This is a genomic window from Azospirillum sp. ST 5-10 (assembly GCF_051225715.1).
Lineage (GTDB): Bacteria > Pseudomonadota > Alphaproteobacteria > Azospirillales > Azospirillaceae > Azospirillum.
The window spans coordinates 1-56,114 of the sequence record NZ_JBPJSP010000028.1 but is presented as its reverse complement, the minus strand read 5'-3'; the positions used below and the strand labels follow the sequence as shown (position 1 = coordinate 56,114).

At 71.2% G+C, this 56,114-nt stretch carries 49 protein-coding genes and 1 tRNA gene; 31 read left to right on the top strand and 19 right to left on the bottom strand.

All coding sequences use genetic code 11. The features are described from left to right. Nucleotides 1-182: 182 nt before the first annotated feature. A complete protein-coding gene (gene cimA, locus ACSBPG_RS24670; RefSeq protein ID WP_435539888.1) occupies nt 183-1,787 on the top strand; it encodes a citramalate synthase in 1,605 nt (534 codons plus the stop codon). 3 nt (nt 1,788-1,790) lie between these two features. Here cimA and ACSBPG_RS24665 read toward each other — a convergent pair whose 3' ends face one another. Further along, a complete protein-coding gene (locus ACSBPG_RS24665; RefSeq protein ID WP_435539887.1) occupies nt 1,791-2,792 on the bottom strand; it encodes an alpha/beta hydrolase family protein in 1,002 nt (333 codons plus the stop codon). Nucleotides 2,793-3,004: 212 nt separating this feature from the next. Between ACSBPG_RS24665 and ACSBPG_RS24660 the strand changes: the two genes are divergently transcribed. The 5 genes from ACSBPG_RS24660 (at nt 3,005) to ACSBPG_RS24640 (ending at nt 6,396) form a co-directional block, all read left to right on the top strand. After that, entirely contained in the window at nt 3,005-3,775 is a 771-nt protein-coding gene (locus ACSBPG_RS24660; protein ID WP_435539886.1) for an RNA methyltransferase, read from the top strand. Between the two features lie 196 nt (nt 3,776-3,971). Further along, on the top strand, nt 3,972-4,586 hold the full coding sequence (rpsD, locus tag ACSBPG_RS24655) for a 30S ribosomal protein S4 (RefSeq protein WP_435539885.1): 615 nt from the start codon (nt 3,972-3,974) through the stop codon (nt 4,584-4,586). A gap of 149 nt (nt 4,587-4,735) precedes the next feature. Next, the gene (locus tag ACSBPG_RS24650; RefSeq protein ID WP_435539884.1) at nt 4,736-4,876 is read left to right on the top strand and encodes a hypothetical protein; all 141 of its coding nucleotides are present in this window, start codon (nt 4,736-4,738) and stop codon (nt 4,874-4,876) included. Between the two features lie 24 nt (nt 4,877-4,900). Further along, complete coding sequence (locus tag ACSBPG_RS24645; RefSeq protein WP_435539883.1) at nt 4,901-5,467, top strand: hypothetical protein; 567 nt, start codon at nt 4,901-4,903, stop codon at nt 5,465-5,467. Beyond that, entirely contained in the window at nt 5,467-6,396 is a 930-nt protein-coding gene (locus tag ACSBPG_RS24640; protein WP_435539882.1) for a hypothetical protein, read from the top strand. The genes ACSBPG_RS24645 and ACSBPG_RS24640 overlap by 1 nt, the downstream gene beginning before the upstream one ends. 15 nt (nt 6,397-6,411) lie before the next feature. Here ACSBPG_RS24640 and ACSBPG_RS24635 read toward each other — a convergent pair whose 3' ends face one another. After that, nucleotides 6,412-7,500: an alkene reductase gene (locus tag ACSBPG_RS24635; RefSeq protein ID WP_435539881.1), complete on the bottom strand. Its 1,089-nt coding sequence runs from the start codon at nt 7,498-7,500 to the stop codon at nt 6,412-6,414. Nucleotides 7,501-7,659: 159 nt separating this feature from the next. Here ACSBPG_RS24635 and ACSBPG_RS24630 point away from each other — a divergent pair, with 159 nt between their 5' ends. Next, nucleotides 7,660-8,286: a TetR/AcrR family transcriptional regulator gene (locus ACSBPG_RS24630; RefSeq protein WP_435539880.1), complete on the top strand. Its 627-nt coding sequence runs from the start codon at nt 7,660-7,662 to the stop codon at nt 8,284-8,286. Between the two features lie 137 nt (nt 8,287-8,423). Here the strand turns inward: ACSBPG_RS24630 and ACSBPG_RS24625 are convergent, their stop codons facing one another. Both ACSBPG_RS24625 and rarD read right to left on the bottom strand, forming a co-directional pair. Beyond that, nucleotides 8,424-8,978: a 2'-5' RNA ligase family protein gene (locus tag ACSBPG_RS24625; RefSeq protein WP_435539879.1), complete on the bottom strand. Its 555-nt coding sequence runs from the start codon at nt 8,976-8,978 to the stop codon at nt 8,424-8,426. Between the two features lie 72 nt (nt 8,979-9,050). Continuing rightward, nucleotides 9,051-10,028: an EamA family transporter RarD gene (gene rarD / locus ACSBPG_RS24620; protein ID WP_435539878.1), complete on the bottom strand. Its 978-nt coding sequence runs from the start codon at nt 10,026-10,028 to the stop codon at nt 9,051-9,053. A 256-nt stretch (nt 10,029-10,284) separates the two neighbouring features. On the opposite strand from rarD, the gene ACSBPG_RS24615 reads away from it, so the two are divergent. The 3 genes from ACSBPG_RS24615 to ACSBPG_RS24605 all read left to right on the top strand — a co-directional run bounded on the left by ACSBPG_RS24615 (nt 10,285) and on the right by ACSBPG_RS24605 (nt 13,419). Continuing rightward, nucleotides 10,285-11,454 (top strand): sensor histidine kinase, encoded by a 1,170-nt coding sequence (locus ACSBPG_RS24615; protein ID WP_435539877.1) that lies wholly within the window; start codon nt 10,285-10,287, stop codon nt 11,452-11,454. Continuing rightward, nucleotides 11,444-11,854 carry a response regulator gene (locus ACSBPG_RS24610; RefSeq protein ID WP_435539876.1) on the top strand — a complete coding sequence of 137 codons (411 nt, stop codon included), beginning with the start codon at nt 11,444-11,446 and terminating at the stop codon, nt 11,852-11,854. Before ACSBPG_RS24615 ends, ACSBPG_RS24610 begins: the two co-directional genes overlap by 11 nt. A gap of 95 nt (nt 11,855-11,949) precedes the next feature. Next, the gene (locus ACSBPG_RS24605) at nt 11,950-13,419 is read left to right on the top strand and encodes a hypothetical protein (RefSeq protein WP_435539875.1); all 1,470 of its coding nucleotides are present in this window, start codon (nt 11,950-11,952) and stop codon (nt 13,417-13,419) included. 102 nt (nt 13,420-13,521) lie between these two features. Here the strand turns inward: ACSBPG_RS24605 and grxD are convergent, their stop codons facing one another. The 5 genes from grxD to carA all read right to left on the bottom strand — a co-directional run bounded on the left by grxD (nt 13,522) and on the right by carA (nt 18,452). Next, entirely contained in the window at nt 13,522-13,860 is a 339-nt protein-coding gene (grxD, locus tag ACSBPG_RS24600) for a Grx4 family monothiol glutaredoxin (protein WP_435539874.1), read from the bottom strand. Nucleotides 13,861-13,899: 39 nt separating this feature from the next. Beyond that, entirely contained in the window at nt 13,900-14,139 is a 240-nt protein-coding gene (locus tag ACSBPG_RS24595) for a BolA family protein (RefSeq protein ID WP_435539873.1), read from the bottom strand. 97 nt (nt 14,140-14,236) lie between these two features. Next, complete coding sequence (gene purL, locus ACSBPG_RS24590; RefSeq protein WP_435539872.1) at nt 14,237-16,447, bottom strand: phosphoribosylformylglycinamidine synthase subunit PurL; 2,211 nt, start codon at nt 16,445-16,447, stop codon at nt 14,237-14,239. After that, nucleotides 16,444-17,133, bottom strand: a complete 690-nt coding sequence (purQ, locus tag ACSBPG_RS24585; protein ID WP_435539871.1) for a phosphoribosylformylglycinamidine synthase subunit PurQ — start codon at nt 17,131-17,133, stop codon at nt 16,444-16,446. The genes purL and purQ overlap by 4 nt, the downstream gene beginning before the upstream one ends. Before the next feature lie 131 nt (nt 17,134-17,264). Then, nucleotides 17,265-18,452 (bottom strand): glutamine-hydrolyzing carbamoyl-phosphate synthase small subunit, encoded by a 1,188-nt coding sequence (carA, locus tag ACSBPG_RS24580; protein WP_435539870.1) that lies wholly within the window; start codon nt 18,450-18,452, stop codon nt 17,265-17,267. A 442-nt stretch (nt 18,453-18,894) separates the two neighbouring features. On the opposite strand from carA, the gene ACSBPG_RS24575 reads away from it, so the two are divergent. The 6 genes from ACSBPG_RS24575 to ACSBPG_RS24550 all read left to right on the top strand — a co-directional run bounded on the left by ACSBPG_RS24575 (nt 18,895) and on the right by ACSBPG_RS24550 (nt 25,168). After that, a complete protein-coding gene (locus tag ACSBPG_RS24575; protein ID WP_435539869.1) occupies nt 18,895-19,359 on the top strand; it encodes a GatB/YqeY domain-containing protein in 465 nt (154 codons plus the stop codon). Between the two features lie 258 nt (nt 19,360-19,617). Continuing rightward, the gene (dnaG, locus tag ACSBPG_RS24570; RefSeq protein ID WP_435539868.1) at nt 19,618-21,537 is read left to right on the top strand and encodes a DNA primase; all 1,920 of its coding nucleotides are present in this window, start codon (nt 19,618-19,620) and stop codon (nt 21,535-21,537) included. A 200-nt stretch (nt 21,538-21,737) separates the two neighbouring features. Beyond that, a complete protein-coding gene (rpoD, locus tag ACSBPG_RS24565; RefSeq protein WP_435539867.1) occupies nt 21,738-23,729 on the top strand; it encodes an RNA polymerase sigma factor RpoD in 1,992 nt (663 codons plus the stop codon). A 127-nt stretch (nt 23,730-23,856) separates the two neighbouring features. Further along, nucleotides 23,857-23,932 (top strand) — tRNA-Ile (locus tag ACSBPG_RS24560). A 533-nt stretch (nt 23,933-24,465) separates the two neighbouring features. Continuing rightward, nucleotides 24,466-24,687, top strand: a complete 222-nt coding sequence (locus ACSBPG_RS24555; protein ID WP_435539866.1) for a hypothetical protein — start codon at nt 24,466-24,468, stop codon at nt 24,685-24,687. Nucleotides 24,688-24,799: 112 nt separating this feature from the next. Continuing rightward, entirely contained in the window at nt 24,800-25,168 is a 369-nt protein-coding gene (locus ACSBPG_RS24550; RefSeq protein ID WP_435539865.1) for a hypothetical protein, read from the top strand. A gap of 30 nt (nt 25,169-25,198) precedes the next feature. Here ACSBPG_RS24550 and ACSBPG_RS24545 read toward each other — a convergent pair whose 3' ends face one another. Beyond that, entirely contained in the window at nt 25,199-26,593 is a 1,395-nt protein-coding gene (locus ACSBPG_RS24545; protein WP_435539864.1) for a polysaccharide deacetylase family protein, read from the bottom strand. A 340-nt stretch (nt 26,594-26,933) separates the two neighbouring features. Here ACSBPG_RS24545 and ACSBPG_RS24540 point away from each other — a divergent pair, with 340 nt between their 5' ends. From ACSBPG_RS24540 to ACSBPG_RS24525, 4 genes are all read left to right on the top strand, one after another. Next, entirely contained in the window at nt 26,934-27,308 is a 375-nt protein-coding gene (locus ACSBPG_RS24540) for a DUF2934 domain-containing protein (protein ID WP_435539863.1), read from the top strand. Between the two features lie 44 nt (nt 27,309-27,352). Next, on the top strand, nt 27,353-27,937 hold the full coding sequence (locus ACSBPG_RS24535) for an HPF/RaiA family ribosome-associated protein (protein ID WP_435539862.1): 585 nt from the start codon (nt 27,353-27,355) through the stop codon (nt 27,935-27,937). Nucleotides 27,938-28,121: 184 nt separating this feature from the next. Further along, complete coding sequence (locus ACSBPG_RS24530; protein WP_435539861.1) at nt 28,122-28,766, top strand: chemotaxis protein CheX; 645 nt, start codon at nt 28,122-28,124, stop codon at nt 28,764-28,766. Then, nucleotides 28,750-30,171, top strand: coding sequence for a sensor histidine kinase (locus ACSBPG_RS24525; protein ID WP_435539860.1), 1,422 nt, complete (start codon nt 28,750-28,752; stop codon nt 30,169-30,171). The genes ACSBPG_RS24530 and ACSBPG_RS24525 overlap by 17 nt, the downstream gene beginning before the upstream one ends. Nucleotides 30,172-30,299: 128 nt before the next feature. On the opposite strand, the gene ACSBPG_RS24520 is transcribed toward ACSBPG_RS24525, so the two are convergent. After that, the gene (locus ACSBPG_RS24520) at nt 30,300-30,917 is read right to left on the bottom strand and encodes an MlaC/ttg2D family ABC transporter substrate-binding protein (protein ID WP_435539859.1); all 618 of its coding nucleotides are present in this window, start codon (nt 30,915-30,917) and stop codon (nt 30,300-30,302) included. An 81-nt stretch (nt 30,918-30,998) separates the two neighbouring features. After that, nucleotides 30,999-31,775: an MlaA family lipoprotein gene (locus tag ACSBPG_RS24515; RefSeq protein WP_435539858.1), complete on the bottom strand. Its 777-nt coding sequence runs from the start codon at nt 31,773-31,775 to the stop codon at nt 30,999-31,001. A 324-nt stretch (nt 31,776-32,099) separates the two neighbouring features. Here ACSBPG_RS24515 and ACSBPG_RS24510 point away from each other — a divergent pair, with 324 nt between their 5' ends. The 7 genes from ACSBPG_RS24510 (at nt 32,100) to ACSBPG_RS24480 (ending at nt 40,322) form a co-directional block, all read left to right on the top strand. Continuing rightward, nucleotides 32,100-33,083, top strand: a complete 984-nt coding sequence (locus ACSBPG_RS24510) for an ArsR/SmtB family transcription factor (protein WP_435539857.1) — start codon at nt 32,100-32,102, stop codon at nt 33,081-33,083. Beyond that, entirely contained in the window at nt 33,080-33,967 is an 888-nt protein-coding gene (metF, locus tag ACSBPG_RS24505; protein ID WP_435539856.1) for a methylenetetrahydrofolate reductase [NAD(P)H], read from the top strand. Before ACSBPG_RS24510 ends, metF begins: the two co-directional genes overlap by 4 nt. A 61-nt stretch (nt 33,968-34,028) precedes the next feature. Further along, on the top strand, nt 34,029-34,502 hold the full coding sequence (locus ACSBPG_RS24500) for a DUF29 domain-containing protein (RefSeq protein WP_435539855.1): 474 nt from the start codon (nt 34,029-34,031) through the stop codon (nt 34,500-34,502). 34 nt (nt 34,503-34,536) lie between these two features. Next, on the top strand, nt 34,537-38,028 hold the full coding sequence (gene metH, locus ACSBPG_RS24495; RefSeq protein ID WP_435539854.1) for a methionine synthase: 3,492 nt from the start codon (nt 34,537-34,539) through the stop codon (nt 38,026-38,028). 110 nt (nt 38,029-38,138) lie between these two features. Next, complete coding sequence (locus ACSBPG_RS24490) at nt 38,139-38,627, top strand: thioesterase family protein (RefSeq protein WP_435539853.1); 489 nt, start codon at nt 38,139-38,141, stop codon at nt 38,625-38,627. Nucleotides 38,628-38,706: 79 nt separating this feature from the next. After that, a complete protein-coding gene (locus ACSBPG_RS24485; protein ID WP_435539852.1) occupies nt 38,707-39,189 on the top strand; it encodes a pentapeptide repeat-containing protein in 483 nt (160 codons plus the stop codon). A gap of 101 nt (nt 39,190-39,290) precedes the next feature. Then, nucleotides 39,291-40,322 carry a GGDEF domain-containing protein gene (locus ACSBPG_RS24480; protein WP_435539851.1) on the top strand — a complete coding sequence of 344 codons (1,032 nt, stop codon included), beginning with the start codon at nt 39,291-39,293 and terminating at the stop codon, nt 40,320-40,322. A gap of 9 nt (nt 40,323-40,331) precedes the next feature. Here the strand turns inward: ACSBPG_RS24480 and ACSBPG_RS24475 are convergent, their stop codons facing one another. After that, on the bottom strand, nt 40,332-42,380 hold the full coding sequence (locus ACSBPG_RS24475) for a molybdopterin oxidoreductase family protein (RefSeq protein ID WP_435539850.1): 2,049 nt from the start codon (nt 42,378-42,380) through the stop codon (nt 40,332-40,334). A gap of 353 nt (nt 42,381-42,733) precedes the next feature. Between ACSBPG_RS24475 and ACSBPG_RS24470 the strand changes: the two genes are divergently transcribed. After that, the gene (locus tag ACSBPG_RS24470; protein WP_435539849.1) at nt 42,734-44,743 is read left to right on the top strand and encodes a methyl-accepting chemotaxis protein; all 2,010 of its coding nucleotides are present in this window, start codon (nt 42,734-42,736) and stop codon (nt 44,741-44,743) included. Here ACSBPG_RS24470 and ACSBPG_RS24465 read toward each other — a convergent pair. The 5 genes from ACSBPG_RS24465 to ACSBPG_RS24445 form a co-directional block, all read right to left on the bottom strand. Then, complete coding sequence (locus tag ACSBPG_RS24465; protein WP_435539848.1) at nt 44,718-46,196, bottom strand: tetratricopeptide repeat protein; 1,479 nt, start codon at nt 46,194-46,196, stop codon at nt 44,718-44,720. The two genes, ACSBPG_RS24470 and ACSBPG_RS24465, sit on opposite strands and share 26 nt — an antisense overlap. Before the next feature lie 139 nt (nt 46,197-46,335). Then, nucleotides 46,336-47,634 carry a TRAP transporter large permease gene (locus tag ACSBPG_RS24460; protein ID WP_435539847.1) on the bottom strand — a complete coding sequence of 433 codons (1,299 nt, stop codon included), beginning with the start codon at nt 47,632-47,634 and terminating at the stop codon, nt 46,336-46,338. Beyond that, complete coding sequence (locus ACSBPG_RS24455) at nt 47,631-48,179, bottom strand: TRAP transporter small permease (protein ID WP_435539846.1); 549 nt, start codon at nt 48,177-48,179, stop codon at nt 47,631-47,633. Before ACSBPG_RS24455 ends, ACSBPG_RS24460 begins: the two co-directional genes overlap by 4 nt. 47 nt (nt 48,180-48,226) lie before the next feature. Next, entirely contained in the window at nt 48,227-49,210 is a 984-nt protein-coding gene (locus ACSBPG_RS24450) for a TRAP transporter substrate-binding protein (RefSeq protein WP_435539845.1), read from the bottom strand. A gap of 286 nt (nt 49,211-49,496) precedes the next feature. Further along, a complete protein-coding gene (locus ACSBPG_RS24445) occupies nt 49,497-49,802 on the bottom strand; it encodes a hypothetical protein (protein WP_435539844.1) in 306 nt (101 codons plus the stop codon). A 361-nt stretch (nt 49,803-50,163) separates the two neighbouring features. Here ACSBPG_RS24445 and ACSBPG_RS24440 point away from each other — a divergent pair, with 361 nt between their 5' ends. Then, nucleotides 50,164-51,201, top strand: coding sequence for a Leu/Phe/Val dehydrogenase (locus ACSBPG_RS24440; RefSeq protein ID WP_435539843.1), 1,038 nt, complete (start codon nt 50,164-50,166; stop codon nt 51,199-51,201). A gap of 139 nt (nt 51,202-51,340) precedes the next feature. Here ACSBPG_RS24440 and ACSBPG_RS24435 read toward each other — a convergent pair whose 3' ends face one another. Continuing rightward, nucleotides 51,341-53,056, bottom strand: coding sequence for a uracil-xanthine permease family protein (locus tag ACSBPG_RS24435; RefSeq protein ID WP_435539842.1), 1,716 nt, complete (start codon nt 53,054-53,056; stop codon nt 51,341-51,343). 158 nt (nt 53,057-53,214) lie between these two features. On the opposite strand from ACSBPG_RS24435, the gene ACSBPG_RS24430 reads away from it, so the two are divergent. Next, a complete protein-coding gene (locus ACSBPG_RS24430; RefSeq protein ID WP_435539841.1) occupies nt 53,215-55,920 on the top strand; it encodes a PAS-domain containing protein in 2,706 nt (901 codons plus the stop codon). A gap of 100 nt (nt 55,921-56,020) precedes the next feature. Beyond that, on the top strand, nt 56,021-56,114 hold a 94-nt coding region (locus ACSBPG_RS24425; RefSeq protein ID WP_435539922.1), incomplete at its 3' end, for a hypothetical protein.

The following is a 56,114-nucleotide window of genomic DNA, read 5'->3' as shown; positions in this document are numbered from 1 at the left end:
CTGAGGGGACGGGTGATGGGATGATGGAACACTCGTAAACATAGTCGGTGCGCCGGTTCTGTCCATGGCCGAATCGCCGGCGCGACAGACAACGCAGGAATCGGTTGAGATGTCGACCCCGTTCGGCCATTCTTCCTGCCCTTTCGATTGGATTTATGACCTTACCCGCGGCAGGTTCGGCAATGGACGGCGAACGGATCTATCTCTACGACACGACCCTGCGTGACGGCGCCCAGACCCAGGACGTGGACTTTTCGGTCGCCGACAAGATCGCCATTGCCCGCGAACTGGACCGGCTTGGCATCGACTACGTCGAGGGCGGCTGGCCTGGCGCCAACCCGACCGACGACCAGTTCTTCGCCGATCCGCCGGAACTGGGGCAGGCCGTCTTCACCGCCTTCGGCATGACCCGCCGGCCCGGCCGCAGCGCCGCCAACGATCCCGGGCTGGCGGCCCTGTTCGACGCCCGCTGCCGGGCGGTGTGCATGGTCGGCAAGACGTGGGACTTCCACGTCGACGTGGCGCTCGGCATCCCGCGCGACGAGAACCTGGAGCTGATCCGCGACAGCGTCGCCGCGGCGGTGGCGGCCAAGGGCGAGGCGCTGTTCGATGCCGAGCACTTCTTCGACGGCTACAAGCGCAATCCCGCCTACGCCGCGGCGTGCGTCCGCGCCGCCTTCGAGGCGGGAGCGCGGTGGATCGTGCTGTGCGACACCAACGGCGGCACCTTGCCCGACGAGATCGAGACGATCGTCCGCCAGGTGGTGACGGAGCACGGCATCCCCGGCGACCGCCTGGGCATCCACTGTCACAACGACACCGAGAACGCCGTCGCCAACTCGCTGGCCGCGGTGCGGGCCGGGGTGCGCATGGTGCAGGGGACGATCAACGGCCTGGGCGAGCGCTGCGGCAACGCCAACCTGGTGTCGCTGATCCCGACCTTGATGCTGAAGATGGGTTTCCGCACCGGCATCGACCGCGACCGGCTGCCGCTGCTGACCGAGGTCAGCCGCACCCTCGACGAGCGGCTCAACCGGGCGCCCAACCGGCACGCCCCCTACGTCGGCGCCAGCGCCTTCGCCCACAAGGGCGGGCTGCACGTCTCGGCGATCGAGAAGGACCCCGCCAGCTACGAGCACGTGGCGCCGGAGACGGTCGGCAACCGCCGGGTCATCGTCGTCTCGGACCAGGCCGGCCGTTCCAACATCGTCGCCCGCCTGCGCGAGATCGGCGCCGAGATCGACGCCGGCGACCCGCGCCTGCCGCGCCTGGTCGATCTCGTCAAGCAGCGCGACTCCGAGGGCTATGCCTACGACACCGCCGAGGCCAGCTTCGAGCTGCTGGTCCGCGGCGAGCTGAAGCAGCTCCCCCGCTATTTCGAGCTGCTGCGCTTCCACGTCACCGACGAGCGCCGCTACAACGCGGTCGGCAAGCTGGTGGTGGAGTCGGAGGCGGTGGTGCGCGTGCGCGTCGGCGACACCGTCCACCTCCATGTGGCCGAGGGCAACGGCCCGGTGCACGCGCTGGACCAGGCCATGCGAAAGGCGCTGGAGCCCGACTATCCCGACCTGGCCGACGTCAAGCTGGTCGACTACCGCGTGCGCATCCTCGCCGCCAAGGCCGCCACCGGCGCCATGCCGCGGGTGCTGATCCGCTCCCAGAACGGCGACGGCACGGAGTGGTCGACCTTGGGCGTGTCCACCAACATCATCGAGGCCTCCATGGAGGCGCTGGTGGACAGCTACACCTACAAGCTGTTCAAGGCCGGCGTCGCCGCCCTGGGGTGAGCGTCAGGGGCTGACCGCCAGGGTGCGCTCGAAGAAGTCGGCCACCTCGTCGTTCAGCCTGCGGTGGAAGGCCGTCCGGTCGAAGCCGGGCGGGTCCTCGGCCGGCGGGCCGATCTCGGCGGCGAGCGCCGCCGGGAAGGGCGTCATGAAGGCGAAGTGGCCGGCGTTCGCCACCAGCTCCCACTCCGGCGGCGCCGGCAGCAGGTCGCGGATCCGTTCGGCGTGATGGCGCGGCGGCACGACGGTGTCGGCGGCCCCGCCGTAGAGCCTCACCGGAACCGTCACCCCGGCCAGCGCACCCTCGCCGAACGGTGCGGCGGGCGGCGCCATGACGACGACGGCCCGGACCCGCGGATCGCGGGCGGCGACGGCGCCGGTCCGGGCCGCGGCGGACTCCGCCGGGTCCGTTCCGGACACCTCGCTCTGGCTGCAGAAGCTGTCGTCGGGGTGGCGGGCGCAATGCTCGGAGATGCCGGACAGGTCGGCGACGCCGCCGGCCGCCACCAGCACCGTGTAGGCGCCGGCGGAAAAGCCGATGGCGCCGATGCGCCCGCCGTCGACGAGGGGGCCGAGGCGGGGGTGGGCGAGAACGGCGTCCAGGGCGGCGGAGAACTGCCGCGGCCGGTTGCGCCACATGGCGGGACGACGGGCCTCGCCGTTGTCGTCGTAGCTGTTCCCCGGATGCTGGAGCGCCACCACCACGAAGCCGCGCTCGGCCAGCGCCGCCGCGGTGTCACCGTGCCCCAGCTCGCTGCCGCCGGAACCGTGGGAGATCACCACCAGGGGGTGCCTGCCGGGGCGCGGCTCGGCGCCCGGTGCGACGGTCATCGTGAAGGGGCCCATGCGCTGCGGCGCCGCCGACGCGTCGGTGGGGTACCAGACGACCATCCGCGCCGGCCGGCCGTGGGCGGGGTCCTGGTAGGGCAACCGCACCAGACCGGCGTCGGCCAGCACCGGCCCGGTCCACAGGGCGAGGAGAACGGCAGCGGCGCGCAACGGAATCATCGGGCGGTCCGGTCGGTGACGGGGCGCGGCCGGCACGGCATGGCGGCGGCCGATCCTAGCGCAGACGCATGACGCTTCGGGCGTCGGAATCGCCGCGGCGCGGCGTTCAAGGACGTGACCCGGCCCCAGCGGCGCCGCTATAAGGCACATCCAGACTCGCAACATCGCCACCAGTCGCGCCCCGTCCCGGCGGCGGCGCCGGGATCCGTGCCATGACCTCCGGAAAAGACCCCAACCGCCCGTCCATCCTCGGCGGTCCCGCCATCATCCTCGTGGAGCCGCAGCTCGGCGAGAACATCGGCGCCTGCGCGCGCGCCATGCTGAACTGCGGCCTGACCGAGCTGCGCCTGGTGCGGCCGCGCGACGGCTGGCCCAACGAACGGGCGGTGGCCTTCGCGGCCGGCGCCGACCTCGTGCTCGACGGCGTCACGCTCCACGACAGCACGGCCGAGGCGGTGGCCGACCTGGAGGTCGTCTACGCCACGACCGTGCGCACCCGCGGCATGATCCAGGAATTCGTGACGCCGCGGGTCGCGGCGGCGGAGATGCGCGCCCACTACGCCGCCGGCCACAAGGTCGGCGTGCTGTTCGGGCCGGAGCGCACCGGGCTGGTCAACGACGACCTGACCTTGGCGGAAAAGCTGATCACGGTGCCGCTCAACCCGTCCTTCGCCTCGCTCAACCTGGGCCAGGCGGTCCTGCTGGTCGGCTACGAATGGTTCCAGACCGGCGAGGTGCCGCCGGAGCGCTTCCTGCACACCGGCCAGACCCGCCCGGCCACCAAGGCGGAACTCCTGAACTTCTTCGAGCATTTCGAGCAGGCGCTGGACCGCACCGGCTTCTTCACCACGCCGGAGAAGCGGCCCTCCATGGTGCGCACCCTGCGCAACGCCTGGGAGCGCATGCAGATGACCGAGCAGGAGGTCCGCACCTTCCACGGCGTGCTGGCCGCCCTGACCGGCAAGCGCAAGGGCGAGGGCTGAGCCGACCGCGCCGTCCCGCAGCCCTGCGGCCGGCCCGTGTCTTGCGGTTTGACTTTCCGGTGCCGCTCAGTATAGTGCGCGCCTTCACTTCCGGGAATGTGGGCGCGCCTTCTTCAACGCCCCGTCCGCGGCCGCCCCCGGCGGGCGGCGGCGGAACTACCGGGACAACACCAACTCGTGTTCCACCGAGGACAAGATGAGCAAGCGTCAGGAGTCCAAGTACAAGATCGACCGCCGTCTCGGCGTCAACCTCTGGGGCCGTCCCAAGAGCCCGGTCAACCGCCGTGAGTACGGTCCCGGCCAGCACGGCCAGCGCCGCAAGAAGCCGTCCGACTACGGCCTGCAGCTGATGGCCAAGCAGAAGCTGAAGGGCTACTACGGCAACATCAGCGAGAAGCAGTTCCGCAAGATCTACGCCGAGGCCGTGCGCCGCAAGGGCGACACCGGCGAGAACCTGATCGGCCTGCTGGAGCGCCGTCTCGACGCCGTGGTCTACCGCATGAAGTTCGCCCCGACCCCGTTCGCGGCGCGCCAGATCGTCAACCACGGCCACATCCTGGTGAACGGTCGCCGCCTCAACATCGCCTCGGCCCGCATCAAGGACAACGACACCATCGAGGTGCGCGGCAAGGCCAAGCAGATGGCGCTGATCCAGGAGGCCGCCGCCTCCCAGGAGCGCGACATCCCCGACTACCTCGAGGTCGACACCGCCGCGCTCAAGGGCCGCTTCGTCCGCGCCCCGCAGCTCGCCGACGTGCCGTACCCGGTCCAGATGGAGCCGAACCTGGTCATCGAGTTCTACTCGCGCTGATCCTTCGGCTCCGTTCCGATCGCTGCGACAGGCCGCGCCTTCCGGGCGCGGCCTTTTTGCTGCGCCCACGGTGCCGGCCGTGGCCCGGAACCGCGCGCCCGCCGCCCTGTTGTCGAAAGGCAACCGATCCGGAGGAGGGAGGCCGAGCGATGACCACCGACCAGCATCAGGGCCCGCGCAAGATGGGGGTCTACGAAGGCTCCGGGACGACGCGGTCGCAGATGCCGAAGGCGCTCGCCGTCATCGGCGTCATCGTCCTGCTTCTCCTGCTCTGGGTCTTCATTCAGTAAACGGCCGCCGCCGGGAGGGAATCCATGGCCCGCAAGACCATCGTCGCGCTGTACGACCGCGCGCCGGACGCCGAAGCCGCCCGCACCCGCCTGCGCGACGCCGGAATCCCGGACGACGACATCGAGCTCGTCTCCCACTCCGGGTTCGGCGCCGGCAGCGGGCACGGCGAGATCGTGCCCCGCATGACCGGGTGGGGCGTGCCCTACGACGAGGCGCTGGTGTACGCCGACGGCCTGCGCGCCGGCGGCGTCCTGCTGGTGGCCTCGCTGCTGAAGACCGAGAGCGTCGACCGCGCCGTCGCGCTTCTCGGCGGGAACCCCGGCGCGCCGTCGGCGCCGGAACCCGCGGGCTACGAGACCAAGCCGGTGCCGGACGCCATGTCGGCCGGCCCCTCCAGCCCGGACATGGGCGATGCGGTCGCGGCGCGCCGCGCCGCCCGGGCGACGGAGTCCGAGACGTCGCTGTCCGACGCCGCCCGCGCCATGCGCGACACCAACGCCACCGGCCGTCCTCCGGGGCGGGCCGCGGCGCCGAAGGCCGAGACGCCGGACGTGTACGTCGACCGGCCCGAGACCGGGGAGCGCCGGTGATGACCGCCATCGGAGTGCGCCGCGCCGCGCTGCTCGCCACGGTGCTGGTGCCCCTGGCCGCCGCTCCGGCGTCGGCCCAGGGGGTGGCCCAGGGGGCGGCCCAGGGAAACGAGGCGGCCGCCGGAACGGAATCGCCGGCCAAGGCGTGCGGCGACCTCGCGGCCGATTTCCAGTCCGTGGTGCTCCGGCCCGAGCGCGACCGCAACGGCGGCGCTGCCGACCGCGCGGCCACCGACGCCGACCTCGGTGCGCCGCCCGCGCCGGTCGAGCGCCGGCCGGAGAGCGTCGGCGGAACCGTCCGGCCGTCGGCGATCGGCGAGGGCATCACGCTCGACGACCAGGCGGCGCCGGCCGCGCCGGTCGGCATCGCCTTGTCGACGGAGGACCGGCGGCGGATCGACGGGACGGCGCAGGCGGCGCGGGACGCCGCCGCTCAAGGCGATGCCGAGCGCTGCCGGCGCCTGCTCAACGAGGCGCGCCTCGCCGCCCGCCAGGCCGACGCCCGCATGGAGCGGGGGGGAGCGGGTGGAACCCAGGGGGTGGACATGGGCGACGCCGGAAGCGGCGCGCCGTCGACCGTCGACGTTCCCGACGCCGTGGGGCGGGGGGCGCGCGACGGCATCCCCAACCGCCCCGGGGACGCCACGCCCCTCGACGATGCGACGGACAGCCCGATCGAGGAGGCCCTGGAGCCGCCGCCGATCAACCCCGCCGGCCCCTCGGTCGACGACGCTGCGCCGGGCCGCCTCAATCCGAACCGGTCCACGCCGTCGCTCGGCGGCGGCGGGCTGAGCGGCGGCATGGGAAGCGGCCTCGGCGGCGGGCTCAGCGGCACCGGACCGGGCAGCAGCGGCAGCCTCGGCGGCGGTGCCGGCGGTGCGGGCGGTGCCGGCGGCGGTGCGGGCGGAGGTGGGGGCGGGGGCCTGTAGGGCCTCCACGTCGCCTCAGGCCGCCGCGGGATAGTCCACGTAGCCGCGTTCGTCGCCGCCGTAGAAGGTCGCGCGGTCGGCCTCCGCCAGGGGGAGACCGGCCCGCAGCCGCGCCGGCAGGTCCGGGTTGGCGATGAACGGCACCCCGAAACTGACGGCGTCGGCGGCGCCGTCGGCCAGCCAGTGGTCGGCGGACTCGCGGTCGAAGCCGCCGTTGATGATGAAGGGGCCGCGGAAGGCGCGGCGCAGCAGCGGCGCCACCCGCTCGGCCTCGGGCGGCGGCGCCATCGGGCCCTGCAGCCCTTCCACCACGTGCAGATAGGCGAGGCCGAACCGGTCGAGCGCCGCGGCGGCGTGGCCGAACAGGGCGGCCGGGTCGGAGTCGCTCATGTCGTTGAAGCCGCCGTTGGGCGACAGGCGCACGCCGGTGCGGTCGGCGCCGACGGCACCGCTCACCGCCTCGGTCACCTCGACGAGGAAGCGCACGCGGTTCTCCACGCTGCCGCCGTAGCCGTCGGTGCGCCGGTTGGTGCCGTCCCGCAGGAACTGGTCGACGAGATAGCCGTTGGCGCCGTGCACCTCGACCCCGTCGAACCCGGCGTCGGCGACGGCGCGCCGCGCCGCCGTGGCGAAGGCCGCGACGAGGCGGGGGATCTCGTCGGTCTCCAGGGCACGCGGGGTGGGGAAGGGCTTCATGCCGTCGCCGGTGTACAGCTCGCCCCGGGCGGCGATGGCCGACGGTGCGACGGGAAGCTGCCCGTCCGGCTGGAACATGGGGTGGGAGATGCGCCCGACGTGCCAGAGCTGGGCGAAGATCCGCCCGCCCTGCGCGTGCACCGCGTCGGTGACGCGGCGCCAGCCGGCGACCTGCTCGTCCGTGTGGATGCCCGGCGTGCTGGGGTAGCCCTGGCCGTCGGCGGAGACCTGGGTCGCCTCGGTGATCAGCAGGCCGGCGGAGGCGCGCTGGGCGTAGTAGGTCGCCATCGTCGCCGTGGGAACGTTGCCGGCGCCGGCGCGGCTGCGGGTCATGGGGGCCATGATGACCCGGTTCGGCAGGTCCAGGGCGCCGAGCCGGAGAGGCGAGAACAGATCGGGACGGGACATATCGGCCTCGCGCGGATAAGTATGTATGTGAATGCATACTTATCCGCGCCCCCGATCTTGTCAAGCCCGTTCGGCGTTCCCTACTATGGCGGGGCGTCCGGCGGTGCCGGGCGCCGCCGGACGCCATACCAAGGGAACCGTCACCACAGGGATCAGGTCTTGGACGAGAACGATGCCGGCACCGCCGTGCCCCGGCGCCGCTGCCGCGAAGCGACGGCGGCGGCGCTGATCGACGCCGCCAAGGCGGTGTTCGCGGAGCGTGGCTTCGACGCCGCGACGACGCGCGAGATCGCCGCCGGCGCCGGCGTCAACGAACAGCTCATCCAGCGCTACTTCGGGGGAAAGAGCGGACTGCTGCTGGCCGTGGTCGACCGCTTCGGGCGCGAGGAGGGAGGCGGCTGCGCGCTGCCGCCGCCGGGCGACGACCTGGAGGCGGAGATCCTGTCCTTCCTCGAGCTTCAGGCGGAGCACAGCTGGAAGTACCGCGACCTCAGCAAGGTCGTGCTGGACCGGGCGCTCGTCGACCCCGGGATGGCGGAGCGCATGGGGCGGACCCTGGCCGAGTCCCGCATCCCCTGCATGCTTGGCCGGCTGGAGGCCCTGCGGGAGCGCGGGCTGATCGACCCGCACGCCGATCTCGCCAGCGTCGCCGCCGGGCTGGCCTCGCTCAGCTTCGCCCTCGGCTTCATGGAGCGGGTGGTGTTCGCCGGCGACCCCGAACGGCTGTGCGCGGTCACCCGCAGCCTCGCCCGCACCATGGCGCAGGGGCTGGCGCCGCGCTCCTGACGGACCAAGCGGGTTTCGCCGCGGGCCATCGACCCGAAGCCGGGGCCGGCGGACCGTCACCGGCCGGCTGCCCCCGTGCGCCACGGCAGCACGCCGCACACGCCGAGGCGCCGGGCCCGGACCGCATCGTCGCCGGATCAGCAGGGCCGAACGGGTGGCGGGTGCGGGCCGTCGGCGAGGCCGATGCGCGTCAGAACCTGCAGGTGCGCGGTGTCGCAACGAACCACCGAAACGGCGTCGATCTGGCACGCGACGTCGAAGGCCCGTGCATTGAGGCCATCAGCTATGGCCTTGGCGGCGGCGGCCTCCTCGGCCACCGCGACGGTGACGTGGGGCATGTACGGAACGTCGAGCCTGAGAGAGTCGGCGAGGACGTTGCGATGGAGATCGTCGTGCAATCGGACCAGAGCCGAGAAGCCTTCGTCGGGCATAAGGTAGACGTGCGTCGCCGTGCCGAGATGATCTTTCACGGGCACGGCAACCCGGAGGTGAGCGGCCATTGCGGTGTGCCGCGCCGTCACCTCTTCCACGTGCTCGATGATGGGCGCCGGATCGCCGCATGATTGAGGAAAAACGAGCGTGAAGTGAGGCCTTACGCGCCGATGCTGGGGATCGTGCCGTTCGCGAACCGCCTCGATCCAGAGCCGATCCGATTCTCGAAACAGCGGCTCGGCGATGACCGCGATCTGCATCGGCGAGGCTCCCCGGCCGTTCTGACGCTTCACGTTACGGGGACACGGCGTCTCCGGGACCCCGCCCAGGCGCTAGCTGGACGATCCCTCCGGCGCGCGCTGCGGGCGGCCGGGCGAGGCGGCGGCGATGCGGGCGCGCCGTCCGGCGCGGTGTCCGGCGATGGCGTCGCCGGAATAGAGGGCGAGCGCCACCCAGATGCAGCCGAAGGCGACGGCGTGCGCGGCGGTGAAGCGCTCGCCGTACACCAGGACGCCGAGCATGAGCTGACCGGTCGGGGCGATGTACTGCATCAGCCCGACCGTCGCCAGCTTCAGGCGTGCCGCGCCGACCATGAACAGGATCAGCGGCACCGCGGTGACCGGGCCGGACAGCGCCAGCAGCAGGTCGTGGCCGGGATCGCCGCGGGTGGCGAAGGCGCCGTCGCCCCCCAGCCACAGCAGGTAGGCGGCGGCGAACGGCACCAGAAGCGCGGTTTCCACCAGCAGCCCGACCAGCGGGTCGATCGCCGCCTTCTTGCGCACCAGGGCGTAGAACCCGAAGGTCAGAGCCAGCGACAGGGCGATCCACGGCATCGCGCCGTAGGACACGACGAGGCTCAGCACGCCCCCGGCGGCGATCAGCACGGCGGCGAGCTGGCGGCGGGACAGGCGCTCGCCGAGGAAGGCGACGCCCAGCACGACGTTGACCAGCGGGTTGATGTAGTAGCCGAGGCTCGCCTGGACCAGCTTGCCCGCGATGATGGCGTAGATGAAGATCGTCCAGTTCGCGGTGACCAGGGCGGTCGTCACCACGAAGATCCCGAGTCGCCGCCAAGTGCCGACGGCGCGGGCGATCTCCGTCGGCGTCTTCAGCGTCAGGACGACGGCGCTCATCAGCACCACCGTCCAGACGACGCGGTGGGCGACGATCTCCACCGCGCCGACGTCGCTGACCAGCTTGAAGTAGACCGGCGCCAGCAGGCCCCAGATGAGGAAGGCGCCGGCCACCGCGGCGAGCCCGACGGCGGACGGACTCGGAAACGCGGGGGAGGGCGAATCATGGACGGACATGCCGGCCGTTTACCATATCGGCAGCACCGACCGCGATACCCCGGCCGGCAGGGCGGCACTGCACCACCGGCATGTCTCCTCCCCCCGCCGGTGGCGGAACCGATCCCATGGGCGGATGCCTATGACGCTCGGGGTAGGCATTCCCGAGTATGTTGCTTTGCTATCTCGGGACTTACCGCGTCGTTGCGCTAAGGTCGCGGAAACGGCTGTGTCAGGATGTGAGACGGTCTCTTTCTCTTTGCCCCGGTGACGGATCGTGGATCTTCAGCCCCAAGCGCCGACGGAGACTGGAAACAGGGGGGCGGACACGACGCTCCGGCATCTTCAGGCCCTGGCTGAGTTCGGGAAGTACGCGCTGTGGGAGACGGACCTCGACGCGCTGCTGAACGAGGCCTGCTCCCAGGTCGCCCGCGGCCTGGCCGTGCCCTACACCAAGGTGCTGGAGTTCCGCCACGGCGAGCGCGACTTCCTGATCCGCGCCGGCGTGGGATGGCGGCCGGGCGTGGTGGGCAGCGTGCGCGCTCCGGCCGATCCGGACCACCCCCCGGGCTTGGCGATCCTGACCCGCCAGCCGGTGGTCACCGAGGACATCGTCGCCGATTCGCGTTTCAACCCGACTCCGCTGTTCCGTGCCTACGGCGTGGTCTCCGTCGTCAACGTGCCGATCGTCATCGAGACCGACGTGTTCGGCGTGCTCGAGGTGGTCACCACCGACCGGCGGGCCTTCACCATCCACGACATCAACTTCCTCCAGGGCTTCGCCAACCTGATCGCGGCGGTGGTCCACCGCCGGCGCATCGACCAGTCGCTGAAGGCGGCGCTGAACGAGCGCGAGGTGCTGCTGCGTGAACTCCAGCACCGGGTGAAGAACAACCTCTACGTCGTCACCAGCCTGCTCGGGCTGCAGGCCAACCGGATCGGCGACGAGACGGCGCGCCGGGCGCTGGAGGAGGTGCAGGGGCGGGTGCACGCCATCGGCATGGCCTACGGCATCCTGCAGTCGTCCCAGGACATCTCGCGCTTCGATCTCGGCCAGTACCTGGCGACGCTCTGCCGGACCCTCGTCGCCACCGGCCGGGATGGCGCCCAGGGCGTCGGCCTGGCGCTCGACCTGGCACCGGCGTCGGTCTCGCTGCAGGTCGGCGTGCCGCTGGGCCTGATCGTCAACGAGATCGTCTCCAACAGCCTGAGGCACGCGTTTCCCGACGGGCGCGGCGAGATCACGCTGGCGGTGCGCCAGCAGGAGAACCGGGTCGAGGTGCGGATCGGCGACGACGGCCGCGGCATGGGAGAGCAGCGCCCCGGCAGCCTGGGGCTCAAGCTCATCCAGGCCCTGACGGTGCAGATCCAGGGCACCCTGGTCCGGCTGCCGACGGCGCGCGGCGTCCAGTACCAACTGACGTTCACGGTAGCCGATGACGACTGACGCACGGGGCGGCGTGCTCATCGTCGAGGACGAGGCACTGGTCGCGCTCTACACCGCCGAACTGCTGGAGGAGGCCGGCTACACGGTGGTCGGCATGGCGGCGACCGGCGCCTCGGCCCTGGCGACGGCGGCGCAGGACCCGCCGGCGCTGGCGCTGGTCGACGTCCGCCTGCCCGGCGGGATGGACGGCATCGAGGTGGCCGGCGAACTGCGCCGGCGCTTCGGCACGCGGATCGTCTTCATCTCCGGAACGCTCGACGCGGCGACGCTGGCGCGGGCCCAGCCGCTCGACCCGTACGCGTGCCTCCAGAAGCCCGTACGTCCGGCCGAGCTCCTGGCGGTGGTGGCCGAGGCGATCAAGGGCGCGCCGACCGGCGCCGACACCACCGGCGCCGCGTAGGCACCGTCCCGCGCCGGGCGAGCCCGCTTGCCGGGCGGACGGCGGGCGTGCCACCATCCGCGCCCCTGTCCCGACCACCGGCCGATCCCCTGTCCATGCGACGTTTCCTTGGCGAGGCCCTGCGCCTCTATCCCGCGGCGGCGCTGCTGGCGGTGCTGATGACCGCCGCCTTCTTCGCGCTGGCCTGGGCCTCCAGCTTCGTCGACCGCGACCGCATCCTCGATCGCCTGCGCGACGCCGCCCGGCAGGGGGCGTTCGCGCGCACCATCGACCTTCCCTTCGGCGGCGACCGGCCGATCCCGCTGTTCTCCGGCAACGACTGCCGGGTGCTGGCGAGCGTGGTGCTGCCGTATCCGAGCGCCGCGGCGGAGGCGGTGACGAACCTGATGCCGGTGGAAGCGCCGCTGAGGAACCCGCCGCCCGACAACGGCATCCCCCGTCCGCCCTGCCAGCGCCTGATGGAGATCGTCGACACGGCCGACCGCGGCGCCGTCGAGACCTACGCCTATCACCGCTACCTGCTCGGCCATCGCGTGGTGGCGCGGGTGCTGGCGGCGTACGTGTCGCCGGTGACCCTGGGCTGGCTGACCTGGGGCGTCGCCAACGGCCTCCTGCTGGCGGTGCTGGCCGGCGCCGGGTGGCGTCTGCGGCGCGCCGGCCGGGGAGCGTGCGCCGGGCGCGAACGGGCACGCAACCTGGCGTTCGCCGCCGTCGCCGGGACGCTCCTCCTGTTCTACGGGCTGCCCGTGTACGGCCGCTACTTCACCTTCGGCCTGCCCGACGACGTGCTCGCCGCGGCGCTCCTGGCCGGCTTTCTGCTGCCGCTGGGGCGGATCGGGCCGGTGGGTTTCCTGGCGCTGGTGACGGCGTTCGGGGTGGCGACGGCGCTGTTCGAGTTCCTCACCGGCGGCATTCCGCTCGGCCTCGCGCTGCTGCTGGGGCTGGTGGCGCTCGGCCTGGCGCCGGACGCCAGCGAGGTGCTGCGCCGCGCCGTGCACGCCGGGGCGATCTTCTGCCTCGCGGTGGCGACCGCGCTGGCCGTCAAGGTGGCGGTGGTGGTGGGGCTGTTCGGGGGCCATGAGCTGGACGTGCTGGTCGCCGCCCTCGACGTCCGGATGTCGGACCACTTCCTCTACAGCTTCAGCCGCTGGGACCTGATGCGGGCCGAGGCCGCCGGCTTCGACCTGGCGACGGTGGAGCGGGGCTGGCTGGAGCCGGTGCTGTTCATGGGCTTCCGGCTGCTCGACGAGAGCTTCCGCATCGCCCACGGCTCGGAGGCGCTGGGGCGGGCGGTGATCGTCGGCGGGGCGCTGCTCGCCCTGGTGCTGGCGGCGGCGGAGCTGTGGCGGTCGGCGGCGCGGGAACGGGCCGAGGCGCTGGTTCTGCTGGGGTCGGCGCTGGTGCTGGCGGTCTGGTACCTGGCGTTCCTCAACCACACCATCCTGCATGCGGTGTGGATGGTGCGCCCGCTGGCGTGGCTGCCGGCCCTGGCCCTGGTGTTCGCCGCCCGCCGCGCGGCGACGGCCGCCGTCGGCGTGGGCGCGGCGGGCCGGCCGGCGGCGTGACGGGGGAGCCGGGCGTCCGCCGGGACGGCGGGCGGACCCGCACACGGAAAGGGCCCCGCCGGCTGGCGGGGCCCGGAACCGCGCGGTCGTCGGCCCTGTCCGTCAGGCGGCTTGGCCGTGGGCGACGCCCTTGCTGGCGAGGTGCTGCTGCAGTTCGCCCGACTCGTACATCTCGCGCACGATGTCGCAGCCGCCCACCAGCTCGCCCTTGACGTAGAGCTGGGGGAAGGTCGGCCAGTTGGAGAACTCCTTCAGGCCCTGGCGCAGGCCGGGGTCCTGGAGGATGTCGATGCCCTTGAACTTGACGCCCAGCTGGCTCAGCACCTGGACGACGGCGGCGGAGAAGCCGCACTGGGGGAACACCGGCGTGCCCTTCATGTAGAGCACGACGTCGTTGCCTTCGATGTCGCTGCGGATGCGGTCGGCGACGGTCTGGTCCATGTCTTTCGGTCCTCTGATGCCCCGGCTCTCGGGGGTGATTCACGCGGTTTCGGGAACGGCGGTGGTCAGCGCCAGGGCGTGCAGTTCGCCCCCCATCCGGCCCTGGAGGGCGGCGTAGACCATCTGGTGCTGCTGCACCCGGGTCTTGCCCTTGAACGCGGCGGAGGTGACGAGCGCGGCGTAGTGGTCGCCGTCGCCCCGCAGATCCTCGATCTGGACCACCGCGTCCGGAATGCCTTCCTTGATCAGCGTCTCGATCTCTGCGGCGTCCATGGCCATGGTCTTGTCCTCGTCCGGTTCCCTGATTGCCCCGTCCCTGCGGGCTCGTCCGTAATAGGTAGGTGCGCCGCGGCGTTTGTCACCCGGCGCGCCTCCGTCAGGCGGCGTCGCCCGCCATGTAGGCCGGCAGCCAGCCCTCGTTGGCGCGCCGCAGCCGCTCCACCGGGATCGCCTCGCCCTCGGCGCGGCCCGTCAGCGCGGTGCCCCGGGTGTGGCCGAGCAGCGCGACCGGCACCCCGGCCGCCGCGGCGCGTTCCTGCACGGCGGCCGCGTCGCCGGGGCGCACGGCAAGGATGTAGCGCGCCTGGTCCTCGCCGAACAGGGTGCCGGCGTCGGCGCCGTCGAGCCCGGTGAACTGCACGCCGATGCCGCCGGCCATCGCCATCTCGGCCACGGCGACCAGCAGCCCGCCGTCGGCCACGTCGTGGCAGGCGACGACCAGACCATCGGCGATCAGCCCGCGCACGAGGTCGCCGTTGCGCCGTTCCGCCTGCAGATCGACCGGCGGCGGCGGGCCGTCCTCGCGGCCGAGGATCTCGCGCAGGTAGAGCGACTGGCCGAGATGCCCGCGGGTCTCGCCGACCAGCAGCACGGCGTCGCCCTCGTTGCGGAAGGCCAGGCCGACCGCCGTCATGGCGTCGGGCAGCAGGCCGACGGCGCCGATGGCGGGGGTGGGCAGGATGGCCTCGCCGTTGGTCTCGTTGTAGAGGCTGACGTTGCCCGACACGACCGGGAAGTCGAGCGCCCGGCAGGCCTCGGCCATGCCCTGGATGGCGCCGACGAACTGGCCCATGATCCGCGGCTTCTCGGGGTTGCCGAAGTTCATGTTGTCGGTGACCGCCAGCGGCAGGGCGCCGACGGCGGTCAGGTTGCGCCACGCCTCGGCCACCGCCTGGGCGCCGCCGCGCACCGGGTCGGCCAGGCAGTAGCGCGGCGTGCAGTCGGTCGTCACGGCGACGGCCTTGCTCTGGCCGGGCAGGCGGACCACCCCGGCGTCGGCCTGGCCGGACATGAAGCGCGTGTCGCCGCCGACCAGGCTGTCGTACTGCTCCCAGATCCAGCGCTTGGACGCCTGGTCGGGGCAGGACACCAGCCGGGTCAGCACCTCGCCCAGCGGCCCGGCCGGCAGGGCGCGGACGTCCGCCTCCAGCTCGGCGCGCGGCGGCGTCGGCTCCCACGGCCGCTCATAGACCGGCGAGGCGTTGGAGACCGGGGCGATCGGCATGTCGCACCAGGTCTTCCCGTGCATGGTGATGACCAGCCGGCCGGTGTCGGTGAGGTGGCCGATGACGGCGAAGTCCAGCTCCCACTTGTCGAAGATGGCGCGGGCGCGCTCCTCGGAGCCGGGCTTGAGGATGATCAGCATGCGCTCCTGGCTCTCGGAGAGCATGATCTCGTAGGGCGTCATCCCCTCCTCGCGCATGGGCACCCGGTCGAGCGTCAGCTCGATGCCGAGCCCGCCCTTGCCGGCCATCTCGACCGAGGAGGAGGTGAGGCCGGCGGCCCCCATGTCCTGGATGGCGACGATGGTGTCGGTCGCCATCAGTTCCAGGCAGGCCTCGATCAGCAGCTTCTCGGTGAAGGGGTCGCCGACCTGGACGGTGGGGCGCTTCTCCTCCGAGTCCTCGCTGAACTCGGCCGACGCCATGGTGGCGCCGTGGATGCCGTCGCGCCCGGTCTTGGAGCCGACATAGACCACCGGGTTGCCGACGCCGGCGGCGGCCGAATAGAAGATGCGGTCGGCCCTGGCGACACCGACGGTCATGGCGTTGACCAGGATGTTGCCGTTGTAGGCGGGGTGGAAGTTGGTCTCGCCGCCCACCGTCGGCACGCCGACGCAGTTGCCGTAGCCGCCGATGCCGGCCACCACGCCCGACAGCAGGTGCCGGGTCTTGGGGTGGTCGGGGGCGCCGAAGCGCAGCGCGTTCAGGTTGGCGATGGGGCGGGCGCCCATGGTGAAGACGTCGCGCAGGATGCCGCCGACGCCGGTCGCCGCACCCTGGTAGGGCTCGATGAAGGAGGGGTGGTTGTGGCTCTCCATCTTGAAGATGACGGCGTCGCCGTCGCCGATGTCGACCACCCCGGCGTTCTCGCCGGGGCCGCAGATGACCTGCGGGCCGGTGGTGGGCAGGGTGGTCAGCCACACCTTGGAGGACTTGTAGGAGCAGTGCTCCGACCACATGACGGAGATGATGCCGAGCTCCGTGAAGGTCGGCTCGCGGCCGAGGATCTCCAGCGCCCGCCGGTATTCCTCGGCGGTCAGCCCGTGCTCGGCGGCCAGTTCGGCAGTGACCTTGGGCTCGCTCACGACAACGCCTCCACCAGACCGTCGAACAGGGGCTTGCCGTCCAGGCAGCCGTGCAGAGGCGCCACGGCGTCCTCGGGATGCGGCATCAGGCCCAGCACCGTCCTCGCCTCGTTGAAGACGCCGGCGATGCCGGCGACCGAGCCGTTGGGGTTGTGGACCGGGTCGTCCTGCCCCTCGTCGCCGACGTAGCGGAACGCCACCCGGCCCTCGCCCTCCAGGCGCTTCACCGTCTCGGCATCGGTCCAGTAGTTGCCGTCGTGGTGGGCGACGGGGTAGCGGACGATCTGCCCCTTGCGGTACTTCGCGGTGAACGGGCTGTCGGTGTTCTCCACCCGCAGGGTCACCGTGCGGCAGACGAACCTCAGGCCGGCGTTGCGCATCAGCGCACCCGGCAGCAGCCCGGCCTCGGTGATGATCTGGAAGCCGTTGCAGATGCCCAGCACCCGCACGCCCCGCTCGGCCCGCGCCTTGACCTCGCGCATGATCGGCGAGTGCGCCGCCATGGCGCCGGCGCGCAGGTAGTCGCCATAGGAGAAGCCGCCGGGGACGACGATCAGGTCGACGTCGGGCAGTTCGGTGTCGCGGTGCCAGACCTCGTACGGTCGGGTCCCGGAGGCGGCCTCCAGCGCGGCGACGGCGTCGCGTTCGCGGTTGGAGCCGGGGAACAGGATGACGGCAGCCTTCATGGGGCGCGGATTCGCTCACGAGCCAGGGGACGCTATGGCGCGGACACTAGTGGCACGGGGAGCGTAAGGCAAGGGGCAGGGGAGGCCGGCCAGGGCCGCGCCTCCCGCCCGTCGGAACGCCGGGATGCCCGTCAGGGCAGCGGCTTGCCGCTCATCAGATCGACGAAGCGGTGGAACAGGTAATGGCTGTCCTGCGGGCCGGGCGACGCCTCGGGGTGGTACTGCACGGAGAAGACCGGCCGGCCCTTGAGGCGGATGCCCTCGTTGGTGCCGTCGAACAGGCTGACGTGGGTGGTCTCCACCTCCGCCGGCAGGCTCTCGGGCACCACCACGAAGCCGTGGTTCTGGCTGGTGATCTCGACCCGGCCGGTGGCCAGGTCCTTGACCGGATGGTTGGCGCCGCGGTGGCCGCGCTCCATCTTCTCGGTCCGGCCGCCGAGCGCCAGCGACAGCATCTGGTGGCCCAGGCAGATGCCGAACATCGGCACGCCGGTGTCGATCAGCGAGCGGATGGTCGGCACCGCGTAGGCGCCGGTCGCCGCCGGGTCGCCCGGACCGTTGGACAGGAAGACGCCGTCCGGCTTGTGGCGCAGCACGTCCTCGGCGGTCGCCGTGGCCGGGACGACGGTGACCTTGCAGCCGGCGTCGGCGAGGCAGCGCAGGATGTTGCGCTTGGCCCCGAAATCGATGGCGACGACGTGGAAGCGCGGGTTCTCCTGCCGGCCGTAGCCCTGGCCGAGGCGCCACAGGCTCTCGTCCCAGCCGTAGGTCTGGCGGCACGACACGTCCTTGGCCAGGTCCATGCCCTCCAGCCCCGGCCACTGCCGGGCCTTGGCGACCAGCGCGTCGATGTCGAAGGCGCCGCTCGGGCTGTGGGCGATGACGCCGTTGGGCGCGCCGAGGTCGCGGATGCGCCGGGTCAGGCGGCGGGTGTCGACGCCGGCGAGGCCGACCAGGTCGAAGCTCTTCAGCCACTCGTCGAGATGGCGGGTGGCGCGCCAGTTGGACGGCTGGGTGATGTCGGCGCGCAGCACCAGGCCGCGGGCCGCCGGCGTCGTGGTCTCGACGTCCTCGGGGTTGGCGCCGACGTTGCCGACGTGGGGAAAGGTGAAGGTGATGATCTGCCCGGCATAGCTGGGGTCCGTCAGGATCTCCTGGTAGCCGGTCATCGCGGTGTTGAAGCAGACCTCGCCCACCGCGTCGCCCACGGCGCCGATGCCGCGGCCGCGGAAGACGGTGCCGTCGGCGAGCACCAGAACTCCGGTGTGGGGGGCGGCGTCGCCGGTCGGCCGGGCGGCGGGGGACATGGGGTCGGACATGCTGCAGGGACCTTGCACCTCGTGGGACCTTAACAACGCCCGCCGCAGACGACATATTCACAGGTCACGGAACGGCCGGCCACCCTCGGCCGCGCGCGGACGCCCGACGGAACAGACGGTCCGGGGCGGGCGTTCGAACGGAAGGCCGGGCAAGCGGGCGGAGCCTGGATCGAATAGACAGCTGCGACGGACGGGTCAAGTCGTATATGGCGATGCCCTCCTATATGACGGCGGTGGCCGGGATTTCCAGGGGCGCGGCGACGCCGCCGCCGGGGGCGGGCGCCGGTGCCGGGGGTGGGGTTGTGCCCGGCGGCCGGACGGTGCGATGGTGTGCCGCCGCAGGGCGTCGCGCTCCCGCTGGCGGCGGACGGCGGAATTGGGTAACAATCCCGATCCGCATCGTGAGAAATGTTCTTCAAATGCGAACCACAAGGAAGCCATCATGCTGCGCACGCGGCTGAACGAGGCCTTGAAGGAGGCCATGCGGTCCAAGGACCTGCGCGCGGTCTCCACCGTTCGACTGATCCTGGCGGCACTCAAGGACCGGGACATCGCCGCCCGCTCGCGGGGCGTCACCGAAGGCATCGACGAGACCGAGATCCTGTCGATGCTGCAGACGATGATCAAGCAGCGCCAGGAATCGATCACCCTCTACGAGCAGGGCGGGCGCTGCGAGCTGGCCGAGCAGGAGCGCGAGGAGATCGCCGTCATCGAGCGCTTCCTGCCCAAGCAGCTCTCCGAGACGGAGATGACCGACGCGGTGAAGTCGGTGATCGACGAGATCGGCGCCACCTGCGTCAAGGACATGGGCCGCACCATGGCGGAGCTGCGCAGCCGCTACGCCGGCCGCATGGACTTCGCCAAGGCCAGCGGGGTGGTCAAGCAGACCCTGGCGTCGACCTGCTGACCGGTCGGCCGGGGGGACATGGTCGCGGTCCGCCGGACCACCGACGCAGCGATGGCGGTCGAGGCGTTTCCGGTGCGGCCCGGCGACGGCACCGACCGGCGTTGCCGGCCCGTCGACGGCCAGCCGGTCACGCCAGCCGGTCACGCCAGCCGGTCACGATGGCATCGGTCTCCATGCCGGCGCCCACCTTGCCCGGTAAGGTCTTGTTCACCCTTTTGCTCTAACGACCCGTGGGGTCCGCCCGCAGCCCGGTGAGCCATGGCCTTCCCGCCCCAATTCCTGGAGGAACTGCGCACGCGGCTGCCGCTGTCCGACATCGTCGGGCAACGCCTGCGCCTGATCCGCGCCGGGCGCGAGTACAAGGCGCCGTGCCCCTTCCACAACGAGAAGACGCCGTCCTTCTACGTCAACGACCAGAAGGGCTTCTTCCATTGCTTCGGCTGCGGCGCTCACGGCGACATCATCGGCTTCGTCATGCGCCACGACAACCTCTCCTTCCCGGAAGCGGTGGAGGCGCTGGCCGGCCGCGCCGGACTGCCGGTGCCGCGGCCGACCGAGGAGGAGCGTCAGCGCTACGAGCGCCGCAAGACGCTGCACGACCTGATGGAGCAGGCCTGCCGCTGGTTCGAGGAGCAGCTCCGCGCGCCGGCCGGCCGGGCCGGCCTGCAGTACCTGCGGGGGCGCGGCCTCGACGACGACATCATGGCCCGCTTCCGCCTGGGCTTCGCGCCGGGCGACGGCGGCGCGTTGCGCGCCCGCTTCCTGCACGACGGCTATTCCGATGAGGACCTGATCACCGTCGGCCTGCTGCGCCGTCCCGACGACGGGCGCGCGCCCTACGGCTTCTTCCGCAACCGGGTGATGTTCCCGGTCACCGACCGCCGCGGCCAGGTGGTCGCCTTCGGCGGCCGCATCCTCGAGGGCGACGGGCCGAAGTACGTCAACACCGCCGACACCCCGCTGTTCCACAAGGGGACCCTGCTCTACGGCCTGTCGCGGGCGCGCCAGGCGGCGGCCGACGGCAAGCCGGTGGTGGTCGCCGAAGGCTACATGGACGTCATCGCCCTGGTGCGCGCCGGGTTCGAGGGCGCGGTGGCGCCGCTCGGCACCGCCCTCACCGAAACCCAGGTGCAGGAGCTGTGGAAGCTGATCCCCGACGGGGAGAAGGAGCCCTACCTCTGCTTCGACGGCGACAACGCCGGCCGGCGGGCGGCGTGGCGGGCGGTGGAGCGAATCCTGCCCCACCTCGCCCCCGGCCATTCCGCCCGCGTCGCCTTCCTGCCCGAAGGGGAGGACCCCGACAGCCTGATCCGGGTGCAGGGGGGCCGCGCCATGCAGGGGGTGCTCGACGCCGCCATTCCGCTGGCCGAGGCGGTGTGGCGGATGGAGAACGAGGGCCGGCGCACCGACACGCCGGAGGCCAAGGCCGCCATCAAGGCGGCGCTGGAGGCGCGCTGCGACGCCATCGCCGACCGCACCGTCCAGTCCTTCTACCGCACCGAGATGCGCCGCCGCGTCGATGCGGCGTTCGGCTGGGCGGCGCAGCGGCCGGCCCGCGGTCCGTTCCGGCCGTCGCCGCCGGGCGCGACTCGGGTGCCGCGGCGCCACGTTCCCGGCGAACCCGGGCTGCGCACCGCGCCGCCGCCCGGCTACAAGCGGGCGTCGCCGCGCCGGTTGTCGCAGGAGCTGGCACGCGAGAAAATTCTCCTGGCGACGGTGATCAATCACCCGGAGTTGTTCGACGAGGTCGGGGAATCCCTGGCGTTGCTGCCCTTCCCCCCTGGCCCGTTGGAAGATCTCCGTCAGGCGCTGATCGCGGCGCTGGGTGGTGATTCGGGCTACGACTCGGGGCTTGACGCCGACGCCGTCCAAAGCCATTTGTCATCCGCCGGCTTTGATACCATTTTGGCATCTCTGCTAAGCGGGTCGACCTATGTCCATGGTCGCTTCTCCCGTCCGGAGGCCTCCCTGGAGGACGCGCGGAAGGGTTGGTGGCCGACATGGAGACATCTGCACCACCGGCAGGTTATGGCCGAACTGAGGGAAGCGGAGGAAGCTCTAGCCCGCGAAGCCAGCGACGATCGGCTGGCGCGGGTCATCGCTCTTAAGGAGGAGGCCGCCAGGACCGCGACGGGCATCGGCATCGATGCGGACCTGGAAGACGGTGGTTTCGAGTGAGAGGGTGGTTTGGAGTGAGCCGGACGGCGGGCGGGGGCGCCCACGGACGGCGGAGGCGGCGGACCGGCCGGCAAGGCAACGCCGCGGTGCAGTTCGATATGGTTTGGAACCGGGAGACGGATGAAGCCACGCGGCCAGGATCGCGGGCACGCCGTCTCTCACCTATTCAGTTCTTGGGGTAATGCGGGGGCAGCATACGCATGGCCACGAAAGCAGCGAACAGCGTGGAAGTGTCCGAAACCCGTGAAGAGACGGGTGACGGTCCGCTCATGGACGGTATGGGACTGGCGGTCAAGAAGATGATCGCCCGCGGCAAGGAGCGGGGCTACGTCACGTACGACGAGCTGAACTCCGCCTTGCCGCCGGACTCCTCCTCGTCGGAGCAGATCGAGGACACGATGGCGATGCTGTCCGAGATGGGCATCAACATCGTCGAGTCCGAGGAGCAGGACGACAACGCCAACGCCGAGGACCGTGCGGACGGCGAGGGCCGCTCCGCGGGCAACCTCGACGACGACGACATCGGCCGCACCGACGACCCCGTGCGCATGTACCTGCGCGAGATGGGCTCGGTGGAGCTGCTGTCGCGCGAGGGCGAAATCGCCATCGCCAAGCGCATCGAGGCCGGGCGCGAGATGATGATCGGCGCGATCTGCGAATCGCCGCTGACCATCCGCGCCATCATCGAGTGGCACGACGCCCTGATGGAAGGCAAGATGCTGCTGCGCGACATCATCGACCTGGACGCCACCTACGGTGGCGGCCCGGACGGTGAGGGCATGCCCGAGGGGCTGCCGGGCGACGGCATGGCGGCTCCGGAGGGCGAGGCCGCCGAGCGCGAGGCGGCGCCGGCCGGCGAGGGCGAGGCCGAGGGCGAGCGCGAGCCCGGCATCGAGGGCGAAGGCGAGGGCGACGAGGAGAACAACCTGTCGCTGTCGGCCATGGAGGCCGCGCTGAAGCCGCAGGTTCTGGAGACGTTCGAGAACATCAAGGCGACCTACGAGAAGCTGCACAAGCTGCATGAGGCGCGCATCGGCGCCATCCAGCGCGGCGAGGACGCCCACAAGCAGACCGACAAGAAGTACGAGAAGCTCAAGACCGAGATGGTCGAGCTGATGAACACGGTGCGCCTCAACAACCAGCGCATCGAGCAGCTGGTCGAGCAGCTCTACGCCCTGAACCGCAAGCTGACCGGCTTCGAGGGCAGGCTGCTGCGCATGGCCACCGACACGCGGGTCAAGCGCGAGGACTTCCTCAACCAGTATTTCGGCCACGAGCTGGATCCGAACTGGCTGGACCGCATCAAGGCGCTGAACAACAAGGCGTGGAACCGCTGCGTCGAGAAGTACGAGACGGACATCGTCAAGACGCGCGAGCAGATCTCCGGCATCGCCGACGAGGCGAAGCTGCCGATCGCCGAGTTCCGCCGCATCGTCTCGACCGTGCAGAAGGGCGAGAAGGAGGCGAGCCGCGCCAAGAAGGAGATGGTGGAGGCCAATCTGCGCCTCGTCATCTCCATCGCCAAGAAGTACACGAATCGCGGCCTGCAGTTCCTGGACCTGATCCAGGAGGGCAACATCGGCCTGATGAAGGCGGTGGACAAGTTCGAGTACCGGCGCGGCTACAAGTTCTCGACCTACGCCACCTGGTGGATCCGGCAGGCGATCACCCGCTCGATCGCCGATCAGGCGCGGACCATCCGCATCCCGGTGCACATGATCGAGACGATCAACAAGCTGGTCCGCACCAGCCGCCAGATGCTGCACGAGATCGGCCGCGAGCCGACGCCGGAGGAACTGGCGGAGCGGCTGATGATGCCGCTGGAGAAGGTCCGCAAGGTGCTGAAGATCGCCAAGGAGCCGATCAGCCTCGAGACGCCGATCGGCGACGAGGAGGACAGCCATCTCGGCGACTTCATCGAGGACAAGAACGCGGTGCTGCCGCTCGACGCCGCCATCCAGGCGAACCTGCGCGAGACGACCACGCGCGTGCTGGCCTCGCTGACGCCGCGCGAGGAGCGGGTGCTGCGCATGCGCTTCGGCATCGGCATGAACACCGACCACACGCTGGAGGAGGTCGGCCAGCAGTTCAACGTGACCCGCGAGCGCATCCGCCAGATCGAGGCGAAGGCCCTGCGCAAGCTGAAGCACCCCTCGCGGTCGCGCAAGCTGCGCAGCTTCCTCGACACCTGAGCGGGGCGGCGACCGCACGGATCGAACGGGGGCCTGCGGGCCCCCGTTCTTTTTTGGCCGGCCACACAACCCCGTCGGACAACCCCTTGCGCCGCACCCGCGTTCGCGGCACAGTCTGTGCCCCTGTGGGCCTGTAGTTCAGCGGTTAGAACGCGCCGCTCATAACGGTGTTGTCGTCGGTTCGAATCCGGCCGGGCCCACCAATCCCCTCCTTGGGCGACGACGCGCGCCGTCCGCTTGTCAACAGGCGGAACGTCGCAACCGGCCGGACGGAGCGCCTCCTCCGTCGGCCGTGCGATCCCGCCGAATTCGCCGCATGGTCCCGCCGGACCGTGGTTTTTTCGGTGCGAACGGTTGGATCCGCACGGGACGGGACAGGGACCGGCGTCCGTCCGGACGTCGACGGACGCGTGGCGCTTCCGGGTTGCCCCGAATTCGTCAACAGACTTATCCACATGCCTGATCGGGGCATGCCCCAAGGCCTAGGGGCGGCCGAAGGGCAGGGGCCGTTCGTCCCGATCTCGGCATTCGGGATAGGTTGATCGGCATCGGTGCAATTCCCTGGCGCGGAGCCATATTTTTGGTCATGTCCGGGCCCAGAGGCGTCGTGTCTGCGGTCCGGACGCGGTGAAGGAGGTGCCCCATGCAGGATGTCTTGAGGACGTCTTGCCAGCCACGGCCGGACGTACGGCGCGGTGGTGGTGTCCGCGCCTGGATTCGCCCGCCGGCGTACGTCGTGCACAGCGTTGCCGCGATCTTCGTGTTCGCCATGGTGCTTCACCTCCTGGTCGCGTTGGCCCGACTCGTCGACCCGGCCGACCCGGGGGCGCTGCTGGCGGTTGCCGGCGGCATGGCGGCGGTGCTGGTCACCATGGTCCCCTTCGCCGTGGTCTTCGCCGAGCGTGCCCACCGCGCCTGGGCCGGAGCGCCCGGCGCCGAAGGGCCGGGACGGCGCTGAGGGGCGGCCGATGCCGGCCCACCGTCACGCCGGGTGAACAAACCACTGCCGTCGGGCGACACGGCGGGGTTACACTCGCACCCGCAGGCTGGCGGCTGGGAGGTGTGCGCCCATGGGCATGTTCGATTTCCTGAAGATCATCGTCGCCGACGGCAAGGCGAAGAAGCCGCAGGCAGCCAAGGGAGCGGCACGGTCGGCCAACTGCATCGAAGTCGACAGCAAATCCTACCCGCTCGCCGCGTTGACCCCGAACGGCCTGGTCGCCACCGGCTTCGACGGCTCCCTGATCCGGGGGCAGAACGCGCGCATCGTCGTCAAGATCGACGATGCCTACGCGCGCTTCAGCTTTCCCGCCACCGTGTCGGTCGCCGACGTCAAGGCGGACAAGCTCGTCTGCGAGTTCCAGATCCTGCCGCCGGAACTCGAGCAGACGCTGCGCAAATACAGCCAGATCCGCAAACAGAAGACGGGCGCGCGCTGACGGCGCCGTCCATGCCGCTCCTGCGGCACCTCAGGGACGGGCGGTGCCGGTCAGGGGAACGTTGGCGCTCACCACGGGTTCGTCGGCCATCATCGGCGTCGCCACCGTGCGCATCTTCTCGATCCACTCCGACAGGGTGACGAACTCGCAGCCCTTGGCCCGCAGGCCTTCGATGACGCCGGGCAGGGCCGAGGCGGAGGTCGGATAGGTGGAGTGCATCAGCAGCACGCTGGCGGTGCCGTCGGCGGTCTTCACGTGCTCGACGATCTTGTCGGGATCGCGCACCTGCCAGTCGCGGGTGTCGACGTTCCACAAGACGGGCACCATGCCCTCGTTGCGGATGATCGACAGCAGCTCCTGCGTGTAGCGGCCGTAGGGCGGCCGGAACAGGACCGGGTTGGCGCCCATGCCGCGCAGGATGCGGTTCGCCTCGACGATCTCGAAGCGCTGGGCCGCCGCCGGCATCGGCCGCAGGTTGGCGTGGGTCAGGCTGTGGCTGCCGACCTCGTGGCCGGCGGCGAGGAACGCCTTGATGATCTCGGGGTGCTTCGCCGCCACCCGGGCGATCGGGAAATAGGTGGCGCGCACCTTCTCCCGGTTCAGGATCTCCAGGATCTTCGGCGTGTGGATGCGGTGCGGCCCGTCGTCGAAGGTGAGCGCGCACAGGTTCCATTCCGCCCGCTTCAGCACCGCCGGCGCCACGTCGAACTTGGTGTCGGGCAGGACGGCGCCGAGCCGGCCGCCAAGACGCCGCGACCGCTTCTCGATCTCGGCCAGTTCGCGGGCCTCGTCCGGCGTGTAGAAGAAGGTGCCCTCCGTGGTCGGCATGGCCGCATCGGCGAGCGGACGGGTCGCCGCCGGGAGCACCGGCGGGATGGCGAGCGACGGGGTCGGACGCTCGACCGCGGCCTCGGCCGCCGCCGCGTCGGCCGGCGGCTCCGGCTTCGTCTGCGGCAGCGGCGCGAAGGCGATCGGGCCGGACGAGCCTGGCGGCTCCGCGGCGGGCGCCGGTGCCGGCGGGCCATCCAGGACCAGGCACCCGAATCCTTCGCCCACCATGCGGCGGCACAGCGCCGACGCGTCGACCCCGGCACCCAGGGCTGCGCGCAGAGCGACGCCGGACCGCGGTTCGGCGCCCAGCGGCACCACGCGCGGGCTCAACTCCTTCGCCAGGGCCGGCTCGCCGCGCTGCAGCTTCTGCCACGCCCACCAGGCGGAGCCCTCGTCGGCGAAGAGGCCGAGTTGCAGTGTGGCCGCCGTCGGCCGGGGCTCCTCGGCCCGCACGCCGCCGAACGCCAACAGCGCGGCCAGAGCGCCGAGAATGAGCGCCGTTCCTCGGCGGCGGCCATGGAACGGCACCGAAAGCGGCGTGGCGACGGGCGAAGGGGAGCGCATGCCGGGCGGGGGAATCGGGGCGTCGAACAAGGGCGGCTTCTCAATGGCTTCCGTTCGCGTCCCTGAGGGTGCCCGCGGGACCAGTCGATATGCCGTTGTGCCTACCACCCACTAGGCGGTAGTTCAAACGCCAAGTCGCTCTTATTTTCGACTTAATCCATCTTTTTCGCTCGGCGTTGCCCCGACGATACGGTCGATGCCAAGCATCCCGCTCGCAACTGTTTCGTGTGCGATCGTGGGCCGATGGACGGCGCCGAGCCGGACATGGAACGCCGGCCCCCTGCCGACGGTTGGAAGAAGGGTGCGCATCGGCCGACCGACGGCCGGGCGCCGCCCAAGCACACCGCCGAAGGAAGGAGGGAGCCCGGATATGTCTGAGGACCTGGAGCGCCGCATCCGGCAGCGCGCCTTCGAGATCTGGGACCGCGAGGGGCGTCCGGAAGGCCGGGCGCAGGACCACTGGACGCTGGCCCGGGAGGAGATCGCCATCGAGGACAACGTGGGGCAGACGTTGAAGCCCAACCCCAGTCACGGGCCGCAGGACACCGCCGAGCGGACGGAGCCGGTGGAGCCGGCGCTCAGCGTCGCCAACCAGGGAGAGATGCCGGGTCTGGACGACCAGGGGAACGGCACCACCAACTTTCCCGGCACCGATGACGAGTTGCCGCCGCCGCACTTCCAGGAGGCCCGGCCCGCGCCGACCGACGCCGCGCCTGCGAAACGCCGCCGCAAGGCGGCCGGCTGACGCCGGCGCGCCCGCTTCAGAGCCATGAACCACAAGGTGTTGCGATGGAGACCAACCTCGAGATCGCCTATCACGGTGTCGATCCGACGCCGGACGTCGACGCCTACATCCGCGAGCGCTGCGACAAGCTGAGCCGCTACTACGACCGGCTGGTCGGTGTGCGCGTCGCCGTCGAGGCGCAGCACCGCCAGCACAAGAACGGCAACGTCTTCGACGTCCACATCGAGCTGATGGTGCCCGGCCAGGATCTGGTGGTCAGCCGCCAGCCCAAGAAGGCGAAGGAGAAGTACGCCCACCCCGACGTCCGCACGTCCCTGCGGGACGCCTTCGAGGCGGCCGAGCGCCAGCTTGTCCAGCATAAGCAGAAGCTGCGCGGCGACGTGAAGGCCCATGACGCCGAGGAGCCGGGCCGCGTCGCGCAGCTCTATCCCGACGAGGACCACGGCTTCATCATGACCAGCACGGGGACGCAGCTCTACTTCCACCGCAACAGCTGCATCGATGTCGACTTCGCCGACCTGAAGACCGGCGACCCGGTGAAGTACATCGAGACCATGGGCGACACCGGACCGACGGCCTCCAAGGTGTGGCGGGTCTCCGGCGCTCCCAACGAGCTGGCGCGCATGTGAGCACGCGCGGCCGTCGGCCGGACGCCGCCAAGGGGTCGACGGCGTCCGGCCGATGGCGTCCGGCTTGCGGATTGGGCTGCCGAAAGGCGCACTTGACCGCGGGAGTCCGGCACCGCCATGTTCGAGTCCCGCCATAGAGCGGGGCGCACCGGTCCGGCCGAGCGCAGCATCGGGAGCCTGCGGTATGATCGACCTGGACGAGCTGGAGCGCGACGCCTTGACCGAGCTGGTCAACATGGGCGTCGGACGGGCGGCGACGCACCTCAGCCGCATGGTGGCGGACCAGGTGGCGCTGTCCGTCCCCTCGGTGAGCGTGGTGACCCGCGAGACGGCGATCCAGGCGCTGACCCGCAGCGAGCCGGCGCCCTTCGTCGCCGTCGGACAGAGCTTCCGGGGCCGCTTCAGCGGCCGCGCCCTGCTGATCTTCCCCGAGGTCAACAGCCTGGAGCTGGTGCGCGCGGCGTTGGGCGAGCACTACAGCCTGGAGGAGATCGTCGACCTGGAGCAGGAGGCGCTGACCGAGATGGGCAACGTCATCCTCAACGGCTGCCTGTCGGTGATCGCCAACGCCCTGCGCGAGAACCTCTCGATCTCCCTGCCCAACCTGCTGCGCGGCGACGGCCGCGCGGTCCTGCTCGGCGGCAGCCCCTCGGCGGCGGCCGACGAGCCCGTTCTCCTCCTCTACATCGATTTCTCCGTGCGCAGCCGGAACATCCGCGGCTACATCGCCCTCTTCATGGACCTGCCGTCCCTGACGGCGCTGCGCGACCTGATCCACCGCTTCATCGCCGACATCGCCGCCGAGGCCGATCGTGACCGCGACGCCTGAGCCGCCGGCCGTGCTGGCGGCCGTCCTCGACGGCCTCGACGCCGGGGTGGTCGTGCTCGATCCCGAGGGGCGCATCATCGTATGGAACGCCTGGATGGAGCGCGCCGCCGGCCACGCCGCGCCCGCCGCCGTCGGGCGCGGCCTCGCGTCGGTGTTCCCCGGACTGCCGGGATCCCGCGTGCAGACGGCCATCGGCGAGGCCCTGTCCACCGGCGCGCCCGCCGTGCTGTCGCACACTCTGAACCGCTTCCTGTTCGATCTCCGGCGTCCCGACGGCGAGACGATGGTGCACAACATCACGGTGCACCGCCTCGACGTCGCCGATGGACCGCTGTGCCTGCTGCAGATCGTCGACGTGACGCTGCAGGCGGAGCGCGACCGGTTCCTGCGCGAGCGGCGCGAGGCCCGCTATCGCGCCGTGGTCGACACGGCGCTCGACGCCATCGTCACCACCGACGTGTCGGGCACCATCCAGTGGCTCAACCGCGCCGCCGAACGGCAGTTCGGCTACACCGCGGCCGAGGCCTCCGGGCTGGACGTCGCCGTCCTGTTCGGCGAGGGAGCGGGGGCCTGGCTCGCCGCGGCCGACCATGCCGACAGCACGCCCTTCGAGGTGGTCGGACGGCGCAAGGACGGCACGGCCGTCGACCTCGAACTGTCGGTGGCGCGCTGGACGGCGGACGGCACCGGCTTCGTGACCGGCATCCTGCGCGACGTCACCGAGCGCAAGCGCGTCCAGGCCGATCTCCGCCGCGCCGTGGACCAGAAGAGCCTGCTGCTGCGCGAGGTGAACCACCGCGTGAAGAACAGCCTGCACCTGGTGTCCAGCCTGCTGTCGCTGCAGATGCGCGGCCTGTCCGACGACCGGCTGCGCCATCATTTCCGCGACGCGATCGGCCGCATCCACGCCGTCGCCCAGGTGCACGCCCGCCTGTACCAGACCGAACGCTTCCAGAGCGTCGAACTGGCCACCTACCTGCAGGCGATGATCGACGACCTGGTCAGCGCCTCCGGCGGCGCCGCGGCCTGCGACGTCCGGATCGACGCCGACGCGGTCGAACTGCCGATCGACGTCGCCATCCCGCTCAGCCTGGTCGCCAACGAGCTGATCACCAACGCCATCAAGCACGGCGCCGCGGAGCGGGTGGCGGTGCAGGTCGGCCTGCGCTGCGCCGACGGGCTGCTGACGTTCACGGTCGCCGACAGCGGCCCCGGCCTGCCCGCAGGGTTCGATCCCGGCCGCACCGGCAACCTCGGCATGCGCATCGTCTCCACCCTGACCCGGCAGATCGGCGGCACGGTGCGGGTCGACACCGCCGGGCCGGGGGCGACCTTCCGCATCGTCATGCCGCTGCCGGAAGGGACGCGCGTCGGCCGGGCCGACGCCGTGGCGGCCGACGGCTGACGAGACGGTTGGCGAATCGGCCGGGCGGATGCACGACGGGCCGCGGCGTCGCCCGCCGCGGCCCGTCGCATGATCGCCGCGTCGTGGAACGACGCCCCGCGGCACCCCGCCGACGCGTCCGCGCCGGATCAGCTCCGCGAAACGCGGTTGCGCAGGGCGTCGATCAGGCCGGAGACGTTGCCGCCGCTGCTCTGCACCACCGAGGCGAATTCCGAGCGCTGGGTGACGCCCATGCTCACCCCTTCGACCACCACGTCGATGATCTTGTGTCCGCCGTCCGCCTGCTTGCGCACCCGCCACGTCACGCCGACCGGCGGTCCGGAGGGACGGACGATCTGCGTCTCGACCATCGTGTCGCTGTTGCCCTCGGGCCGGCTGCCGGTGATGGTGAAGGTCTCGCCGGAATATTCGAGGAAGCGGTTGGCGTAGGTGTCGACGATCAGCCGCTCGAACAGGCGCAGATACTCCCGCTGCTGGTCGGGCGTCGCCGCGTTCCAGTAGCGGCCCAGCACCCAGCGGCCGATGTAGGGGATGTCGAACCCCTGGTGCAGCAGGCGGGTGAAGCTCTGCAACGCCTGCTGGCGGGACAGGTCGGAGCGGGAGAAGGTGTTGATCGCCTCGTCGCCCAGCTTCTTGATGAAGTCCGCGGCAGCCGAATCGGCGGCCTGGGCGACGGCGGGACCCATCGTCCAGCCGCTAACCGCGAGCAGGGCGAGGGAGGCGGTGAAGGTGCGGCGTGTCAGCATGGCGACTTCAAGTTGGCGGACCGGCATGGCTTGTCAACGGTCATACGACCTTGGTGTTTCCGTCGGCGGGGGCCGTGCCGGTCACTGCGACTGCGGGAACTCGGGGAACTCCGGCGCCGCCGCCGGCTGCTCCGAATCGCGGATCTGCGCGGCGCGCTGCTGGCGGTACAGGCTGCGCACCGTCGCGTAGTAGTCGAGGGAGTTGCGGCGCAGGTCGTCGACCTCGCTCAGCACCCGCGACCGCCGGTCGATGGCGCCGGCGCCGGCGCGGGCGTACAGCAGATCCTTCTGATCGGTGCCGTAGGCCCAGATCCGCACCGGATCGGCCACCGTGTCGACGGCGTAGCCCGTGGCGTCGCGCACGTTGGAGGGGCCGATGAGCGGCAGCACGAGGTACGGTCCCTCGCCGAGTCCCCAGACCGCCAGGGTCTGGCCGAAGTCCTCCGGCTCGTAGGGCATGCCGGCCGTGGACGCCACGTCCGCGAGGCCGCCGGCGCCCAGCACCGTGTTGGTCAGGAAGCGGCCGGTCGCGAGCTGGGCGCCCTCGAAATCGCCCTGCAGCAGCTCGTTGGCGATCACCAGCGGGCTCAGCAGGTTGAGGATGAAGGACTGCACCGCGTCCTGCAGGGGATCCGGGGTCAGCGTGTGGTACACTTCCGCCGCCGGCCGGATGACCAGGATGTCCGCCGCCTCGTTGACGCCGAAGACCGCCCGGTTGAACGGCTCCAGCGGATCGTTGGCTTCGTAGTAGGCGTCGCCCGTCGCGCCGTCGGGCGGGGTGGACGCACAGCCGGCGGCGAGCGACAGGGAGACGGCGGCGGCGGCGCGCAGAAGGGTACGAAGGCTGGCGAGCGTCATGAGGTCTTCGGCTCTCGTCTCTGATCGGATCGGCGCAAGCGAACCGGCCGCGGCAGGGCGTCGGGAACGCGTCGGACGATCGGGTCGTCAATCGTTGTTCGATGGCCGCTCGTCGCCCGGATTGCCCCGGTCCACGCCCAACCGTCTTGCTGCGTAGCACAGGCTCGGCGTTTTGACCAGCGTGCGCGAGACGGCCGGCGGAGCGCCGGCCGCCGGGTGTTGCACAGGTGTGATAGGGCTGTGATCGAAAACCTGTTTACCCTGCATAAAGATATCTTTATATCTCTATCCAAGGTGATCGTGAGCGAGAGGAAGCGCAGGGCCATGGACGACCTGCTTCAGACCCTGAAGGCGGCGGCGGAGCCGACGCGGCTGCGGCTGCTCGCCCTGTGCGCGCACGGGGAGCTGACGGTCAGCGAACTGACCCACATCCTCGGCCAGAGCCAGCCGCGCGTCTCGCGCCATCTCAAGCTGCTGTGCGACGCCGGCCTGCTCGACCGCTTCCGCGAGGGAACCTTCGCCTTCTACCGCCTGGCCGAGCGCGGCGCCTCGGCGGAGCTGGCGCGGGTGCTGGTCGACGCCATCCCGGCCGATGACCAGACCCTGGCGCTCGATCTGGAGCGGCTGGACGCCATCAAGCGCGGACGGTCGGAGTCGGCTGCTGCCTATTTCCGCGAGAACGCCGCGCGCTGGCATGAGATCCGCGCCCTTCACGTGCCCGAGCGGGAGGTCGAGGCGGCGTTGATCCGTCTGCTGCCGGACGGCCCGATCGGCGATCTGCTGGACATCGGCACCGGCACCGGGCGCGTGCTGGAGGTGCTGGGCCCGCGCAGCAGCCGCGCCGTCGGCGTCGACCAGTCCCGCGAGATGCTCGCCGTCGCCCGCATCAACCTCGATGCGGCGGGGCTGCGCCAGTGCCACGTGCGCCAGGCCGACATGTACCAGCTGCCGTTTCCCTCGGGCTCGTTCGACGTGGCGGTGATCCACCAGGTGCTGCATTTTGCCGAATCGCCGGCCGACGTGGTGGGCGAGGCGGCGCGGGTGCTGCGCCCCGGCGGGCGGCTCCTCGTCGTCGACTTCGCGCCGCACGCGCTGGAGACCCTGCGCACCGAGCACGCCCACCGCCGGCTGGGTTTCGCCGACCAGGAGGTGGCCGAGTGGTGCCGGCGGGCGGGTCTCGACGCCGCGCCGGTCGTCCATCTCGCCGGCGACCCGCTCACCGTCACCCTTTGGCCGGCCACCCGCGCGGCGCCGCGCGGGGCCGGCCGTTCCCCGACCGTCCTGTCCAGCATCGGAGCCCCCGAATGACGCCCGCCGTCCCGTCCGTCAGCTTCGAGTTCTTCCCGCCCAAGACGGAGAAGATGGAGCAGAGCCTGTGGCAGGCCATCGAACGCCTCGCCCCGCTGGCGCCGTCCTTCGTCTCGGTCACCTACGGGGCCGGCGGCTCGACCCGCGAGCGCACCCACAACACGGTGTGCCGCATCCAGCGCGAGACGGGCATCCCGGCGGCGGCCCACCTCACCTGCGTCGGCGCCACCCGCGACGAGATCGACGCCGTCGCCCGCACCTACTGGGACGCCGGCATCCGCCACATCGTCGCCCTGCGCGGCGACCCGCCGGAGGGGCAGGGCGGGGCGGCCGGCGCCTACGTCCCGCATCCCGGCGGCTATCCCTACGCGGTTGACCTCGTGGCGGGGCTGCGCCGGGTCGCCGACTTCGAGGTGTCGGTGGCGGCCTATCCGGAGACGCACCCGGCGGCGCCCTCGCCGGACTTCGACCTGGACAACCTGAAGCGCAAGGTGGACGCCGGCGCGACGCGGGCGATCACCCAGTTCTTCTTCGACAACGACGCCTTCTTCCGCTTCCGCGACCGCGCCGCGGCGGCCGGCATCGCCGTCCCCGTCGTCCCCGGCATCCTGCCCATCACCAACTTCGCCCGCGCCTGCGAGTTCGCCGCCCTGTGCGGCGCCGCCGTGCCGGATCGGCTGGCCGCGACCTTCGACGGGCTCGACGCCGAGCCGGAAACCCGCCAGCTCGTCGCCGCCACGGTGGCGGCGGAGCAGTGCCAGGCGCTCCAGGCCGGCGGCGTCGACGCCTTCCACTTCTACACCCTGAACCGTGCGGAGCTGACGATCGCCATCTGCCGCATGCTGGGCGTGAAGGCCAGGCACGCCGCTCCGGCGGCGGGATGACGTGCCGGAGCGCCACCATGTTAGAATCGACGTGATCCACACGAGCCGCGGAGAGGACGCCATGAGCGGCCGGCACGCCTACGACGAGGACTACTACGCCTGGACCCAGGAACAAGCGCGCCTGCTGCGCGAGGCGGCGCGCGAGCGGATCAACACGGCCGTGGACTGGGAGCACATCGCGGAGGAGATCGAGGACATGGGAAAGAGCGACCGGCGCCTTGTCGGCAGCCATCTCGCCCGGGTCGTCGAGCATCTTCTGAAGCTGGAGTTCTCGCCGGCTGCCGCCCCCCGTGGTGGATGGCGCAAGACGGTGCTGGAGCAGCGCGCCAGCGCCATCGATGCCCTCGATGACAGTCCCAGCCTGAAAGGAAAGCTGGCGATCGGGGCCATCTACCGGCGCGGCCGCCGGTTCGCCAGCGAGGGTCTGGGGCAGGACCAGGTCGAAGAACGCCTGCTGCCGGCAGATTGCCCTTACAGCCTCGACCAACTCCTCGACGAGGACTGGTGGCCGGTCAGCCGCCACGGCCACGATTGACCCGCCCGGAAAACCGAAAGCGAATCCCGTTCCCATGCCCCACATCCTCGACACCCTGCGTGACCGCGTTCTCCTGTGCGACGGCGGCTTCGGCAGCCGCATCCAGGCGCTCGACCTCGACGTCGACAAGGACTTCTGGGGCCACGAGAACTGCACCGACATCCTGCCCCTGTCGCGCCCCGACATCGTGCGCGAGATCCACCGCGGCTACTACGAGGCCGGGGCGGACATGGTGGAGACCGACACCTTCGGCGCCTCGCCGGTGACGCTCGGCGAGTTCGGGTTGCAGGACAAGGCGTTCGAGATCAACCGGCGGGCGGTCGAATTGGCGCGCGAGGCGGCCGGCAGCTTCGGCGACGGGCGCGACCGCTTCGTGCTGGGCTCCATCGGGCCGGGCACCAAGCTGCCGAGCCTCGGGCACATCGCCTATCCCGCGCTGGAGGAGTCGTTCCGCGTCCAGGCCGCCGGCCAGATCGCCGGCGGCTGCGACGCCATCCTCATCGAGACCTGCCAGGACCCGCTGCAGATCAAGGCCGCCGTCAACGGCGTGAAGCGGGCCCGCCGGGAGGCCGGGACCGACACGCCGGTGTTCGTGCAGGTCACGGTGGAGACCACCGGCACCCTGCTGGTCGGCACCGACATCGCCGCGGCCGCCACGGCGATCCGCGCGCTCGACGTGCCGCTGCTGGGCCTCAACTGCGCCACCGGGCCGCTGGAGATGAGCGAGCACGTGCGCTGGCTGTCCCAGAACTGGCCGGGCCTGATCTCGGTGCAGCCCAACGCCGGCCTGCCGGAGCTGGTGGACGGCAAGACCCACTATCCCCTGCGCCCCGACGACTTCGCCACCTGGCTGGAACGCTTCGTCGCCGAGGACGGGGTCAACATGGTGGGCGGCTGCTGCGGCACCAACGTGCCGCACATCGCCGCCGCCGATGCGGTCCTGCGCAAGCTGGCGCCGGCCGGCGCCCACCGCCCGGCGCCGAAGGGGCGGACGGTGCACTGGGTGCCGGCGGTGTCGTCGCTCTACTCCCAGGTCACCCTGCGCCAGGAGAACGCCTTCTTCGCCATCGGCGAGCGCTGCAACGCCAACGGCTCCAAGAAGTGGCGCGAGCTGCAGGAGCGCCACGAGTGGGACGGCTGCGTCGACATGGCCCGCGAGCAGGTCAAGGAGGGCAGCCACGCCCTCGACGTCTGCACCGCCTTCGTCGGCCGCGACGAGGCCGCCGAGATGAACGAGGTCATCAAGCGCTTCGTCGGCTCGGTCACGGCGCCGCTGGTCGTCGATTCCACCGAGCTGCCGGTGCTGGAGCAGGCGCTGCAGCTCTACGGCGGCAAGGCCATCATCAACTCCATCAACTTCGAGGACGGCGAGGAGCCCGCCCGCAGGCGCCTGGAGCTGGCCAAGAAGTTCGGCGCCGCGGTGATCGCGCTGACCATCGACGAGGAGGGCATGGCGAAGACGCCGGAGCGCAAGCTCGCGGTCGCCAGGCGCCTCTACGCCATGGCGGTGGACGAGTACGGGCTCGACCCGGCCGACCTGCTGTTCGACCCGCTCACCTTCACCATCGCCACCGGCAACGAGGACGACCGCAAGCTGGCGATCTGGACCCTGGAGGGGATCGAGGCGGTGGCGCGCGAGATGCCGGACTGCCAGATCATCCTCGGCCTCTCCAACGTCTCCTTCGGGCTCAACGCGGCGGCCCGCCACGTCCTGAACTCGGTCTTCCTCGACCACGCCGTGCGGCGCGGCATGACCGGGGCGATCGTCCACGTCTCCAAGATCCGGCCGCTGCACCAGATCCCGGAGAACGAGGTCAAGGTGGCCGAGGATCTGATCTTCGACCGAAGGGCCGAGGGCTACGACCCGCTGCAGGCCTTCATCGCCCTGTTCGAGGGCCGCAAGGCGGCCGACGCCAAGAAGAAGACCCGCCCCGACACCATCGAGGAGTGCCTCAAGCAGCGCATCGTCGACGGCGACCGCACCGGCCTGGAGGACGACCTGAAGGCGGCGATGGACCGCCACCCGCCGCTGGACATCATCAACAACCTGCTGCTCGACGGCATGAAGGTGGTGGGCGAGCTGTTCGGCGCCGGCAAGATGCAGCTTCCCTTCGTGCTGCAGTCGGCCGAGACCATGAAGGCCGCCGTCGCCTATCTCGAGCCCTTCATGGAGAAGGTGGACGGTCAGCAGAAGGGCACCATGGTGCTGGCCACGGTGAAGGGCGACGTCCACGACATCGGCAAGAACCTCGTCGACATCATCCTCACCAACAACGGCTACAAGGTGGTCAACCTCGGCATCAAGCAGCCGGTGACGGCGATCATCCAGGCGGCCAAGGAGCACCGGGCCGACGCCATCGGCATGTCGGGCCTGCTGGTGAAATCGACCGTCGTGATGCGCGAGAACCTGGAGGAGATGACCCGCGAGGGGCTCGAGGTGCCGGTCCTGCTGGGCGGCGCCGCGCTGACCCGCGGCTACGTCGAGGAGGACTGCGTGCGCGCCTACGGCAGCGGCCGCGTCGCCTACGCCGGCGACGCCTTCGACGGCCTGTCGCTGATGGACCAGGTGGTCACCGGCGCCTTCGACAACCACCTCGCCATCCAGCAGGTGAAACGCCAGGGCAAACCGGTCAACCGCCGCCGCACCCTGGGCAAGGCGGCGGAGGCGGCCACCGGGCCGGTGGACTACGCCGTGGCGCGGGCGCGGCGCACCCGTCTGGGCGAAGGCGTGCCGGTGGCGGCGCCGCCCTTCTGGGGGCCGCGGGTGCTGGAGCATGTGCCGCTGAAGACGCTGGTCACCTACCTGAACGAACGCATGCTGTTCCAGCTCCAGTGGGGCTACCGCAAGGACGGCCGCACCCTGGAGCAGTTCATGGAGTGGTCGCGCAAGGAGCTGCGGCCGATCCTCGACCGTCTGCTGCGCCGCTGCGCCCAGGAGGAGATCCTGCGGCCGCAGGCCGTCTACGGCTACTGGAAGGCGGCCGGCGAGGGCAACGACCTGATCCTCTTCGCCGAGGACGGCGAGCGGGAGGTCGCCCGCTTCGCCCTGCCGCGCCAGGCCAGGGAGGACGGGGAGTGCATCGCCGACTTCGTGCGCGACGTCGACTCCGGCGAGCGCGACGTCATCGGCCTGCAGGTCGTCACCATGGGACAGCACGCGTCGGAGGTGGCGCGCGACTGGTTCGCCGAGAACCGCTACCAGGATTATCTCTACCTGCACGGCCTGTCGGTGGAGATGACCGAGGCGATGGCGGAGTACGTCCACGCCCGCATCCGCGCCGAGCTCGGCTTCGCCGCCGAGGACTCCCGGGACAAGGACAAGCTGCTGCAGCAGGCCTACCGTGGCTCGCGCTACTCCTTCGGCTATCCCGCCTGCCCGCGGGTGGAGGACCAGGACCAGCTCCTGCGGCTGCTCGACGCCGGGCGGATCGGCGTGGAGCTGTCGGACGAATCGCAGCTCCATCCGGAACAGAGCACCTCCGCCATCGTCATCCTGCACCCGCGCGCCAAGTACTTCAGCGTGTGATGCACAGGCCCGCCGCGGGACCGTCGTCCCCCGCGGCGGGCGCTTCGGACCTTCGTCCTAGGGCGCCCGTCCGGTTCCCCGGCCGACCCGGCTCGCGTATCCTCACCGCCATGACCGATGCCGCGCCCCTCGAGCTTCACCGGGAAACCGTCCTCCCGGACTGGATCGACTACAACGGCCACATGAACGTGGCCTACTATCTGCTGGCGTTCGACCACGCCACCGACGCCGTGCTCGACCATTTCGGGGTGGGGCGGGCCTACGCCGAGTCCGGCGCGGGGTCGATGTTCGTGGTCGAGGCGCACCTGACCTACGCCCGCGAGGTCACCCAGGGCGACCGGCTGCGCTTCTCGTCGCGCGTCCTCGGCGTCGACGCCAAGCGGGTGCAGCTGTTCCACGAGATGCACCACGCCGACGACGGGTTTCTCGCCGCCACCGCCGAATTCATGCTGCTGCACGTCGACCTCGCCGACCGCCGCGCGGCGCCGCTGCCGGCCGCGGCGCGGAGCCGGTTCGAGGCCGCCGCCGCGGCCCACGCCGCCCTGCCGCGGCCGGTCCAGTCCGGCCGCGCCGTCGCCATGCGGCCGAACGTCCGGTGAGCACGGGCAGGGTACCCTTTTCGGATTGGCATCGCCGCCCTTTCTGCCTATCTGTTGTCCCATGAACAGGATTGTAGTCATGGCGGCAGCGCTGGCGGCGGCGTTGCTCACGGCGGCCCCGGTGTCGGCGGAGTGCACCGACCCGGCGCAGCCCGAGGTCAACTGGCGGCGCTGCTATTTCGACGGGCGCGATCTGGCCGGCGTCGACCTCACGGGGGCGATGCTGCGGGACGCCACCTTCCAGCGGGCCGGCATGACGGGGGCGAACCTCACCGAGGCCGACGGCTACCGCGCCAAGTTCATGAGCGCTGGCCTGCCCGAGGTCACCTTCGACAGGGCACGGCTGATCGAGGCGGATTTCACCCGGGCCGACCTCGCCGGCGCCAGCTTCCGCGAGGCCGACCTGCGCAACGCCAAGCTGGTGGACGCCAACCTCAAGGGGGCCGACTTCACCGGCGCCAAGCTCGGCGGCGCCGACCTGCGCCGTGCCAACCTGTCCGGCGCCATCTGGATCGACGGCAAGCGGGTGTGCGCGGAGAACTCAGTGGGCCAGTGCTACTGAAGCACCGCCGCCGGCACGGGCGTCCGCCGAAAGGCCTGTTGCCGCGTCCGGGAGTGCCTGGGTAGCGTGGCCTCGACGTCCCGGGTGCGGGGGAGCGGACCTTGGCCTACAGCGACGACTTTGAGCGGGCGAGCGCCCTGGCGGAGCAGGCCATGGAGCGCATGCGGGCGGAACGGCTGCCGCCCAACCCGGAGAACTTCACGCTGTGGTACGCCTATCACAGCGGCCACTTTCCCGACCTCACGCGGGCCATCGACCTCGCCCGCCGCGACGGGGGAATGCTGAGCCAGGCCCATTGCGACGAGCTGTTCAAGCGCTTCTTCACGCTCGACGCCGAGGCCCAGGCGATCCGCGAGACCAGCGAGCGCGCCCGCATGGCGCTCGGCAAGATCCTCGAGATGCTGAGCACCGTCGGCAGCGAGACCAACCGTTACGGCAACGCGCTGGCCGGCTTCCGGGGCGAGCTGGAGCAGCCGATGTCGCTCGACGATCTGCGGGCGGTGATCGCCGCCATCGCGGCGGAGACCACCGCCATCGCCGACCGCCAGACGCGCCTGCAGTCGCAGCTCCTGGACTCCACCCAGCAGCTCGCCGAAATGCGGGTCAGCCTCGACACCGCACGGCGCGAGGCGATGACCGACGGGCTCACCGGCATCGCCAACCGCAAGGCGTTCGACGCCACCCTGGCGGCGGCGGCCCAGGAGGCGGGCCATGACGGGCTGCCGCTGTCGCTGCTGATGGTCGACATCGACCATTTCAAGCGGTTCAACGACACCCACGGCCACCTGGTGGGCGACCACGTGCTGCGCCTCGTGGCGCGGGTGCTGACCGACTGCATCAAGGGCCGCGACACCGCGGCGCGCTACGGCGGGGAGGAGTTCGCCATCATCCTGCCGCGCACCGGGCTGGACAACGCGCTCAAGGTGGCCGAGCAGGTCCGTGTCTCGGTGGGCAGCCGGCAGATCGTCAACAAGGCGCGCAGCGTCAGCTACGGCGCCGTCACGCTGTCGGTCGGGGCGGCGCAGTGGCGGCCCGGCGAGCCGCTGGCCGACCTGGTGCGCCGCGCCGACGCCGCGCTCTACGCCGCCAAGCGCGGCGGCCGCAACCGCGTGTGCGGCGAAGGGGCGGCGTAACGGCGTAACCTACACCGGCCGCACCCACACCGCGGTGTCGTGGAACGCGGCCCCGCCGGCCGGCGGGATCGGGGCGGGCGAGGTGAGCGCGTTGATGCCGACGCCTTCGGGGAAGCAGGCGCCGTCCCAGATCCCCTCCGCCACCACGACGCCCCGCTGCACGCCGTCGAAATGGCGGGCGTGGAGGGTGACGGCGCCCAGGCGGTTGCCCAGGCGCACCGCCGCGCCGTCGGCGACGTCCAGCATGGCGGCGTCGTCGGGGTGGAGGAGCGCGGTCGGCCGTCCCTCGCGCTTGCGGGCGGTCGGCGTCTCGTTGAAGCTGGTGTTGAGGAACTGGCGGGCCGGCGGGGTGATCAGGCGGAACGGGTGCGCGGCGTCGGTCGGGCTGCCGGGGGGCATGTGGTCCGGCAGCTCCGGACAGCCCTCCAACGGCCCCAGTGCCGCCCAGTCCGGGGCGAAGCGGAAGCGTCCGTCGGCGAAGGCGAAACCCTTGAGGAAGTGCGACGTCTCGAAGTCGGGCTGGACGTCCAGCCAGCGCTCGGCGTGCAGGGTCTCGGCGTCGGGCAGGCCGGAGGCCTTGAGCATGGCGTCGACCACCTCCCAGGCGGTCATGGCGAAGCCGGGGTGCTCGGCACCGACGCGCCGGGCGATCTCGGCGTTGACCCAGTGGTTCTCGCGCGCCTCCCCCTGCGGCTCGATCACCTTGCGGCCGACCAGGATGTGCATCTGGCCGCCGCCGCGGTAGAGGTCGTCGTGCTCGAGGAAGGTGGTGGCGGGCAGCACCAGGTCCGCCAGCCGTGCCGTGTCGGTCATCACCTGCTCATGGACGGCGACGAACAGGTCGTCGCGCTTCAGCCCCCGGACGACCTGGCCGAGGTCCGGGCAGATCGCCGCCGGGTTGGTGTTCTGCACCAGCATCGCGGTGACCGGCGGGCCGCCCCTGAGGGCCTCGGGATCGCCGGTGAGCACCGCGCCGATGCGGGTCTGCTCCAGCGCCCGCACCGAGGGGTCGAGGCGGTCCAGTCCCTCCGCCAGGGTGCGGTCGATGCGGTAGATGCCGCTCGAGCAGTAGAGGGCGCCGCCGCCCTTGTGCGCCCACGCCCCGCTGACCACGGGCAGGCAGGACACCGCGTGCATCTGCGCCGCCCCGTTGACGGCCCGCGTCAGCCCGTAGCCGAGCCGCAGATAGCTGCGCTTGGTCCGCCCGTAGAGGCGGGCGAAGTCGACGATCGCCTCGGCGCTGAGGCCGGTGATCGCCGCCGCCCACTGCGGCGTGCGGCTCGCCAGGTGGGCCTCCAGCCGTTCGGTGCCGGCGGCGTAACGGGCGAGATAGGCGCGATCGGCCAGGCCTTCGGCGAACAGCACGTGCATCACCGCGCAGGCCAGCGCCCCGTCGGTGCCGGGGCGCGGCATCAGGTGCAGGTCGGAGACCTCCGCCGTGCCGGTGCGGTAGGGATCGACGGTGACCAGCTTGGCGCCGCGCGCCTTGCGGGCGCGGGCGACGTGGGTCATCACGTTGACCTGGGTCGCCACCGGGTTGCCGCCCCAGTTGACGATCAGGTCGCTGTCCGCCATCTCGCGCGGGTCGGCGCCGCGGATGGCGCCGTGGCCGGCGAGCCACCCCATGTTGGCCGGCGTGTCGCACACCGTGGAATACTGGCGCGAATAGCCCTTGGCGTGGCGCAGGCGCTGGATCGAGCCGCGCTGCACCAGCCCCATGGTCCCGGCGTAGTAGTAGGGCCAGACCGCCTCCGGGCCGTAGCGGCGCTCGGCCGCCAGGAAGGCGTCGGCGAGGCGGTCCAGCGCCTCGTCCCAGCCAATCTCGGCCCACTGCCCGGCGCCCTTCGGACCGGTGCGCAGCAGCGGCCTCAGCACCCGGTCCGGGTTGTGCACCCGCTCGGCGTAGCGGGCGACCTTGGCGCAGATGACGCCGGCCGTATAGCTGTTGGCGGCCGCCCCCCGCACCTTGCCGATGCGGTCGGGGGCCAGCCGCTCCACCTCGAGCGCGCAGGTGCTGGGGCAGTCGTGCGGACAGGCGCTGGGAAGATACTCGCTCACGGTTCGGCTCCGGCGGCGGGACGACGCTGCACTCTATGTCCGACGGCCCGGCTCGGCAATGCGCGGCTGACCGCTGGGGCGGCGACGGGCCGGACAGAAAATTCGCCTGCGAAGAAACAATGGCGCCGTTGCGCGAAGGAAAATTACCAAGTAATCGAACGTATATATCCCGATATGTGACCAAATGTCAAACGAGGCGCCAGAAAGTAACAGTAAAACAAAATTGATGAAGCGCATTTATCATGTTATATCAGGAGAAACTGAAGAGTAATCCCGGATCGAGCGGTGACTTCGGTGCCGGAACTCCAGTGATGGATGAACCCATTGACTTCGTGCATGGGATGGGGGAACGAATGTTTGCTAATCTGAAGGTTGGCACAAGGATCGCGCTGGGGTTTGCCGTCGTCGTCGCGCTGCTGGCAATCCTCGGCGGCATATCCTGGACCGAGACCTCGTACTCCAAGACGCGGCTGACCGGGTTCGCCCGTCAGGCGGAGATCGGCGACGCCATCGCCGGCGTCGAGAGCGCGATCCTGAAGGCGCGGTTCGTCGCGCTGCGGTTCACCTACACCGGCCAGGAGGGCGATCTGCCGGAGATCCGCAAGGCGCTGGGCGAGGCGCGCGAGGAGCTGGTCGGGGTGCGCGGCATGGTGACGTCCGAGGAGAACCGGCGGCTGGCCGACGAACTGCTCGCCGTTCTCGACCGCTACACCAGCGGCACCGAGGCGATGGCCAAGGATCGCCTGCGCCGTGAGGTCCTGACCAAGGAGGTGCTGTACGACGCCGGCTCCAAGCTGCGCGGCCTCCTCCTGGCGATCCGCGAAGGCCAGGAGGCGGCCGGCGACCCGGCCGGCGCCGCGGCCTACGCCCGGGTCGCCGAATCCGTGTGGACCGTGCGCATCCTGGTGTCGCGCATTCTCGCCGGGGACGCCTCCTACACGTTCGAAACCGTGCACAAGTACGTCGACCAAGCGGTCAAGGCGATGACGGACGCGTCGGCCGTCCCGCTCGCCGGCGAGCAGGCGCAGCGCGCCAGCGACGCCGCCGCGCTGCTGCGCGACGTCGCTGAGGATCTGCGCGAACTCGAGGCAACGGTCGTCCGCGTGGAGGAGATCCGCGCGACGACGCTGGGGCCGGGAGGCGCCGCGATGGCGAAGACGCTGGCCGAGCTCGGCAAGTCCGCGGCCGCCCTGCGCACCGCCTACCAGGAGGAGGCGACGGCCGCCGCGACACGGTCGGAGGCCGCGGCGCTGGTGCTCACCCCGGCGGCGGTGCTGCTGGCCCTCCTGCTGGCCTGGCTGATCGGCCGCGGCATCGCCCACCCCGTGGTGGCGATGACGGCCGCCATGGAGCGTCTGGCGCGCGGCGACGCCGACCTCGACGTGCCGGCGACGGGACGCCGCGACGAGATCGGCCGGATGGCCGGGGCGGTCCAGGTGTTCAAGGACAACCTGCTGCACCAGCGCGCGCTGGAGGAGGAGATGAAGCGCACCGAGGCACGCGCCGAGGAGGAGAAGCGCGACGCCCTGCGCCGTCTCGCCGACGGGTTCGAGAGCAGCGTCAAGGCGATCGTCACCCAGGTCTCCGCCGCCGCCGGCCAGATGCAGGAGAACTCCCAGCGCCTGACGCACATGGCCGAAGAGGGACGGTCGCGCGCCGCCAGCGTCGCGGCGGCGGCCGAGCAGGCCTCCGCCAACGTGCAGACCGTCGCCACCGCGGCGGAGGAGATGACCAGTTCGATCTCCGAGATCTCGCGCCAGGTCACCCAGTCCAACGATGTGGCCCGTCAGGCGGCGCAGCGGGCCGAGACCACGTCGCGCAGCATGCAGACCCTGGCCGACCAGGCCAAGAGCATCGGCGACGTGGTCGAGCTGATCAACTCGATCGCCAGCCAGACCAACCTGCTGGCCTTGAACGCCACGATCGAGGCGGCGCGCGCCGGCGAGGCCGGCAAGGGCTTCGCCGTGGTGGCCAGCGAGGTGAAATCGCTCGCCAACCAGACCGCGAAGGCGACCGAGGAGATCGCCTCGCAGATCACCGGCATGCAGGACGCCACCCGCGGCGCGGTCGGCGCCATCGCCGAGATCGCCGAGGTGATCGGCCAGGTGAACGCCTTCTCCACCACCATCGCCGCGGCGGTGGAGGAGCAGGACGCGGCGACCCGCGAGATCGCCCGCAACGTCCACCAGGCGGCCGACGGAACCGAGGAGATCTCGCGCAACGTCGGCGGCGTCCAACAGGTCGCCGACGGCACGGGATCGGCCGCCGAGGTCGCCCTCGAAGCCGCCAAGCAGCTGTCGCGCGACGCCGAGCGGTTGTCCCAGGAGGTCGACCGCTTCATCCTCCAGGTCCGCGCCGGCTGACCCCGGCGCGCCGTCGCAGGTCGGCCGCGAGGCGGCCGACCGGCGTCTCCCAGTCCCCCCAGGAGGGTTGGCGGTAGAGGCGGGCGGTGGGGTACCACGGCGTCGTGGTGCCCTCCAGCCCCCAGCGCCACGCCGGCACGCACGGCAGCAGCACCGACATCGGCACACCGAGGCCGCCGGCGAGATGGGCGACCGACGTGTCGGAGGTCACCAGCAGGTCCAACCCCGTCAGGATCGCCGCGGTGTCGGCGAAGTCGGCGATCTCCGGGCCGAGGTCGGAGAAGGCGCCGGGCAGCATCGTGCCGTCGAGATCGTGCCGGCCGTCGCCCAACTGCAGGCCGAAGAAGCGGACGCCCGGCAGTTCCAGCAGGGGCAGCAGGGGCCGCAGGCGGGGCGAGCGGCCACGGTTGGCGGCGCCGTCCGGTGCCCCTGCCCACACCACCCCGACCCTGAGCGCCCCGCCGGCCTCCGCCTCCAGGCGGCGGCGCCACGCGTCGGCCAGTTCCGGCTCCGCCGTCAGGCAGGGCAGGAAAGGGAGCAACTCGTCCGGACCGACGCCGGCGAGGTGCGGCAGGCTGTGCAGCGGCACGACCGCATCGACCGGCGGACGCTCCCCGCCGACCGCCATCGCCAGCGACACGCCGGCGGCGCGGCCCGCCAGGCGCACCAGCGCGCTCTGGCATTCGACCGCCACCCAGTGGCCGCGTGCCGCGAACCAGGCGGCGTAGCGGACCAGCTGCAGGGTGTCGCCGAACCCGGAATCGGCGACCATCAGCAGCCGTGCGCCGGGGGCGAGCCGGTCGACCGGACCGGGCACCCGCAGCTTCGCCAGCCACGCCGAGTCGGCGTTCTGGTAGCGGTGGAAGCGGGCCGCCCCGCCGACGAAATCGTCCAGCAGAAAACGGCATTCGGCCAGCGCCTCGGCGGCGGCCAGCAGGTCCGGCTTGGCCGCCAGGGCCGCCTCCAGCGGCGCCTCGGCGGCGGCCACCTGGCCGCGGCGCTGGCGGGTGCGGCCGAGCCGGTAGAGGGCCGCGGCGTTCGCCGGCTGCATCGCCGTGGCACGCTCCAGCCAGCGCTCCGCCTCCTCCAGCCGGTCGGCGGCGAGCAGACGGTCGCCGAGGGCCAGGACGGCGCCGGGGTGATCGGGACGGGCGGCGACGGCGCGGCGGAACGCGGCGGTGGCGCCCGCGTCGTCGCCGAGCGTGCGGCGGGCGTTGCCCAGGTTGAACCAGGGGCCGGGCTGGTCCGGCGCGCTGCGGGCGGCCCGGCCGAAGACGGCGGCCGCCGCCGCAGGATCGCCGCCGGCCTGCAGCGCCGCGCCGTGGTTGCCGAGGACGCCGGCGTTGGCCGGCGCCAGCGCGAGCACGCGGCCGTACAGAGCCGCCGCCTCCTCCCACGCCCCGGCGTTGTGGCGGGCGATCGCCCGCGCGAACAGGTCCTTGATGTCCGTCATGGCCGGCACCATAGGGCATCCGGCGGCGGGGCGGTACGCCCGGCGGCCGGGCATGGGCGTCGTCATCGCCGCCGCACCGGCACGTCCGCCCCTCCGGCGAGAGGGGGCGGGGCGCCGGCGCGGCGCCCCGTCCCGGCGGTCACCGAATGAAGGTGTCCTTGCCGAACATCAGGTCGGGCAGGAAGGTGCTGATGATCGGCACGTAGGTGACCAGCACCAGGAACGTCAGCAGGATCATCAGCCAGGGCAGCGCCGCCCGGACCACGTGGGAGATGCTCATGCCGGTGACGCCGGAGGTGACGAACAGGTTGAGGCCGACCGGCGGGGTGACCATGCCGATCTCCATGTTCACCACCATCATGACGCCGAAATGGATGGGGTCGACGCCGAGCTGGATGGCGATGGGGAACAGGATCGGCGCCAGGATCAGGACGATGGCCGACGGTTCCATGAAGTTGCCGGCGAGCAGCAGGATCAGGTTGACCGCCAGCAGGAACTGCCATTGCGACAGGCCGGCCTCGGTGATCTCGCGGGCGAGCGCCTGGGGGATCTGCTCGGTCGTCAGGACGTGGGCGAACAGGAAGGCGTTGGCGATGATGAACATCAGCATCACCGTGACCCTGCCGCTGTCGACCAGCACCCGGGGCAGGTCCTTGACGCTCATGTCGCGGTAGATGAACAGCGCCACGATCGCGGCGTAGATCGCCGAGACGGCCGCCGCCTCGGTCGGCGTGAACACGCCGCCGTAGATGCCGCCGAGGATGATGACGATCAGCAGCAGGCCCCAAATCGCCTTGCGGCCGCTGTCGAACAGCTCGCGCGCGCCGGCCCGCGGCTGGCGCGGCAGCCCCTTCATGCGGGCGGCGACGTAGATCGCCACCATCAGCATCAGGCCGAGGACGATGCCGGGTATGATGCCGGCCATGAACAGCCGGCCGATGGAGCTTTCCGTCGCCGCGGCGTAGACCACCATGACGATGGAGGGCGGGATGAGGATGCCGAGCGTGCCGGCGTTGCAGACCACGCCCGCCGCGAACTCCTTGGTGTAGCCGTTGCGCTCCATGCCGGCGATGACGATCGAGCCGACCGCCACGACCGTCGCCGGGGACGAGCCGGACACGGCGGCGAACAGCATGCAGGCCAGCACCGACGAGATGGCGAGGCCGCCGTGCAGGTGGCCGACGCAGGCCTGGGCGAAGCTGATCATGCGCCGCGCCACGCCGCCCGTGGTCATGAAGGCACCCGCCAGCACGAAGAAGGGGATGGCCAGCAGCGTGTAGGCTTCGGTGGTCTGCCAGAACTTGATCGACAGCGAGGCCAGCGAGTCCTGGGCGAAGAACAGCAGGGTCAGCAGCGACGACAGGCCGAGCGCGATGGCGATCGGCATGCCCATGAAGAGGAAGACGAACAGGGCGATGAAGAGGAACGCGGTGGTCATCGCTGCGGCTCCCCTTCGCGGTCGGTCAAGCCCTGCTCGCGCAGCAGGTCGGCCGCTTCGTCGGCCAGCTCGAACCCTTCGCGCCGGCCGGTGAGGATGCCGAGCAGCACCTGGCCGAGGCGGATGAACAGCAGGCCGAAGCCGATCGGCAGGATGATGTCGAGGATCCAGCGCTCCACCGGAATGTCCTGCGCCTCGACGCCGATGGTGTGGAGCTTGTCGATGTAGAGGTAGCTGCCGTACGCCATCAGCGCGGCGTAGAGCATGCTCAAGGACACCGCCGCCATGCCGGCGAGGCGGCGGGCGTAGGGCGGCACCAGCTTGATGACCATGTCGATGCCGATGTGGGCGCTGACGCGCACGCCGTAGGAGATGCCGATCAGCACGAGCCAACCGAACATGTACGTCGTCGCTTCCAGGGCCCACAGCAGGCCGGAGTTGAAGCCGTAGCGCAGCACGACCTGGAGGAAGGTCAGCAGCGTCATCCCTGCCAGGAGGAGGGCGATCAGCACCTCCTCCAGGCGGGCGAAGAGTCGCCCGAACATCGTGCCCCGAGGCTCCTTGTCCGTTGGGTTTCTTGCGGGCCCGAAGGTTACGAACCGTTGGCGGTCTGCGCCGCGGCGATCACGTCGGCGCCGATGTCGCCCTCGAACTGCTTCCACACCGGCTGCATCGCCTTGACCCAGGCCTTGCGCTGCTCCGGCGTGAGCTGCAGGATCTCGGTCTTGCCGCTTTCGGCGATCCGCTGCCTGTCGCGCATGTTGATGTCGTCGGCCATCTTGTTCACCGCGACCGTCACCTCGTCCATGATGGTTTCGAGCTGGGCGCGGATGTCCTTGGGCAGGCCGTTCCAGAAGTCGGTGTTGGTGACCACCATGTAGTCGAGCACGCCGTGGTTCGACTCGGTGATGTACTTCTGCACCTCATAGAACTTCTGCGAGTAGATGTTCGACCAGGGGTTCTCGGCGCCGTCGACGGTGCCGGTCTGCAGCGCCTGGTAGACCTCGGCGAAGGCCATCTTCTGCGGCACGCCGCCGACCGCCTGGAACTGGGAGACCAGCACGTCGGAGTTCTGCACGCGGAACTTCATGCCCGACGCGTCCTCCGGCGTCAGCAGCTTCTTGTTGGCCGACAGCTGCTTCATGCCGTTGTGCCAGTAGCCGAGGCCGATGAAGCCCTTCTTCTCCATGGACTTCAGCAGCTTCTTGCCGGTCTCGCTGCCCTGGAAGCGGTCGACCGCCTGGATGTCCTGGAACAGGAACGGCAGATCGAACACCTGGAGCTGCTTGGTGTAGCGGTCGAACTTCGACAGCGACGGCGCGATGAGCTGGACGTCGCCGAGCGCCAGCGCCTCCATCTCCTTGGAGTCGCCGTACAGCTGCGAGTTCGGGTAGACCTCCACCTTGACCTTGCCGCCCAGCCGCTCGTCCACGAGCTTCTGGAACATCAGCGCACCCTGGCCCTTGGGCGTGCTGTCGGCCACCACGTGGCTGAACTTGATGAGGATGGGCTTCTGGGCGAGGGCGGTGCCGCTCATCAGACCGAGCGCCGCGACGGCGGCGAGCAGGATCCGCATGTCATTCCTCCGATTTCGTCGATTGTTGTGGGGGGCCGCCGCAGGGTGAGGAGCGGCCACCGGTGCGCCCGTTCCGATGGAGGCGCGGACGCCGGGAACCACCGCCGGGCGCATCGACGCCGATCATCAGAACAGCGATCGTCGATGCTGTCATCGGGGCCCCGTCCATTAGTGAAGCATGGTATACCGGCAGCGCGATGCTGACCGGCGCCCCCTTCGGTATACAACAAATTCAGGTGCCGAACAGGCCTTTTCGCGTCTGGTATTACCACACGCACTGCGTGCGTCAGGCGGCGGCCCGCGAGACCCGCGCTTCCAGTTCCTCCAAGGCGCCGGCAAGGTCGCCGATCGCCTGATCGGCGCCGGCGCGGGTGAAGGGCCAGGCCTCGGGGCTGGCTTGGCGCGCCGCTTCCACCCTGGCCATGGCGCGGTTGCGCCGGCCGCGCAGGGCGTCGAGGACGCGCTCCAGCTCGGCCCGCCCGGCCGGCTCCAGGCGTTCGACCGAACGCCTCAGCCGTTCCAGCCGGTCGCCCATGTGGGCGAGGGCGTCGCGGCACGCCGCATCGTGCGTCCGCCGTGCCGGTTCGTTCATGGTGATCCTCCTCCGACGCCGTTTCGTCGACCCGCTCTGCAAGGACGCTTTCGCAGGCCGGCCTTTTAGTGTCGACCACCCCCGTCGGCGGGGGCACCGCTCAAAAAGAACGACAACGAACGGGTGATGTGCCGCCCACAGCGGTGGATCGCGCCCGGTCGGGAGTCATATCGTTGCGTCTCTGGTCTGCGGGACGGTGGGTTCATTCCGCCGTCTTTTCTTTCGCGCCATATTCGATCTTCTTTTGGGGGCTATCTGCCCGATTCATTGAAACTCGTCAATCCCACCAAATACCTAGTACAGGGACAATTTGTCGCAGCGCTGCGCGGCGGCGCAGGCTGCCTGCACATGGAGGTTGCGCATGCCCGTATTCGAGGCGGATGGGTTCGACCGGCACGAGCAGGTCGTTTTCGCCAGCGACCCCGACAGCGGCCTCAAGGCCATCATCGCCATCCACGACACGCGCCGCGGCCCGGCGTTGGGCGGCTGCCGCTACTGGCACTACGCCGACGAGCGAGCGGCCGTGACCGACGTGCTGCGCCTGTCGCGCGGGATGACCTACAAGGCGGCCATGGCGGACCTGCCCTACGGCGGCGGCAAGTCGGTGGTGCTGGCCGACCCGGCGCGGCCGAAGTCGCCCGAGCTGATGCGGGCGCTGGGCCGTGCGGTGGAGCGGCTGGGCGGCCGCTACATCGTCGCCGAGGACGTCGGCACCAGCCCGGCCGACATGGCCGAGGTGCGCCGCGAGACGGGGTTCGTCTCCGGCCTCGCCGAGGGCGGCGGCGACCCGTCGCCGGCCACGGCGCACGGCGTGTGGCGCGGCATCCATGCGGCGGTGAACCACCGGCTGCGGCGCAACGACCTGGCCGGATTGAAGGTGGCGGTCCAGGGGCTGGGCCATGTCGGCTACCACCTGTGCCGCCACCTGCACGAGGAGGGCGTGCGCCTCTTCGTCACCGACATCCGTGCCGAGAGCGTCGCCCGCGTCGCCGACGAGTTCGCGGCCGTCCCGGTGGCGGCGGACGCCATCTACGACGTCGACGCCGACGTCTTCGCGCCGTGCGCGCTGGGCGCCGTGGTCAACGACGACACGGTGGAGCGGCTGCGGGTGTCGGTGGTCGCCGGGGCGGCCAACAACCAGCTGGCGGCACCCCGCCACGGCGTCCGGCTGGCCGAGCGTTCGATCCTCTACGCGCCGGACTACATCATCAACGCCGGCGGCCTCGTCAACGTCCATCACGAACGGGTCGCCGGCGGCTACGACCGCGCCCGGGCGTACGCGCACGTCGCCCGCATCGAGCGCACCCTGGCGGACGTCTTCGCCCGCGCCGCCCGCGACGGCGTGCCGACGGGCGCCGCCGCCGACCGCATGGCCGAGGAGCGCCTGGCGGCCGCCTGAGGGAGACGGCCGGGAGACGGCGGGAGACGGCCGGGATCCGGGCCGGCCCCTTGCCGGCGCCCGCCCTGAAGCCGGCGGCCTGAACGGCGGCGGACCGCCGCCCCGCCCGCCCCGCGGTGCAGCCGCGGGGCGGGCCCGCTCAGTGGTCGTAGTGCAGCAGCAGCGACGCCTCGGCGCCGCGGGCCGCGCTGGAAACCCGGTCGGCGGAGCGGGCGATCAGGCCCACCGACACCGAGCGCATGGCGGCGTCGATGGCATGGTCGTCGGCGTCGAGCAGGGATTCCAGGTCGACCGGCGCCTCCTTCAGCGCCAGCGGCGCTCCCGGATAGACGAGGCGCAGGTCGAGGTTCAGTTCGTCGAAGGTCGCCTCGACGGCGACGGGCCCTTTCGCCAGGCCGCCGTGGGTCACCATCTCCAGCGCCTCGACGAGGCCGAGGGTGGCGCGCTGCAGCACCTCGCGCCGGGCGCCCCAGGCTCCGCCCTGGTCCTCCATGAACTGGTACACGTCGGCCAGCGGCGTGCGCCCGGCCTCGTAGGTGAACCGGGTGCGCTGGGCGACGCCGATGCGGAAGATCATGTTCAGCACCAGCGCGGCGACCGCCGCCACCGTCAGCTCCGACCCGACCAGCGGCGCGGCCCAGGCCGGCACGGTGCTGTAGAGGCCGGGAAGGGCGGCCACCGACAGGCCGAGGATGGTGGAGATGCCGATCATCAGCATGCGCCGCTCGTTCAGCAGGCGCGACATGATCAGCTCCATGCCCGCGGTGATCAGGCAGGCGGCGGTGAACACCAGCACGGCGCCGATCACCGGCCGCGGCATCAGGATCAGCAGCGTCGTCAGCTTGGGCACGAAGGCGGCGACGATGAGCAGCACGCCGGTGGCGATGCCGACCACCCGCGACGTCACGCTGGAGGCGAACTCCAGGCCGATGTTGGCGGAGGAGAATCCCGAGCCGAGGGTGCCGGTGCCCGCCGCCAGGACGTTGGTGGCGCCGTCGGCGACCAGCCCGCGGCTCAGCATCGGCATGTCGCTGCGCGCCCAGTGGGCGGTGTTCATCTTGTCCAGCGTGATGATGCAGCCCACCGAATCCATCATCGAGATCAGGGTGGCGACGAGCAGCGGCGGCAGCACGGAGAGGCTGAAGCCGAGATCGGGGATGCGCGGCGTCGGCAGCGACAGCGGCGGCGCGTCCGCCAGCGCCTGCAGGACCTCCGGCCCGACCAGCCCCAGGGCGGCGGCCACGGCGTAGCCGACGGCGCAGCCGATCAGCACGGCGTAGAGCCGCATCGACCCCTTGGCCCACACCGTGAGGACGATGATGCAGAACAGCGTCGCCAGGCCGGCGGCCAGGGCCCGCGGGTCGACGGTCCGGGCCGCCTCGTCGAAGCCGGTGAAGCGGTCGAGGCCGCCGGCGATCAGCGAGACGCCGAGCATCATCACCGCCACCCCGCACACCTCGGGGGGGAAATAGCTGCGCAGGCGCGGCAGCAGGCGGGCGAACGCGATGTGGGCGACGCTGCACACCAGCATCGTGCCGAAGGCGGCGCCGGCGCCGACGGTGCGGGCGCTGGCGATCAGGGCCGGCAGGACGATCGGGTTGGGGATGATGACGCCGAGGAAGCCGCAGCCGAACCGGCTCGATTGCAGGATCGTGCCGATGCCGGCGAACAGGGTCGCCATGGTGACCATGCTCAGGGCGGCGCTCTGGTCCAGGCCGAGTTCGGTCGCCAGGATGACCGGGTAGATCATGAACATCAAGGCCAGCACCAGGTGCTGGAACGACAGCACGGCGATCGACCGGGCCGGCGGCCGTTCGTCGAGCGCGTAGAGAAGGTGGGGCGGACGGTTGTTCATGGGGCTTGGACGCAGCTTCGGGAGCGGCGAGCGTAGCCAATTTCCAGGTCCGGCGACGAACAAAAGTTGCTGGTGTCGACGCTATGCGCCGTACCTTCGCACGGGTATGGTAGAGGGGCCACGATCGGGCGGTGGACGCGAGCAGGGAGCGACGGCTGATGGCGGGCGCGGGTCTGGTCCGCTTCGACGCTGAAGGCCGCCGGGTGTGGGCGAGCCCGTCGCTGGCCGACGCCCTGGACGCGGCCGCCGCCTCGCCGTCCGACGAGGCGCCGGGAGCGGCCGGCACGCTGGGCCGGCTGCTCGCGCGCGGCGTCCTGGTGGACGCGGAGGAGCGGGGGGTGGCGGCGCTGGTCCGGGACCTCATCGGCGGCACGGCCGTCCGGCTGCGTGGCGGCGACGGCGCTTGGCTCGTCGTCGCGCTCGCCGGGGACGGGGAGGGCGGCAGCGTGCTGTGCGTGGCCCGTCAGGCCGCGGCGGCTGCGGCCGATGCCGGCCCGGTGCCGGAGAGGCCCGCCGGAGCGCGGTCCCCGCAGGAGAAGCACGCCGTCCTGGAAACCGTGTTCGACACCATGTCGGACGCCGTGTGCGCCTTCGACCGCGACCTGCGGCTGACGGTCTGGAACCGCCCCTACGCCGAGCTGTTCGGCTTCCCGCCCGACCTGTTGCGGGCCGGCACCCCGGGTGAGGAGCTGGTCCGTTTCATGCTGGCGCGCGGCGACGGCGGGCCGGTCGACGACGTCGAGGCGGAAGTCGCCGCACGGCTCGCCGCGATGCGGCGGGACGACGGCTTCGACTACAGCGTCCGCCGCGAGGACGGGCGGGTGGTCGACGCCCGGCATCGGCCGTTGCCGGGCGGCGGCTTCCTGCGCCGCTTCACCGACGTCACCGATCGCGCCCGCACCGAGGAGGCGCAGCGCGCCATCCTGGAGGCGATCGCCTTCCCGCTGGTGGTGACGCGGCTGGACGACGGGGTGCTCGTGCTGGGCAACCAGCCGGCCGCCGACTTCTTCGGCGTCGACCTGATCGCCTCCACCGGCACGGCGCGCGCCGCCGACGTCTACGTCGACCTGGCCGACCGCGCCCGCCTGCTGGAGCGGCTGCGCGCCGGCAACGGCGCGGTGGACGCCTTCGAGACGCGCATGCACGCCGCCGGCGGGCGGGAGGCCTGGGTCCTGCTGTCGGTCCGCGTCTTCCGCTACCGCGGCGAGGACTCCATCCTCACCTGCATCAACGACATCAGCGAGCGCAAGCGGGCGGAGCAGGACCTGGAGGCGCAGTGGTCGCAGTCGCGAGCGGTGCTCGACGGGCTGGGGCAGGGCGTGCTGGCCTTCGACCGCGAACACAGGCTGATCGCCTGGAACCGCCGTGCCCTCGACCTCGTGGGCATCGAGACCGGGTTCCCGCGCTTCCGCCAGCCGCTGGAGGAGATCGTCCGCCACGTGGCCGAGCGCGGCGGCTACGGGGCGGGCCCGCTGGACGAGGTGGTCGCCGGCCGGCTGACCCTGATCGCCGGGCCGTTGCCGCGGCGCGGCGAGCGGCGGCGCCCCGACGGCCTCGTCCTGGAGACGCTGACCCAGGCGCTTCCCGACGGCGGCTTCGTCACCACCTACACCGACGTGACCGCCCGCAAGGCCGCCGAGCGCGAGCTGGCCGACAGCCGCGAGCTGTTCGAGCTGGCCATCCGTGCCGCCCGCGAAGGCATCTCGCAGTGGAACGTGGCCACCGGCGAGATCTGGTTCTCGCCGCAATGGTGGGCGCTGCTGGGCTACGGTGAGGACGAGGCGGAGAACACGCTGGAGCGTTGGTCGGCGCTGATCGTCCCGGAGGACCGTGCGGCGTCGCTGCGGGTGGCCGCCGACTTCGCGGCCGGCCGCATCGACGACTGCCAGCTCGTCCAGCGTTTCCGCCACAAGCTGGGGCACACCGTCTATCTCTACACCCGTGCCGTCAAGGTGACCGACGACAGCGGGCGCGCCGTGCGGCTGATCGGCTCCCACACCGACATCACCGAGCGCATCCGCGCCGAGGACGCGGTGCGGACCGCCAAGGAGCAGGCCGAGCAGGCGCTGCGCGACCTGAAGGAGGCGCAGGCCCACCTCATCCAGTCCGAGAAGATGGCGGCGCTGGGCTCGCTGGTGGCCGGCGTCGCCCACGAGATCAACACGCCCGTGGGCATCGCGCTGACGGGCGCGTCGCTGCTCGCCGAACGGACGGCCGCCATCCGCCACACCGTCGAGGCCGGCCAGCTGCGCCGGGCCGACTTCACCGACTATCTCGACACCGCCGCCGAGGTGTCGCAGCTCATGCTGATGAACATCGACCGCGCCGCCCAGCTGATCCAGAGCTTCAAGCAGATGGCGGTCGACCAGGCGAGCGAGGAGCGCCGCGTCTTCGACCTGCGCGACTACATCCACGAAGTGCTGCGCAGCCTCGGCGTGCGCCTGCGCCGGGCCGCCCACACAGTGGAGGTGGACTGTCCCGACGACCTCCTCGTCGACAGCTTTCCCGGCGCGCTCAGCCAAGTGCTGACCAACTTCGTCATGAACTCGATCGCCCACGGCTATGCGCCGGGAAGCAGCGGGCGGCTGCGCATCGCCGTGCGCTGTCCGACGCCGGACGAGGTGGAGCTGGTCTACGCCGACGACGGCCGCGGCATTCCGGCGGAGCTGCACGCCCGGGTGTTCGAGCCGTTCTTCACCACCAGCCGCAGCGCCGGCGGCAGCGGGCTCGGCCTCAACATCGTCTACAACATCGTCACCCGCACCCTGAAGGGCCGCATCGTCCTGGCCAGCGCGCCGGGCCACGGCACGACCTTCACCCTGCGCTTCCCGCGCGTCGTCGCCGGGGAAGGGTTCGCCGCGTGAAGTCCGTCCGCCATTCGGCGATGATGCCACGCCCGGCCTTGTCAGGCCCCCCTGCAGGGGCTATCAGTCGCGGCGCGTCCGATCACGGAGGAAAGCCAGCATGAGCGCCATCACCGACATCCACGCCCGCGAGATCCTCGACAGCCGCGGCACCCCGACGGTCGAGGTCGACGTCACGCTCGAGTCCGGCGCGG

Excerpts from the sequence above, each read along its gene's own strand:
- cimA (WP_435539888.1), top strand. The coding sequence starts at position 183 with ATGGACGGCGAACGGATCTATCTCTACGACACGACCCTGCGTGACGGC.
- ACSBPG_RS24665 (WP_435539887.1), bottom strand. The coding sequence starts at position 2,792 with ATGATTCCGTTGCGCGCCGCTGCCGTTCTCCTCGCCCTGTGGACCGGG.
- ACSBPG_RS24660 (WP_435539886.1), top strand. The coding sequence starts at position 3,005 with ATGACCTCCGGAAAAGACCCCAACCGCCCGTCCATCCTCGGCGGTCCC.
- rpsD (WP_435539885.1), top strand. The coding sequence starts at position 3,972 with ATGAGCAAGCGTCAGGAGTCCAAGTACAAGATCGACCGCCGTCTCGGC.
- ACSBPG_RS24650 (WP_435539884.1), top strand. The coding sequence starts at position 4,736 with ATGACCACCGACCAGCATCAGGGCCCGCGCAAGATGGGGGTCTACGAA.
- ACSBPG_RS24645 (WP_435539883.1), top strand. The coding sequence starts at position 4,901 with ATGGCCCGCAAGACCATCGTCGCGCTGTACGACCGCGCGCCGGACGCC.
- ACSBPG_RS24640 (WP_435539882.1), top strand. The coding sequence starts at position 5,467 with ATGACCGCCATCGGAGTGCGCCGCGCCGCGCTGCTCGCCACGGTGCTG.
- ACSBPG_RS24635 (WP_435539881.1), bottom strand. The coding sequence starts at position 7,500 with ATGTCCCGTCCCGATCTGTTCTCGCCTCTCCGGCTCGGCGCCCTGGAC.
- ACSBPG_RS24625 (WP_435539879.1), bottom strand. The coding sequence starts at position 8,978 with ATGCAGATCGCGGTCATCGCCGAGCCGCTGTTTCGAGAATCGGATCGG.
- rarD (WP_435539878.1), bottom strand. The coding sequence starts at position 10,028 with ATGTCCGTCCATGATTCGCCCTCCCCCGCGTTTCCGAGTCCGTCCGCC.
- ACSBPG_RS24610 (WP_435539876.1), top strand. The coding sequence starts at position 11,444 with ATGACGACTGACGCACGGGGCGGCGTGCTCATCGTCGAGGACGAGGCA.
- ACSBPG_RS24605 (WP_435539875.1), top strand. The coding sequence starts at position 11,950 with ATGCGACGTTTCCTTGGCGAGGCCCTGCGCCTCTATCCCGCGGCGGCG.
- grxD (WP_435539874.1), bottom strand. The coding sequence starts at position 13,860 with ATGGACCAGACCGTCGCCGACCGCATCCGCAGCGACATCGAAGGCAAC.
- ACSBPG_RS24595 (WP_435539873.1), bottom strand. The coding sequence starts at position 14,139 with ATGGCCATGGACGCCGCAGAGATCGAGACGCTGATCAAGGAAGGCATT.
- purQ (WP_435539871.1), bottom strand. The coding sequence starts at position 17,133 with ATGAAGGCTGCCGTCATCCTGTTCCCCGGCTCCAACCGCGAACGCGAC.
- carA (WP_435539870.1), bottom strand. The coding sequence starts at position 18,452 with ATGTCCGACCCCATGTCCCCCGCCGCCCGGCCGACCGGCGACGCCGCC.
- ACSBPG_RS24575 (WP_435539869.1), top strand. The coding sequence starts at position 18,895 with ATGCTGCGCACGCGGCTGAACGAGGCCTTGAAGGAGGCCATGCGGTCC.
- dnaG (WP_435539868.1), top strand. The coding sequence starts at position 19,618 with ATGGCCTTCCCGCCCCAATTCCTGGAGGAACTGCGCACGCGGCTGCCG.
- rpoD (WP_435539867.1), top strand. The coding sequence starts at position 21,738 with ATGGCCACGAAAGCAGCGAACAGCGTGGAAGTGTCCGAAACCCGTGAA.
- ACSBPG_RS24550 (WP_435539865.1), top strand. The coding sequence starts at position 24,800 with ATGGGCATGTTCGATTTCCTGAAGATCATCGTCGCCGACGGCAAGGCG.
- ACSBPG_RS24540 (WP_435539863.1), top strand. The coding sequence starts at position 26,934 with ATGTCTGAGGACCTGGAGCGCCGCATCCGGCAGCGCGCCTTCGAGATC.
- ACSBPG_RS24535 (WP_435539862.1), top strand. The coding sequence starts at position 27,353 with ATGGAGACCAACCTCGAGATCGCCTATCACGGTGTCGATCCGACGCCG.
- ACSBPG_RS24530 (WP_435539861.1), top strand. The coding sequence starts at position 28,122 with ATGATCGACCTGGACGAGCTGGAGCGCGACGCCTTGACCGAGCTGGTC.
- ACSBPG_RS24520 (WP_435539859.1), bottom strand. The coding sequence starts at position 30,917 with ATGCTGACACGCCGCACCTTCACCGCCTCCCTCGCCCTGCTCGCGGTT.
- ACSBPG_RS24515 (WP_435539858.1), bottom strand. The coding sequence starts at position 31,775 with ATGACGCTCGCCAGCCTTCGTACCCTTCTGCGCGCCGCCGCCGCCGTC.
- ACSBPG_RS24510 (WP_435539857.1), top strand. The coding sequence starts at position 32,100 with ATGGACGACCTGCTTCAGACCCTGAAGGCGGCGGCGGAGCCGACGCGG.
- metF (WP_435539856.1), top strand. The coding sequence starts at position 33,080 with ATGACGCCCGCCGTCCCGTCCGTCAGCTTCGAGTTCTTCCCGCCCAAG.
- ACSBPG_RS24500 (WP_435539855.1), top strand. The coding sequence starts at position 34,029 with ATGAGCGGCCGGCACGCCTACGACGAGGACTACTACGCCTGGACCCAG.
- metH (WP_435539854.1), top strand. The coding sequence starts at position 34,537 with ATGCCCCACATCCTCGACACCCTGCGTGACCGCGTTCTCCTGTGCGAC.
- ACSBPG_RS24490 (WP_435539853.1), top strand. The coding sequence starts at position 38,139 with ATGACCGATGCCGCGCCCCTCGAGCTTCACCGGGAAACCGTCCTCCCG.
- ACSBPG_RS24485 (WP_435539852.1), top strand. The coding sequence starts at position 38,707 with ATGGCGGCAGCGCTGGCGGCGGCGTTGCTCACGGCGGCCCCGGTGTCG.
- ACSBPG_RS24470 (WP_435539849.1), top strand. The coding sequence starts at position 42,734 with ATGTTTGCTAATCTGAAGGTTGGCACAAGGATCGCGCTGGGGTTTGCC.
- ACSBPG_RS24465 (WP_435539848.1), bottom strand. The coding sequence starts at position 46,196 with ATGACGGACATCAAGGACCTGTTCGCGCGGGCGATCGCCCGCCACAAC.
- ACSBPG_RS24460 (WP_435539847.1), bottom strand. The coding sequence starts at position 47,634 with ATGACCACCGCGTTCCTCTTCATCGCCCTGTTCGTCTTCCTCTTCATG.
- ACSBPG_RS24455 (WP_435539846.1), bottom strand. The coding sequence starts at position 48,179 with ATGTTCGGGCGACTCTTCGCCCGCCTGGAGGAGGTGCTGATCGCCCTC.
- ACSBPG_RS24450 (WP_435539845.1), bottom strand. The coding sequence starts at position 49,210 with ATGCGGATCCTGCTCGCCGCCGTCGCGGCGCTCGGTCTGATGAGCGGC.
- ACSBPG_RS24445 (WP_435539844.1), bottom strand. The coding sequence starts at position 49,802 with ATGAACGAACCGGCACGGCGGACGCACGATGCGGCGTGCCGCGACGCC.
- ACSBPG_RS24440 (WP_435539843.1), top strand. The coding sequence starts at position 50,164 with ATGCCCGTATTCGAGGCGGATGGGTTCGACCGGCACGAGCAGGTCGTT.
- ACSBPG_RS24435 (WP_435539842.1), bottom strand. The coding sequence starts at position 53,056 with ATGAACAACCGTCCGCCCCACCTTCTCTACGCGCTCGACGAACGGCCG.
- ACSBPG_RS24430 (WP_435539841.1), top strand. The coding sequence starts at position 53,215 with ATGGCGGGCGCGGGTCTGGTCCGCTTCGACGCTGAAGGCCGCCGGGTG.